The 54,247-nt window shown below is 56.6% G+C and carries 47 protein-coding genes and 1 pseudogene (1 of these 48 only partly in view); 36 read left to right on the forward strand and 12 right to left on the reverse strand.

Annotated features, from left to right (window positions below):
* The 3 genes in view from folD to KOE80_RS13740 are tightly spaced (each overlapping or abutting the next) and all read right to left on the reverse strand, a layout consistent with a single transcriptional unit that may run on beyond the window.
* Positions 1 to 358: the beginning of a bifunctional methylenetetrahydrofolate dehydrogenase/methenyltetrahydrofolate cyclohydrolase FolD gene (gene folD, locus KOE80_RS13730; RefSeq protein WP_226349367.1), read on the reverse strand. 506 nt of this gene lie to the left of the window's left edge; 358 of the gene's 864 nt are visible here — the first part of the coding sequence; its start codon is at positions 356 to 358; the stop codon falls past the left edge of the window.
* Positions 359 to 982, reverse strand: a complete 624-nt coding sequence (locus KOE80_RS13735; RefSeq protein ID WP_042480818.1) for a response regulator transcription factor — start codon at positions 980 to 982, stop codon at positions 359 to 361.
* Positions 979 to 2,736 (reverse strand): PAS domain-containing sensor histidine kinase, encoded by a 1,758-nt coding sequence (locus tag KOE80_RS13740; RefSeq protein ID WP_045929911.1) that lies wholly within the window; start codon positions 2,734 to 2,736, stop codon positions 979 to 981. The genes KOE80_RS13735 and KOE80_RS13740 overlap by 4 nt, the downstream gene beginning before the upstream one ends.
* A 267-nt stretch (positions 2,737 to 3,003) precedes the next feature.
* Here KOE80_RS13740 and aceE point away from each other — a divergent pair, with 267 nt between their 5' ends.
* The 8 genes from aceE (at position 3,004) to KOE80_RS13780 (ending at position 15,054) form a co-directional block, all read left to right on the forward strand.
* A complete protein-coding gene (aceE, locus tag KOE80_RS13745; protein WP_042480814.1) occupies positions 3,004 to 5,712 on the forward strand; it encodes a pyruvate dehydrogenase (acetyl-transferring), homodimeric type in 2,709 nt (902 codons plus the stop codon).
* A gap of 11 nt (positions 5,713 to 5,723) precedes the next feature.
* Positions 5,724 to 7,421, forward strand: coding sequence for a dihydrolipoyllysine-residue acetyltransferase (gene aceF / locus KOE80_RS13750; RefSeq protein ID WP_086068849.1), 1,698 nt, complete (start codon positions 5,724 to 5,726; stop codon positions 7,419 to 7,421).
* 9 nt (positions 7,422 to 7,430) lie between these two features.
* On the forward strand, positions 7,431 to 9,209 hold the full coding sequence (gene lpdA, locus KOE80_RS13755) for a dihydrolipoyl dehydrogenase (protein ID WP_045929909.1): 1,779 nt from the start codon (positions 7,431 to 7,433) through the stop codon (positions 9,207 to 9,209).
* 86 nt (positions 9,210 to 9,295) lie between these two features.
* On the forward strand, positions 9,296 to 10,693 hold the full coding sequence (gene folC, locus KOE80_RS13760; RefSeq protein WP_413228938.1) for a bifunctional tetrahydrofolate synthase/dihydrofolate synthase: 1,398 nt from the start codon (positions 9,296 to 9,298) through the stop codon (positions 10,691 to 10,693).
* Positions 10,694 to 10,731: 38 nt separating this feature from the next.
* On the forward strand, positions 10,732 to 11,574 hold the full coding sequence (locus tag KOE80_RS13765; protein WP_226349369.1) for an SPOR domain-containing protein: 843 nt from the start codon (positions 10,732 to 10,734) through the stop codon (positions 11,572 to 11,574).
* Positions 11,571 to 12,059 (forward strand): CvpA family protein, encoded by a 489-nt coding sequence (locus KOE80_RS13770; RefSeq protein ID WP_009457028.1) that lies wholly within the window; start codon positions 11,571 to 11,573, stop codon positions 12,057 to 12,059. Before KOE80_RS13765 ends, KOE80_RS13770 begins: the two co-directional genes overlap by 4 nt.
* Before the next feature lie 23 nt (positions 12,060 to 12,082).
* Entirely contained in the window at positions 12,083 to 13,567 is a 1,485-nt protein-coding gene (gene purF / locus KOE80_RS13775) for an amidophosphoribosyltransferase (protein ID WP_026483292.1), read from the forward strand.
* Between the two features lie 269 nt (positions 13,568 to 13,836).
* Positions 13,837 to 15,054: a serine hydrolase domain-containing protein gene (locus KOE80_RS13780; protein WP_226349370.1), complete on the forward strand. Its 1,218-nt coding sequence runs from the start codon at positions 13,837 to 13,839 to the stop codon at positions 15,052 to 15,054.
* A gap of 106 nt (positions 15,055 to 15,160) precedes the next feature.
* Here KOE80_RS13780 and KOE80_RS13785 read toward each other — a convergent pair whose 3' ends face one another.
* The 4 genes from KOE80_RS13785 to map are packed head-to-tail and all read right to left on the reverse strand — an operon-like array spanning position 15,161 to position 19,765.
* The gene (locus KOE80_RS13785) at positions 15,161 to 15,661 is read right to left on the reverse strand and encodes a disulfide bond formation protein B (RefSeq protein WP_226349371.1); all 501 of its coding nucleotides are present in this window, start codon (positions 15,659 to 15,661) and stop codon (positions 15,161 to 15,163) included.
* Positions 15,662 to 15,665: 4 nt separating this feature from the next.
* Positions 15,666 to 16,379: a MarC family protein gene (locus KOE80_RS13790; RefSeq protein WP_035271732.1), complete on the reverse strand. Its 714-nt coding sequence runs from the start codon at positions 16,377 to 16,379 to the stop codon at positions 15,666 to 15,668.
* Positions 16,379 to 18,958 carry a [protein-PII] uridylyltransferase gene (locus tag KOE80_RS13795; RefSeq protein ID WP_226349372.1) on the reverse strand — a complete coding sequence of 860 codons (2,580 nt, stop codon included), beginning with the start codon at positions 18,956 to 18,958 and terminating at the stop codon, positions 16,379 to 16,381. Before KOE80_RS13795 ends, KOE80_RS13790 begins: the two co-directional genes overlap by 1 nt.
* Before the next feature lie 3 nt (positions 18,959 to 18,961).
* On the reverse strand, positions 18,962 to 19,765 hold the full coding sequence (map, locus tag KOE80_RS13800; RefSeq protein WP_009457018.1) for a type I methionyl aminopeptidase: 804 nt from the start codon (positions 19,763 to 19,765) through the stop codon (positions 18,962 to 18,964).
* Positions 19,766 to 20,410: 645 nt separating this feature from the next.
* Between map and rpsB the strand changes: the two genes are divergently transcribed.
* The 17 genes from rpsB (at position 20,411) to KOE80_RS13885 (ending at position 37,547) form a co-directional block, all read left to right on the forward strand.
* A complete protein-coding gene (gene rpsB, locus KOE80_RS13805; protein ID WP_021446553.1) occupies positions 20,411 to 21,160 on the forward strand; it encodes a 30S ribosomal protein S2 in 750 nt (249 codons plus the stop codon).
* Between the two features lie 111 nt (positions 21,161 to 21,271).
* Positions 21,272 to 22,150 carry a translation elongation factor Ts gene (gene tsf / locus KOE80_RS13810; protein WP_009457016.1) on the forward strand — a complete coding sequence of 293 codons (879 nt, stop codon included), beginning with the start codon at positions 21,272 to 21,274 and terminating at the stop codon, positions 22,148 to 22,150.
* Positions 22,151 to 22,243: 93 nt separating this feature from the next.
* Positions 22,244 to 22,960, forward strand: a complete 717-nt coding sequence (gene pyrH, locus KOE80_RS13815; protein WP_003799741.1) for a UMP kinase — start codon at positions 22,244 to 22,246, stop codon at positions 22,958 to 22,960.
* A gap of 19 nt (positions 22,961 to 22,979) precedes the next feature.
* Complete coding sequence (gene frr, locus KOE80_RS13820) at positions 22,980 to 23,540, forward strand: ribosome recycling factor (RefSeq protein WP_009457015.1); 561 nt, start codon at positions 22,980 to 22,982, stop codon at positions 23,538 to 23,540.
* Between the two features lie 25 nt (positions 23,541 to 23,565).
* Entirely contained in the window at positions 23,566 to 24,330 is a 765-nt protein-coding gene (gene uppS / locus KOE80_RS13825; protein WP_060185307.1) for a polyprenyl diphosphate synthase, read from the forward strand.
* 13 nt (positions 24,331 to 24,343) lie between these two features.
* Positions 24,344 to 25,198, forward strand: a complete 855-nt coding sequence (locus KOE80_RS13830) for a phosphatidate cytidylyltransferase (RefSeq protein WP_035271728.1) — start codon at positions 24,344 to 24,346, stop codon at positions 25,196 to 25,198.
* A gap of 40 nt (positions 25,199 to 25,238) precedes the next feature.
* Positions 25,239 to 26,441, forward strand: a complete 1,203-nt coding sequence (locus KOE80_RS13835; RefSeq protein WP_226349373.1) for a 1-deoxy-D-xylulose-5-phosphate reductoisomerase — start codon at positions 25,239 to 25,241, stop codon at positions 26,439 to 26,441.
* Positions 26,442 to 26,452: 11 nt separating this feature from the next.
* Positions 26,453 to 27,775 (forward strand): RIP metalloprotease RseP, encoded by a 1,323-nt coding sequence (gene rseP / locus KOE80_RS13840; RefSeq protein WP_203144560.1) that lies wholly within the window; start codon positions 26,453 to 26,455, stop codon positions 27,773 to 27,775.
* A 52-nt stretch (positions 27,776 to 27,827) separates the two neighbouring features.
* Positions 27,828 to 30,170: an outer membrane protein assembly factor BamA gene (gene bamA / locus KOE80_RS13845; protein ID WP_088450081.1), complete on the forward strand. Its 2,343-nt coding sequence runs from the start codon at positions 27,828 to 27,830 to the stop codon at positions 30,168 to 30,170.
* A gap of 61 nt (positions 30,171 to 30,231) precedes the next feature.
* Positions 30,232 to 30,786, forward strand: coding sequence for an OmpH family outer membrane protein (locus tag KOE80_RS13850; RefSeq protein WP_003799754.1), 555 nt, complete (start codon positions 30,232 to 30,234; stop codon positions 30,784 to 30,786).
* A gap of 6 nt (positions 30,787 to 30,792) precedes the next feature.
* Entirely contained in the window at positions 30,793 to 31,926 is a 1,134-nt protein-coding gene (lpxD, locus tag KOE80_RS13855; protein ID WP_035271721.1) for a UDP-3-O-(3-hydroxymyristoyl)glucosamine N-acyltransferase, read from the forward strand.
* Positions 31,927 to 31,938: 12 nt separating this feature from the next.
* Entirely contained in the window at positions 31,939 to 32,394 is a 456-nt protein-coding gene (fabZ, locus tag KOE80_RS13860; protein ID WP_003799758.1) for a 3-hydroxyacyl-ACP dehydratase FabZ, read from the forward strand.
* Between the two features lie 3 nt (positions 32,395 to 32,397).
* Entirely contained in the window at positions 32,398 to 33,186 is a 789-nt protein-coding gene (gene lpxA, locus KOE80_RS13865) for an acyl-ACP--UDP-N-acetylglucosamine O-acyltransferase (RefSeq protein WP_226349374.1), read from the forward strand.
* 77 nt (positions 33,187 to 33,263) lie between these two features.
* Entirely contained in the window at positions 33,264 to 34,445 is a 1,182-nt protein-coding gene (gene lpxB / locus KOE80_RS13870) for a lipid-A-disaccharide synthase (RefSeq protein ID WP_226349383.1), read from the forward strand.
* Positions 34,442 to 35,047 (forward strand): ribonuclease HII, encoded by a 606-nt coding sequence (gene rnhB, locus KOE80_RS13875; protein WP_060185107.1) that lies wholly within the window; start codon positions 34,442 to 34,444, stop codon positions 35,045 to 35,047. The genes lpxB and rnhB overlap by 4 nt, the downstream gene beginning before the upstream one ends.
* 10 nt (positions 35,048 to 35,057) lie before the next feature.
* Entirely contained in the window at positions 35,058 to 35,840 is a 783-nt protein-coding gene (locus tag KOE80_RS13880) for a TrmH family RNA methyltransferase (protein WP_060185106.1), read from the forward strand.
* Between the two features lie 258 nt (positions 35,841 to 36,098).
* Positions 36,099 to 37,547 (forward strand): amidase, encoded by a 1,449-nt coding sequence (locus tag KOE80_RS13885; RefSeq protein WP_226349375.1) that lies wholly within the window; start codon positions 36,099 to 36,101, stop codon positions 37,545 to 37,547.
* Positions 37,548 to 37,735: 188 nt separating this feature from the next.
* On the opposite strand, the gene KOE80_RS13890 is transcribed toward KOE80_RS13885, so the two are convergent.
* Positions 37,736 to 38,569, reverse strand: a complete 834-nt coding sequence (locus tag KOE80_RS13890; RefSeq protein ID WP_035271714.1) for a pyruvate, water dikinase regulatory protein — start codon at positions 38,567 to 38,569, stop codon at positions 37,736 to 37,738.
* 169 nt (positions 38,570 to 38,738) lie between these two features.
* Between KOE80_RS13890 and ppsA the strand changes: the two genes are divergently transcribed.
* Complete coding sequence (gene ppsA / locus KOE80_RS13895; RefSeq protein WP_021446560.1) at positions 38,739 to 41,105, forward strand: phosphoenolpyruvate synthase; 2,367 nt, start codon at positions 38,739 to 38,741, stop codon at positions 41,103 to 41,105.
* 490 nt (positions 41,106 to 41,595) lie between these two features.
* On the opposite strand, the gene KOE80_RS13900 is transcribed toward ppsA, so the two are convergent.
* Entirely contained in the window at positions 41,596 to 42,237 is a 642-nt protein-coding gene (locus KOE80_RS13900) for a TetR/AcrR family transcriptional regulator (protein ID WP_226349376.1), read from the reverse strand.
* 341 nt (positions 42,238 to 42,578) lie between these two features.
* On the opposite strand from KOE80_RS13900, the gene KOE80_RS13905 reads away from it, so the two are divergent.
* A complete protein-coding gene (locus KOE80_RS13905) occupies positions 42,579 to 43,889 on the forward strand; it encodes an NAD(P)/FAD-dependent oxidoreductase (RefSeq protein ID WP_009454122.1) in 1,311 nt (436 codons plus the stop codon).
* A 32-nt stretch (positions 43,890 to 43,921) separates the two neighbouring features.
* Here the strand turns inward: KOE80_RS13905 and smpB are convergent, their stop codons facing one another.
* The gene (gene smpB / locus KOE80_RS13910) at positions 43,922 to 44,386 is read right to left on the reverse strand and encodes an SsrA-binding protein SmpB (RefSeq protein ID WP_003799781.1); all 465 of its coding nucleotides are present in this window, start codon (positions 44,384 to 44,386) and stop codon (positions 43,922 to 43,924) included.
* A 59-nt stretch (positions 44,387 to 44,445) separates the two neighbouring features.
* On the opposite strand from smpB, the gene KOE80_RS13915 reads away from it, so the two are divergent.
* The 5 genes from KOE80_RS13915 (at position 44,446) to mmsB (ending at position 48,603) form a co-directional block, all read left to right on the forward strand.
* Positions 44,446 to 44,880, forward strand: a complete 435-nt coding sequence (locus KOE80_RS13915; RefSeq protein ID WP_009454121.1) for a type II toxin-antitoxin system RatA family toxin — start codon at positions 44,446 to 44,448, stop codon at positions 44,878 to 44,880.
* Complete coding sequence (locus KOE80_RS13920; RefSeq protein WP_137430331.1) at positions 44,873 to 45,226, forward strand: RnfH family protein; 354 nt, start codon at positions 44,873 to 44,875, stop codon at positions 45,224 to 45,226. The genes KOE80_RS13915 and KOE80_RS13920 overlap by 8 nt, the downstream gene beginning before the upstream one ends.
* Before the next feature lie 149 nt (positions 45,227 to 45,375).
* Positions 45,376 to 46,524 (forward strand): acyl-CoA dehydrogenase family protein, encoded by a 1,149-nt coding sequence (locus KOE80_RS13925; protein WP_021446562.1) that lies wholly within the window; start codon positions 45,376 to 45,378, stop codon positions 46,522 to 46,524.
* Positions 46,521 to 47,648, forward strand: a complete 1,128-nt coding sequence (locus KOE80_RS13930) for an enoyl-CoA hydratase/isomerase family protein (protein WP_115633726.1) — start codon at positions 46,521 to 46,523, stop codon at positions 47,646 to 47,648. Before KOE80_RS13925 ends, KOE80_RS13930 begins: the two co-directional genes overlap by 4 nt.
* A 58-nt stretch (positions 47,649 to 47,706) precedes the next feature.
* Positions 47,707 to 48,603, forward strand: coding sequence for a 3-hydroxyisobutyrate dehydrogenase (mmsB, locus tag KOE80_RS13935; RefSeq protein ID WP_026483274.1), 897 nt, complete (start codon positions 47,707 to 47,709; stop codon positions 48,601 to 48,603).
* Here the strand turns inward: mmsB and KOE80_RS13940 are convergent.
* Entirely contained in the window at positions 48,578 to 49,429 is an 852-nt protein-coding gene (locus KOE80_RS13940; protein ID WP_226349377.1) for a YgfZ/GcvT domain-containing protein, read from the reverse strand. The two genes, mmsB and KOE80_RS13940, sit on opposite strands and share 26 nt — an antisense overlap.
* 268 nt (positions 49,430 to 49,697) lie before the next feature.
* On the opposite strand from KOE80_RS13940, the gene mltG reads away from it, so the two are divergent.
* Positions 49,698 to 50,705 carry an endolytic transglycosylase MltG gene (mltG, locus tag KOE80_RS13945; protein ID WP_226349378.1) on the forward strand — a complete coding sequence of 336 codons (1,008 nt, stop codon included), beginning with the start codon at positions 49,698 to 49,700 and terminating at the stop codon, positions 50,703 to 50,705.
* 92 nt (positions 50,706 to 50,797) lie between these two features.
* On the opposite strand, the gene KOE80_RS13950 is transcribed toward mltG, so the two are convergent.
* Positions 50,798 to 51,607, reverse strand: coding sequence for a deoxynucleotide monophosphate kinase (locus tag KOE80_RS13950; RefSeq protein WP_226349379.1), 810 nt, complete (start codon positions 51,605 to 51,607; stop codon positions 50,798 to 50,800).
* A gap of 136 nt (positions 51,608 to 51,743) precedes the next feature.
* Between KOE80_RS13950 and holB the strand changes: the two genes are divergently transcribed.
* From holB to KOE80_RS13965, 3 genes and pseudogenes are all read left to right on the forward strand, one after another.
* A complete protein-coding gene (gene holB / locus KOE80_RS13955; protein WP_226349380.1) occupies positions 51,744 to 52,793 on the forward strand; it encodes a DNA polymerase III subunit delta' in 1,050 nt (349 codons plus the stop codon).
* 17 nt (positions 52,794 to 52,810) lie between these two features.
* On the forward strand, positions 52,811 to 53,581 hold the full coding sequence (locus KOE80_RS13960) for a TatD family hydrolase (protein ID WP_086059988.1): 771 nt from the start codon (positions 52,811 to 52,813) through the stop codon (positions 53,579 to 53,581).
* A 347-nt stretch (positions 53,582 to 53,928) separates the two neighbouring features.
* A pseudogene (locus KOE80_RS13965) lies at positions 53,929 to 54,247 on the forward strand (ankyrin repeat domain-containing protein); the annotation flags it as partial.

Below are 54,247 nucleotides of genomic sequence, written 5' to 3' on the forward strand. Positions count from 1 at the left end.
CGTCCTTGTGCGGTGCAATGGTTTCAATCACCTTGTGCTCGTCCAGATGGGCGGGCAGGGGCAACTGAACCAGAATGCCGTGCACCGAGCTGTCCTGATTCAAGCGAGTGATCAGGGCTAGCAGCTTGGTTTCGGTGGTGTCGGCAGGCAGACGGATGATTTCGGATTTCAGGCCGGCGGCTTCACATGCCAGGCCCTTGTTACGTACATAGACCTGGGAGGCCGGATCTTCACCGACCAGCACCACGGTCAAACCGGCTTGAATGCCGTGGGTTTGTTTCAGCTTGGCAACACGTTCTGCAACGTCCGCCTTGATGGCGGTGGACAGCTTTTTTCCATCAATAATGCGAGCACTCATTTACGCATCCTCGGACTTGGTGAGGGCGATTTTCATGAGGTCGGCAACCGTAGTGACTTCCAGTTTTTCCATGATATTGGCGCGATGCGCTTCGACAGTTTTAATGCTGATGTTCAAGTCCCCAGCAATCTGCTTGTTCAAGCGACCGGCAACAATGCGTTCCAGCACTTGCTGCTCGCGCGCTGTCAGGCGGCCCAGGACTTCTTGTTGATCTTTTTGCGCCTGCGCTTGCGAGGCACGCGCCGTAGCCTGTTCGATCATGCGGCTGACAATGGTGCGCAGATCGGCTTCGTTAAAGGGTTTTTCCAGAAAGTCGATAGCGCCTTTCTTCATGGTGCTCACGGCCATGGGCACGTCACCGTGGCCGGTAATGAACACAATCGGGATGTTCGACTTGCGAGCGATCAGGGCTTCCTGCAGCTCCAGGCCGCTCATGCCGGGCATGCGCACGTCCACAATCAGGACGGCTACCTGAGCCGGGTCGTAGGCGCCCAGAAACTCTTCGCCCGATGCAAAGCAGCGGACCCGGTAGCCATTGGCTTCCAGGAGCCAGCGCAAGGAGTCCCGTACGGCTTCGTCGTCATCGACTACGTAAATGGTGCATGGCATTTGCGGGCTGGTCATTCGGGTATCTCCAGTTTGTTATCAAGGGTGTCCGCTACATCCGGTGCCGCACAAGGTAGACTGAAACGGAAAATCGTTCCACCCTCTGGATTGCCGACTGCCCACAGGCGGCCGTGATGCGATTCAATAATTGTGCGACAGATATTCAGGCCCATCCCAAGGCCTTCGGACTTGGTACTGTAAAACGGTTCAAAGAGGCGCTCGGGGTCTTTCAAGCCATGACCGCGATCGATGACGGCCATTTCCAAAAGCGATTCTTGTTGGGTAATCACCAATTGAAGCACATGATGCTCGCTGTGTTCCATGGCTTCGATCCCATTTTTGAGCAGATTCAATAATACCTGTTCTATGAGAATGGGGTCGGCAATGACGTCAGGAACCGGATCAGGAATGCTCAATTCAATGTCAATTTGGCGCTTGCGGGCGTCGATTTCGGCAAAGCCGACGGCATTTTCCACAATGCGCATGACCTTGACGCGGACGCGGCGTGGTTCGCTACGCTTCACAAATTCACGAATGCGGCTGATGATCTTGCCCGCGCGCTCGGCTTGCTGGGCCGCTTTTTCCAGCGCGGCCAGCAGGGTTTCAGGCTGGTAACGACCGGATTTCAGCATGGCGACTGCGCCCATGCTGTAGTTATTGATGGCCGTCAGCGGCTGGTTCAATTCGTGCGCCAGCGAGGAAGCCATTTCGCCCATGGTGGTCAGGCGGCTGGTCAGCTGCACTTTTTCCTGCTGAATACGTGAGGCTTCTTCGTGCTTGCGACGGTCGGTAATGTCGCGCGCCACCTGCAGACGCACACGACGGCCATCCGTCCAGGCCAGCATGCGGTGATGGACTTCAAACCAGCGGGCCGCCGATTCGGAGTAAATCTCTACGGTTTCATCCGTAAAGCGACCCAGACGACCACCCAGTAATTCAGCGTGGCCATTGGATTGGGCACCAAAGAAGCGCCGATAGGTACGGTTGGCAAACAGCAACTCCAGGCCGTCGGAGGTATCAGCCACTACGGAAATGGCATCATCCAGACCTTCCAGCACCGTCATGAAGCGCTCATGCGCGGCGGTCAAGGCTTCGCGAATGCGCTTGGGTTCGGTAATGTCCGTCATGGAGGTCATCCAGCCAATCTGCTCTCCATTTGGGGCACGCAAGGGCGAGACATACATACGGGCGGTAAAGCGCGAGCCATCACGGCGTTGAGCCTCTACCTCCAGACCACTGCTGGGTGTGCGGCCAGATAGCAAAAGATCCAGGGTTTCCTGGTGCTGTTGATGACGACCGGGTAACCAGTAAGGGAAGGGGGCAGTACGACCGACCAGATCGGCCTCGTTCCAGCCAATCATTCTGCAAAAAGCCGGGTTCACATAAGCGATGCGGCCCTGCATGTCAAAAACGCGCATCCCCGTGGACATGGAGTTTTCCATGGCGCGCCGGAAACCCGTTTCGGCGGTCTGGGCTGCCTCGGCATGGGTACGGAAGCGGGTATAGCGCCACAGGGCCAGCAAGCTGACCACAATCACCAGGGACAGGGCCAGAATTACCATCATCAGGCGTTGCTGGCGCGTTTCCTGATCGATGGTCACAAACATGACGCTATCGTTTTGCAAACGCTGCAGCCACAGGAATACGCCCATGACACAGAGGTAGAGAAACAGCACGACAACCGGTGTCAGCCAATAGAATCCACGCCGATTCTGCTTGGCCTGATCATAGAAGGTTGAAGGGATCAGAGACTTTTTGGGATGAGTAGCCATAACAGCAAGAAAAGAAGTATGGCTGGATTGTAATGTAGGGCTATTTTTTTTAGTGATATTTCGTATTATGAAAACACATACCATAAAATGAAATTTTGCTTGAGCGTTTCTGTGTTCTTTCCTAGAATGGTTTGGTGCAGGCGTACCCCGCCTTGAACGCTCACAGTCCGCAATACCCGCTTCGGTCAGGATCGCTTTACTTCTTATTAGATGGGCGGCTCAGCGTCGAGCAAGACCGGACTACTACCACATATATGGAGACACTATATGTCCTCAACCCAAGACAATAGTTCGGCTCAGGTCAGTCAAGACCAAGCCCTAGAAACAAAAGAGTGGCTTGACGCCCTGGAAGCGGTGGTGGACCGTGAAGGCCCGGCCCGTGCTCACGATCTGATCGAAAAGCTGATCGATCTGGCCCGTCGCTCCGGCGCTCACATCCCGTTCTCGCCCAACACGGCTTACGAGAACACGATTCCTCCCGGTCTGGAACCTGCCCACCCCGGCAATCTGGTGCTCGAAGAGCGTATCCGTTCCTACATCCGCTGGAACGCCATGGCCATGGTGGTGCGCGCTAACCGCGAAACCCCTCCCGATGGCGGCGGTCTGGGCGGTCACATTGCCTCGTTTGCTTCGCTGGCCACCATGATTGGCTGCGGTCAGAACCACTTCTGGCACGCTGAAACCGAAGATCGCGGCGGCGACATGGTGTTCTTCCAGGGCCACTCCTCGCCCGGTATTTACGCCCGCGCCTTCATGGAAGGCCGTATCTCCGAAGAGCAGCTGAACAACTTCCGTCAGGAAGTCGATGGCAAAGGTTTGCCATCCTACCCGCATCCCAAGTTGATGCCCGAATTCTGGCAGTTCCCCACCGTATCCATGGGCCTGGGCCCATTGATGGCCATCTATCAGGCCCGTTTCCTGAAGTATCTGCATGCCCGTGGCATTGCTGATACCAGCGGCCGTAAAGTCTGGGTGTTCCTGGGCGACGGCGAGATGGACGAACCCGAATCCCTGGGCGCCATCGGTTTGGCTGCACGTGAAAAACTGGACAACCTGATTTTCATCGTGAACTGTAACTTGCAGCGTCTGGACGGTCCTGTACGCGGTAACGGCAAGATCATCCAGGAACTGGAAGGTACCTTCCGTGGTGCTGGCTGGAACGTGCTGAAGCTGATCTGGGGCGGTTACTGGGATCCATTGCTGGCCCGCGACAAGGAAGGCATCCTGCGCAAGGTCATGGAAGAAACCGTGGACGGCGAATACCAGGCCTACAAGGCCAACGACGGTGCCTACGTTCGCGAGCACTTCTTTGGCAAGCACCCCAAGCTGCTGGAAATGGTCAGCCGCATGAGCGACGAGGACATCTGGCGCCTGAACCGTGGTGGTCACGATCCTCACAAGGTGTACGCTGCGTTTGACGCTGCCACCAAGCACGAAGGTCAGCCTACGGTTATTCTGGCCAAGACCATCAAGGGCTACGGCATGGGCCACGTTGGCCAGGCCAAGAACCCCTCGCACCAACAAAAGAGCCTGGATCTGGACGCCGTGCGCGAATTCCGCGACCGTTTCAACATCCCGGTTCCTGATGACAAACTGGAAGAGCTGCCTTACTTCAAGCCAGCTGACGACTCTCCAGAAATGCAATACCTGCACGCCCGCCGTCAGGCATTGGGCGGCTACCTGCCCAAGCGTCGCAACAAGGCCGATGAACAGCTGACGGTGCCAACACTGGATGCGTTCAAGCCCATGCTGGAAGCCACTGCCGAAGGCCGTGAAATTTCCACGACCCAAGCCTTTGTGCGTTTCTTCAACACCTTGCTGCGCGACAAGCAGGTCGGTCCTCGTGCTGTACCTATTCTTGCTGACGAATCCCGTACCTTTGGTATGGAAGGTCTGTTCCGTCAGATCGGTATTTACGCACCGGAAGGCCAGAAGTACACCCCGGTCGATAAAGATCAGGTCATGTACTACCGCGAAACGGCCAATGGTCAGTTGTTGCAGGAAGGGATTAACGAGCAGGGTGCATTCAGCTCCTGGATTGCGGCGGCCACGTCGTACTCCAACAGCAACCGCATCATGATTCCGTTCTTCATTTACTACTCCATGTTCGGTTTCCAGCGCTTTGGCGATCTGGCCTGGGCAGCGGGTGACATGAAGGCACGCGGTTTCGTGCTGGGCGGCACTGCCGGTCGCACCACCTTGAACGGTGAAGGTTTGCAGCACGAAGATGGCCACAGCCATATTCAGTCCTCGCTGATTCCTAACTGCGTATCCTACGACCCCACCTTCGCTCACGAAGTGGCTGTCATCATGCAGCATGGTCTGAAGCGCATGGTTCAGGACCAGGAAGACGTGTACTACTACGTCACCCTGATGAACGAGAACTACGCTCAGCCCGGTCTGGTTGAAGGCGACGAAGAAGGCATCCTGCGCGGCATGTACAAGTTCAAGTCGGTGGCCAAGGACAGCAAGCTGCGCGTTCAGCTGATGGGTTCGGGCACGATTCTGCGCGAAGTGATCGCTGCACAGGAATTGCTGGAAAAAGACTGGGGCATTGGCTCTGATGTCTGGAGCGTGACCAGCTTTACCGAATTGCGTCGTGATGGTCTGGATTGCGAGCGCGCTGCGCTGCTGAATCCTGAAGGCAAGGATCTGCCCGTACCTTACGTGACGACTCAGTTGGCCAAAACCGACGGTCCTATCGTGGTCTCTACCGACTACATCAAGGCCTTTGGCGACCAGATTCGTCCGTTCGTGCCCAAGGATCGTACGTTCAAAGTGCTGGGCACCGATGGTTTCGGCCGCTCCGACTACCGCTTCAAGCTGCGTGAACACTTTGAGGTTGATCGTCACTTCGTGGTGCTGGCTGCTCTGCGCGCTCTGGCTGAAGACGGCAAGATTCCGTTCAGCAAAGCGTCCGAGGCGATTGCCAAATACGGCATCAATCCTTCCAAGGCCAACCCGCACCACGCATAAGGGACTGAACCATGAGCAATATCATTCAAGTCAAAATCCCGGATATCGGTGCTGACGACGCTGTCGAAGTGATCGAAATCCTGGTCAAGGAAGGCGAGACCATTGAGGTCGAGCAAAGCCTGATTACCGTGGAGTCCGACAAAGCCTCCATGGAAATCCCATCGTCCGACGCTGGCGTGGTCAAGTCGATCAAGGTCAAGCTGGGCGACAAGGTTAAGGAAGGCAGCCTGGTTCTGGAACTGGAAGCCGCCGAAGGCGCGCAGGCCGCGCCTGCCGCTGAGCCTGCCAAGGCTGAAGCTGCTCCTGCTCCTAAAGCTGACGCTGCGCCCGCAGCGGCTCCTGCCGCTGCCGCGGCAGCGCCGGCCGGTGGTGAACAGCAAGTTACCGTTCAAGTGCCTGATATTGGCGACGCCCGCGATGTGGACGTTATCGAAATCATGGTGCAAGTGGGTGACACCATTGAAGTGGATCAAAGCCTGATCACCGTGGAATCGGACAAGGCTTCCATGGAAGTGCCGTCTTCCCACGCCGGTGTGGTGACGGCCATCAAAGTGAAACTGGGTGACAAGGTCAGCCAGGGTAGCGACATTCTGGAACTGACAGTGCAAGGTGCTGCTGCAGCTCCTGCGCCAGCCAAGGCCGAAGCGGCTCCTGCTCCTAAAGCAGAAGCGGCTCCCGCTCCTGCTGCCCCTGCTGCCAGCTCCTCGGTGGTGGTCGGTGCCGGTGCGCCGGCTCCAGAGCGTGTGTCGCCTACGGCTTCCTTTGCCGAGGCGGAAGGCTCCCTGCGCAATCTGCCTCACGCTTCGCCTAGCGTGCGCAAGTTCGCTCGCGAACTGGGCGTGGATCTGAGCAAGGTTCATGGCTCGGGTAATAAAGGTCGTATTACGGCTGACGACGTGCGTGGCTTCGTGAAGCAAGTCATGGCGGGTGGTGCTGCTCCGGTGACGGCGGCGGGTACCGCTGCCCAGGTCGGCGGTCTGGATGTGCTGGCCTGGCCCAAGGTCGACTTTGCCAAATTTGGCCCGGTCGAAACCCAGGCTCTGTCGCGCATCAAGAAGATTTCGGGTGCCAACCTGCATCGCAACTGGGTCATGATTCCTCATGTCACCAATAACGATGTGGCCGATATCACCTCTCTGGAAGCTCTGCGCAAAGAGCTGAATGAGGAATACAAGAAGTCCGGCGCTCGCGTCACCATGCTGGCTTTCGTCATCAAGGCTGCCGTGGCTGCCCTGAAGAAATTCCCCGAGTTCAATGCCTCGCTGGACGGCGACAATCTGGTGCTCAAGCAGTACTACCACATCGGTTTTGCCGCTGATACGCCTAACGGTCTGGTTGTGCCGGTTATCCGTGATGCCGACAAGAAAGGCATTCTGGATATCGCTCGTGAAACGGGCGAACTGGCCGCCGCTGCCCGTGATGGCAAGCTGAGCGCAGCCCAGATGCAAGGCGGTTGCTTCACCATTTCCTCGTTGGGCGGTATTGGCGGTACGGACTTCACACCCATCATCAATGCGCCAGAAGTGGCCATTCTGGGTCTGTCGCGTTCCTCCATGCAGCCCGTCTGGAATGGCAAGGAATTTGAGCCACGCCTGATGCTGCCTCTGTCCCTGTCCTACGATCACCGCGTTATCGATGGTGCCGCCGCCGCCCGTTTCAATGCCTTCCTGGCAACGATGCTGGCCGACTTCCGTCGCATCGCACTGTAAGGAGTTGTCATGAGTCTGATTGATCTGACGGTCCCGGATATCGGTGACTCCGGCGAGGTGGATGTTATTGAAGTGCTGGTGCAGGTTGGCGATACGGTCGAAGTCGAGCAAAGCCTGATCACCGTGGAGTCCGACAAGGCCTCCATGGAAATCCCTGCCGCCCAGGCAGGGGTGATCAAGGAATTGCTGGTCAAAGTGGGTGACAAGGTCTCCCAGGGTTCGGCCATTGCCAAGATTGAAGCGTCGGAGAGCCAGGCTGCTCCTGCTGCTGCACCCGCTAAACAAGAAGAAGCGCCTAAAGCAGCGGCGGCTCCTGCCGCTGCCGCTCCGGCTGCAGCACCTGCTCCGCAGGCTGCCAGCCATCAGGGTGCTGCGGATGATTCCGTGGATGTGGTCGTTCTGGGTGCTGGCCCTGGCGGTTACAACGCAGCTTTCCGTGCCGCTGACCTGGGCCTGAAAGTGGCGCTGGTCGAGCGCTACAGCACCTTGGGTGGAGTATGTCTGAACGTGGGTTGTATTCCTTCCAAGGCCTTGCTACATACCGTAGCGGTCTACGAGGAAGCCAAGTCCCTGGCGACACACGGCATCAAGTTCGGTGAAGCGCAAATCGACATCGACGCGCTGCGCGATTACAAGAACAAGGTGATCGGCAAGTTGACCGGCGGTCTGGCCGGTATGGCCAAGGGCCGCAAGGTGCAGGTTGTGGTCGGTAACGGCCAGTTTCTGGACCCCAACCACATCGAAGTGACCGCCAACGACGGCACCAAGAAAGTGATCAAGTTCGGTTCGGCCATTATTGCGGCCGGTAGCCAGTCGGTAAAACTGCCATTCCTGCCTGACGATCCACGCGTGGTGGACTCCACCGGCGCGCTGGAACTGAAGTCTGTGCCCAAGCGCATGCTGATCGTGGGTGGTGGCATCATCGGTCTGGAAATGGGTACGGTGTACTCGGCTCTGGGCGCACGCCTGGACGTGGTGGAAATGCAAACTGGCTTGATGCCGGGCGCAGACCGCGATGTGGTCAAGGTGTGGGAGAAGATGAACAAGCATCGCTTCGACCACATGATGCTGGAAACCAGCACCGTGGCCGCCGAAGCCCGCGAAGACGGCATCTGGGTGACTTTCGAAGGCAAGAACGCGCCGGCCGAGCCGCAGCGTTACGACCTGGTTCTGCAAGCCGTGGGCCGCTCGCCCAATGGCAAGAAGATCGGTGCCGAGAAAGCCGGTGTGCAGGTTACAGACCGTGGTTTCATCCAGGTTGACAAGCAACAGCGTACCAACGTGCCGCACATCTACGCGATTGGCGACATTGTGGGTCAGCCCATGCTGGCACATAAGGCCGAGCACGAAGCGCATGTGGCTGCTGAAGTCATCGCCGGTGAAAAATCCTTCTTTGACGCCCGCGTGATTCCTTCGGTGGCTTACACCGATCCGGAAATCGCCTGGGTGGGTTTGACAGAAGATCAGGCCAAGAAAGACGGTATCAAGGTCGAGAAGGGCGTGTTCCCATGGGCTGCCTCGGGTCGTGCCATTGCCAACAATCGTGACGAAGGCTTTACCAAGGTTCTGTTCGATGCTGAAACCCACCGTATCGTGGGTGGCGGTATCGTCGGTACCAATGCGGGCGAGCTGATTGGCGAGCTGGTGCTGGCTATCGAAATGGGCGTGGACCCGGTCGATCTGGCCAAATCCATCCACCCGCACCCCACCTTGTGCGAGTCCGTCAGCAAGGCTGCTGCCGTCGCAGAAGGCACGTGCACGGACTTGCCGCCAACACGTCGCAAGTAATACCAGTATTCGCCTGATAGTTAAGGCATATTGGATCACGGCAGGTGCTATCATCAGCGCCTGCCGTTTTTATTTTGTAATTGGTGTTGTCCATGACTCATCCTGTTCTGAAAGCCGACTCCCCGCTGAGCGATTGGCTGTCCTATCTGGAAACTTTGCATCCCTCGGCCATTGATCTGGGCCTGGGCCGGGTTCGCGGGGTTGCCCAACGTCTGAACATCAAACTGGATTCTGTTGTCATTACGGTGGGTGGCACCAACGGCAAAGGTTCGACCTGCGCCATGCTGGAAGCGATTTTGCTGGCCGCGGCCTACAAGGTGGGCGTCTATGCCTCCCCGCATCTGGTGCGCTACAACGAGCGCATTCGCTTGAATGGCGAGATGGCCGAAGATGCCCAGATTACGGCGCAGTTTGCCCGCATCAATGAGGCCCGTGGTGATCTGACGCTAACTTACTTCGAGTTTTCCACGCTGGCCGCCTTGTTGCTGTTCCAGGAGCAGCGGGTTGATGTTGCGGTGCTGGAGGTAGGGCTGGGTGGTCGACTGGATGCCGTCAATATCATTGATGCGGACTGCTCCATCATTACCAGCATTGATATCGACCATGCTGAATACCTGGGCAACACCCGTGAGCAGGTCGCCTGGGAGAAAGCCCATATTTTCCGTGCTGATCGTCCTGCGATCTGTGCGGATCCCGTACCGCCACAGACCATGCTGGATTACGCCCAGGAGATTGGCGCCCAATTGTGGCTGTTTGGCAAAGATTTCAACTATTCGGGCGACCGCCAGCAATGGGCTTATGGTGGTCGTAACCAGCGCCGCGCTGCCTTGGCTTACCCGGCCTTGCGTGGAGCCAACCAGCTGCTGAATGCCTCCGCGGCATTGGCTGCGCTGGAGTCGCTGCACCCACGTCTGGCTGTGCCTGCGCAGGCTGTACGCGCTGGTTTGTTGCGTGCCCACATGCCTGGCCGCTTCCAGATTCAACCCGGCCAGCCTTGTGTGATCTTTGACGTGGCCCACAATCCCCATGCCGCAGCTGCCCTGGCACAGAACCTGGACAATATGCCGCCGTACCCCAAGACGATTGCCGTCGTGGGCATGTACAAGGACAAGGATGTGGATGGTGTGATTGCCCGTATGGCTACCCGTATCGATCACTGGATGTGCGCCAGTCTGGAAGGTCCGCGCAGCCTGTCGGGCGAGGAGTTGGCCAATCACGTCCGTTCTGTGCTGGCCAGTGGGGAGATGCCTGATGATGTGCTGGCACCCGAAGCCGAATCCAGTTCGCATCGCCCGGGCGTTCGACCCGTTGCGCGTGCTTCAGTCAGTAAAGCGTCAGCAGTCGTATCCAGTTACAACAGTCCTCAGCTCGCTTACGAGGCGGCATTAAAAGAGGCCAGTGACAATGATAGAATTGTCGTGTTTGGCTCGTTTGCGACAGTAGGGCCGATACTTGAAGCCGCAAACGACCGTTCTTCTTCCTGAATATCGGTAAGACTGCTTATTTCATAGGTCTAGGGCTCATGGGTTTATTTTCACGTAACGATACTTCCTCATCGTCGGGTCGCCGCGGCAGTGCTTCCAGCGATTCACAATTATCGGAACTGCGTGGACGGGCTCGTCGCCGTCTGATCGGCGCGCTGGCTCTGGTTTTGGCCGTGGTTGTGCTGGTGCCCATGCTGACTGCCGACAAAACCCCGCCCGAGCCCGAGCAGTCTTTGGCGCTGGGTCCTATCGGTCAGACAACGGGGCAGGGCACAGTGCAGACTCGTCCTGGCGAGCTGGTGGTGCAAGAAGGCACGCCTGCTCCTGTCATCGAACAACCTGACGAGCCGCTGGTCACTGATCCTTCCACCAGCACCGATGGTGGTCTGGCCGTGGTCAATCCCGGTCTGGAAACCGATCCTGCACCTGTCACGACACCTAGCACTCCTACTGCACCGCCGCCTGTGACCACCCGTCCAGAGCCTCCCAAGCCGGTTGAGAAGCCCAAGCCTGTCGAAAAACCCAAGCCAAGCCCAGCACCGGCGCAAAATGGCCGTACCGATGACGGCTCCTACGCGCTGGCCCTGCTAGAAGGCCGTGTACCGAACAAACCTGCCCCTGCTGCTGCCAAGCCGGCTGCGCAGCAAGGCAACTTCATTTTGCAGATTGTCGCCTATTCCAACCAGAACGATGCCCAGTCGCGTCGTGATCAGCTGGTATCGGCCGGTGTGACCAATGCCTATGTAGAGACGGCACAAAGCGGTGGCAAGCCAACCTATCGTTTGCGTGTGGGCCCATTCCCCACTCGTGAAGCGGCACAGGCAGCCCAGGCCCGCTTGCGCTCGCTCGGTTACGAGAACAGTTTTATCTCGGCTAAGTGAGCAGCTTCGACTATATCGTCCTTGGAATTGTGGGGGTGTCAGGCCTTCTGGGCCTGATACGCGGATTGATCAAGGAAGTTCTCTCGCTCAGCGCCTATTTGCTGGCTTTCATGGCCGCAATCTGGTGGGGGCCACGCACATCAGGCTGGATACAAGTCTGGGTAGAAAACGGCTTATTACGTACGGCTTTGGCCTACGGAGCCGTTTTTTTTATGGTCTTGCTGCTGGTGGGCCTGTTGAACATGCTGCTGGCCAGCCTGATCGAGCAAACAGGTTTGACGCCCGCCGATCACGGACTGGGCGGCCTGTTTGGTCTGGCTCGCGGGGTGTTGCTGGTGCTGATACTGGTCATTCTGGCCGGGCATACCGATTTACCTAAAGAACCGTGGTGGGAGCAGGCCAAGCTGGCCGAACCTGCGATCCGCGCGGTGCAGTCGATTAAGGCCATGCTGCCGCCGTCTCTGGCAGAATGGCTACCTTATTGAGAACACACTAACGGGAACCAATCATGTGTGGAGTTGTAGGGGTTGTTGCGCGCAGCCCTGTAAATCAGTTGATCTATGACAGTTTGCTCTTGCTGCAGCATCGCGGGCAGGATGCAGCGGGGCTGGCGACCTGGCACGACCAGTTCTTCAGCATGCACAAGGCATTTGGCCTGGTGCGGGACGTATTTCGTACCCGCAACATGCGCTCCTTGCCGGGCAATAGCGGTATTGGCCACGTGCGTTACCCCACTGCAGGCTCCAGCCAGAGCGTAGAGGAGGCGCAGCCGTTTTACGTCAATGCCCCCTTTGGTCTGAGCTTTGTGCATAACGGCAATCTGACCAACTGGCGTGAACTGCGTGAAGAGCTGTTCACCATTGACCGTCGCCACATCAACACCAACTCGGACTCCGAGGTTCTGCTCAATGTGTACGCGCACGAATTGCAACGTGCCGCCACGGGCCCCGAGCTGTCTCAGGACGAAGTGTTTGAGGCCGTGGCAGCCGTGCACCGTCGTGCCCGTGGTGCTTACGCCGTGGTGTCGCAAATTGCGAACTTTGGTCTGGTTGCCTTCCGCGATCCAAACGGGATTCGTCCTTTGTGCCTGGGTCGCAACGTGACCCCCAAAGGTGAAGAATGGATGGTTGCCTCCGAGTCCGTGGCCTTGACCGGTTGCGGCTTTGAGCTGGTTCGAGATGTGGAGCCCGGCGAGGCCATCATCATTGATCTGGACGGCAATCTCAGCAGCCGCCAGTGCGCCGAGAACCCGCGCCTGAACCCCTGTGTCTTTGAATACGTGTACTTTGCTCGCCCAGACTCCACGGTCGATGGTGTGTCGGTGTACGACGCCCGTCTGCTGATGGGGGAGTACCTGGCCGAGAACGTCGCCAAGAACCTGCGTCTGGCTGATATTGATGTGGTGATGCCCATCCCTGACTCGGCCCGCCCATCGGCCATGCAGTTGGCGGCGCATCTGAACCTGAACTACCGTGAAGGTTTCATCAAGAATCGCTACGTAGGCCGCACCTTCATCATGCCCGGCCAGGAAGTGCGCAAGAAGTCCGTGCGTCAGAAGCTGAGCGCCATTCCCATGGAGTTCCAGGGCAAGAATGTGTTGCTGGTGGACGACTCCATCGTACGTGGTACCACTAGCCGCCAGATCGTGGACATGGCTCGTGCAGCAGGTGCAAACAAGGTGTTCTTTGCCTCGGCAGCGCCGCCGGTACGCTTCCCGAACGTGTACGGCATTGACATGCCCACCGTGTCCGAGCTGATTGCTACGGGTCGTGATGTGGATCAGGTTGCCAAGGAAATTGGTGTGGACGGTCTGGTCTACCAGGACCTGCACGATCTGGAACAGTCCTTGCGTGACCTGAACCCACGCTTTGCAGGTTTCGAGTCTTCCTGCTTTAGCGGCGAGTACGTGACAGGCGATGTGGACGAGGCGTATCTGAATCTGTTGGCAGAAGGCCGCAAAGGCGGTCGTGAAGTGCCGGACGTGACAGATTGATCGTCTGGTTCTTCAGTTGAGTAAAAAACCCGCTTTTATGGCGGGTTTTTTATTTCTTCATTCTGTGGTTTTTGTTTTTCTATCCGAGTTATTTTTATTCAGGTTTTAATTATTAGCCTATTTTATAAAATAAATTTATTTCTCTTATCTTGTTGATAATAATAATTTCTTCCATTTTGTTTTTGGATTTTTATTAATTCACTTATATTCCTGCTTTGTTTCTTTTGATAAATCATGAGCATCAGTGCTTATTCTATCGGGATACAAAGATGAAAGACCTAAACTGCGATATAGAGTCAGACCACGTAATGGCGGTAACTGAGTCGACTGGGGTGAATCAGGGCAATAGTTCTTCGCGGACCCATTTTCCTGTCTTGCATCAATTCCTGGAGCAAGCCCTAAGCCGAAATCAGGTGATGGGAGCGGTGGTTCTGGTCGCTCACCAAGGTCAGGTGGTATTGAGTTATGTGGGTGGATGGGCCGACAAGGAAAAGGCCAGACCCATGCACGAGGATACGGTGTTCAGATTGGGTTCTTTGAGCAAATCGGTTAGCTCCTGGTTAGCCTTGTGCTTAAGCGAGCAAGGACTGATTTCCTTGAAAGACAGAATCACACGTTACCTCCCCAATTTTGGTCCTCACTTTGAGTCGGAATGTCCACCGATTTCGATTCATCAATTACTGACTCATACCTCGGGTCTCAGCTATCGCTTTATTGATGGGGAGGAGAGCCTGTATGCGCAGGCGCAAATCAGTGATGGCATTGATCGCGTAGACCTGAGCTGGCAAGAGAACTTCCGTCGTGTGTGTTCCGTGCCGCTGCGCTTTGCGCCAGGGACGGGCTGGCGCTACTCCTTGGGTATTGACGTGGTGGGCAAAGCCTTGGAGGTCGCGTCCGGGAAAGGCTTGGCGCAACTGCTGGAAGAGACAATCAGTGCTCCTTTGGGTTTGCAGCATTGTTCGTTTTATGAGCGCGATTACTACCAGATAGCAGCGCATTATCAAAATCATGCAGCAGGCCTGTCCCGGGCTGAAGGTGCGTTGGATTTGGGAATAGGTGTGCTGCGTTTTGATGAGAGCCTGATGTCCCGACCCTCTACGCCGGTCTATGCCGGTGCTTCCATGTTGGGTTCTGGCCCGGATTTGATGCGTATCTTGCTGGGTTTGCGGAATGGGCGCTTGCTATCCCGGTCATCCTATCAGGCGTTCTTGAGCGACCATGTACCGCATTCGTCCAAGTGCATGTGGCGCAACTGGGGCTATACCTACGGAGCGGCAATTTCCCGACTGGAGCCGGACGCAACCATGCCCATGTCGGCAGGTAGTGTGCAATGGGTAGGCGCCTTTGGGCAGAAGTGGATGTTTGATCCACATAAGGACGTGATTATTGTCAGCATGACCAATACGGCTCCGGAGGGCTTGTTTGGCGCTTTCCCGGACCAAGTGCGCGATGCAGTTTATGCTGACCTGGGGCTGATGCCAGGATAAGCTTGCCTACGGCTATTGGATGTAAAAACACCCCACAAATCGGATTTGCGTCCGGTTTGTGGGGTGTTACGCAATCAGGCGAGTTTTATCGTGCTGATTGAAGTGCTCAGGTACCACGACGCTTGAACAAGGTCAGCAGCAAGCCCAGACCAAGAATGACAAACAGCGCCAGGCTCCAGTACGCATATTCAATCCCCAGCAGTGGCTGACGTGCGTCCATGCAGGAAGCATAGATACCAAACAACCAGGGCAGGCCGCTTTCCAGGCCGGACTGGGTAATGAAGCGATCAGCAAAGGTCTGGTCGCAGCTGAACAAATGCTGTGCCACAGAAACCTGATACCAGGCAGCCAGAATGCCTCCTACAGAGGTAGCCAGACCCAGCAAGCTGGCAATGGTAGAACTGCGCTGATGCCCCAGTTGGCGCAACACACCAGCAACCAGGCTGAACACGCCCAACACAATGAAAATCAGGCGTTGCAGGACGCACCAGGCGCAAGGCGGGATGCTGAATACATGCTGGGAAAGCAGTGCAATGCCTACGCCGGAAAAGGCGAGCAGGGCGATCAGATAGTAGGGTGCAGCGGACTGGCGGGAGGATGCGGCCATGGTATCAAGAGGAACTTAAAGAATGAAAGGTAGATGCTTCGTGCAGCAAACCCAAGAAAAGTTCATGGAAACCGGCCCAGGTAATCTGCACGCCCAGGCATAAGAGAATAAAGGCGGACAGGCGCATCACGACAGCCGTGCCATTTTTACCCAGTTTGTACAGGAATTGCGATGCAAAACGTAAGGCCAGAAACACGATAAAACTGGCCGCAGCAATAGCAGGCAGCGCGCCAGCCAGCTTGCTCATGGTGCCGGTGACCGAGTTGTCATGCAAGGTTGCCCCTACCGTCAGTGCCGCAGACAAGGAGCCGGGGCCGCAGAGCATGGGAAAGGTCAGGGGGTAGAAGGCTTTGGAGCGGATCTGTTCCCAGGAGTAGGACTCGGCCATGTTCTGCGCATGGGCAGCGTCAAAGTCCGAGGCGTTGATCAGGCGCCAGGCTGTGGCAATCACCAGCAGGCCCCCGCCAATTCGGATGATGGGCAGGGAAATGCCAAAGAAATTCAGCACGATATTGCCCGCGACCATGGCAATGGCCAGCATGATGAAAATATTGATGGCAACTTTCTTGGCCAGCCGAGCGCGATCAGGCACGCTGGCGCCTTCGGTGAGGGTCAGAAAGATGGGAGCGGCCGCAGGCGGGTTCAGCATGGGCAATAGCGTCGCCAATGCAAACAGGAAGCTGCGGCTGACATCAGCAAATACGGAGGAAAGTTCCATTAAGACGGGGTGGCTTGTTGAGAGAGGGCTAAACGTACATCGCGCTCCAGGCGCAATTGATTACGGTTCTGTTCCAGTGCGGCACCGCTCAGGATGAAGACGTCTTCCACGCGATCGCCCAGGGTCATGACTTTGGCCGAGCGCAGTCGCACCTCGTGGTGCTCGAATACTTGGGCGAGACTGTACAACAAACCGCGCCGGTCTGTGGCACTTAGCGTCAAAATCCAGTCCTGCCCTTGCTCTTCCTGACGCAGATCCACGGTGGGCTGAATGGGAAAGACTCGAGCCCGGCGGGAGCGGATGTCGCGGTAGTGGTCGTGCGGGGGCTCGCTAGGGAGCAGGTCTTGCTGGAGTGCCTGGCATAACTCGGTTTCGATCAGCAAAGGGTCGCGCCGCAGGGCGTGGTCGTAGGCGGGCAGCATGACGATGAAACTGTCCAGCGCCCAGCCGTGGCGAGTCGTGTAAATGCGAGCGTCCTGAATGCTGACGGCCTGGCTGTCAAAGTAGCGGCAGATACGTAAGAACAGGCCGCTGGCGTCCTGGGTGTAGACCAGCACCTGCAGGGCGTCGGTTTGGCCGGCAGGGCGTATGCGTACGATGGGTGTCAGGCTGTGGGACTGGTGGTAGAGCTGGATGGTATGCCAGGCGATTTCACTGGCGTCGTGGCGCAGGAAATAGGGCTTGTCCAGCCATTGCCAGAAGTCCTCGCGGGCTTCATCCAGTAGACCAGCCAGACGAATTTCGCCAGCGGCGTCACGCTTGCGTTGATCCAGTACGGACACGCCATCCTTGGCCTGCCGTCCTAAAGCTGCCAGTGACAGCTTGTACAGGTCTTCCAGCAGCTTGCCTTTCCAGGAGTTCCATACCGTTGGGCTGGTGGCCCGAATGTCGGCGACAGTCAGCAGGTACAGGGCAGTCAGGCGGCGTTCCGTACCTACGGTTTGCAGGAACTGGAAAATGACATTCGGGTCGCTCAAATCGCGTTTCTGAGCCACTTGCGACATGGTCAGGTGCTCGCGCACCAAAAACACCACCAGCTCTGCGTCCACCGGCATCAAGCCGTGATCCTGACAGAATGCCAAGGCGTCCTGCGCACCCAGCTCGGAGTGATTGCCGCCACGTCCTTTGGCAATGTCGTGAAAGAGGGCGGCGATATACAGCAGCCAGTGGCGATCAAAACCGCTCATCAGCTGATTGGCCATGGACAGCTCTTCGCTGTGCTCGGCCATGGTGAAGCGGCGTAGGTTGCGTATGACCTTTAGCGTGTGCTCGTCCACGGTGTAAGCGTGGAACAGGTCGTGCTGCATTTGTCCGACGACGCGTCGAAAGACTGGCAAATAGCGCGGCAGCAGGTTCAGCAGATTCATCAGCCGCAAGGTATGCACGATGCCTTTGTTCTGCTGCAGAATTTCCAGAAACAGACGTCGATTCCGGGGCTCGGCCCGGAACTTGGCATCGATCAGGCGGCGGGCATGCCAGAGGGCTCGCAAGGTATCGGCTTTCAGACCACGCAGATTGGGCTGTTGCTGCAAATGCAGCATGGCCACAAAAATCAAAGAGGGGTCTTGCTCGAAGCCATCAGGCTGACGCAGTTCCAGCTGTCCATGATGAATCTGGAAGTGGCTGTCCAGGATCAGCGGTTCCTGATCGGTTTGCGGGAACAGGTGTTCCTCGATGCTGCGCATCAGGATCAGATTGAGCTGGCTGACAATCTTGGCGGCCCAGTAGTAACGCTGCATCAGCAGTTCGCTGGCGCGTCGGGTGGCCGTGGGTTGAAAACCGTAAATTTCAGCCAGACGTGGTTGCAGGTCAAACAGCAGTCTGTCTTCGGCGCGGCCGGTCAGTAGATGAAGCTCAATACGCAGACGCTTGAAGGCTTCTTCCACGCGTTGCAGAGCTTTCAGCTCGGATTCCGTCAGTAGTTCGGATTGCGCGACATCCACCCAGCTGCGTCCCAAACCGGCTGCCCGTGCCATCCAGAGCAGCACCTGCAGGTCGCGCAAGGCGCCAGGAGACTCTTTGCAATTGGGTTCCAGGGAGTAGGGGGTGTCTTGCAGATGCGCATGACGCTGCTGCTGTTCGGCCTGTTTGGCCAGGAAGAAAGCCTGCGGGTCCATCTGGCTTTGCAGTTGCTGTTGGGCGTGGCGTAGCAGCAATCGGGAACCCGCCAGCCAGCGGCTTTCCAGCAAGGCGGTTTCGGTGGTGATGTCCTGGCTGGCTTGTTCCAGGCATTGGGCGGGCGTGGCCACATTATGGCTGGGAGCCAGACCTATATCCCACAAGGCGGCAACCAGTGCCTGAATCCGGTCTATATCCTCTGCATTGGGCTCGCGCTGCAACAGGATCAGCAAGTCCACATCCGAATGCGGATACAGCTCCCCGCGACCATACCCCCCCAAGGCCGCCAGGCTGGCTTGGCGGGGCAGGGGGTAACGGACCAGAAGTTCACGCAGACCTTGGTCGCAAATCTGGCACAGGCTTTTAAGCAGGCGATCGCAATGCAGGTCTTGCCTGAAGCGCTCGTAGGCCCTAGCCCGGCGGCAAGCAATTCTGTCGCGAAGCTGGGCCAGGAAAGACATGGTTCAGGCCTTGTTGATGATGGCTGGAGGGGCAGGCATGCCGGGCGAGACGGTCAGCACTTCGTAGCCGGTATCGGTTACCAGCACCGCGTGCTCCCATTGGGCCGACAGGCTGTGGTCGCGGGTCACCACGGTCCATTGGTCAGCCAGCGTGCGCAGTTCGCGACGACCGGCGTTGATCATGGGCTCGATGGTGAAAATCATGCCAGGTTCCAGTTTTACGCCGGTGCCGGGTTTGCCGTAGTGCAGCACTTGCGGATCCTGGTGAAACTTCTGGCCCACACCATGGCCGCAGTATTCGCGCACAACGGAAAAACCTTGTTTTTCAGCGTGTTGCTGAATGGCGTGGCCGACATCACCCAGGGTGGCGCCGGGTTTGACTTGATCAATACCCAGCCACATGCATTCGTAGGTGGTTTCAGTCAGGCGGCGGGCCAGGATGCTGGGCTCGCCCACGTAGTACATACGGCTGGTGTCGCCAAACCAGCCGTCTTGAATAATGGTGACGTCCATATTCAGAATGTCGCCATTTTTCAACACTTTGTCGCCGGGGATGCCGTGACAGATAACGTGGTTGACGGAGGTACAAATAGAGCCTGGAAAGGGTGGGTAGCCAGGAGGCGCGTAGCCTACGGTGGCAGATTTGACCCCCAGTTCATTGATGCGCTCCATGCACAGGCGATCCAGTTCGCCGGTCGTGACACCTGCTTTGACAAAGGGAGTCAGGTAATCAAGGATGGATGCCGCGGTCTGGCAAGCAGCGCGCATTTTTTCGAGATCAGTGGGGTCTGTGACGAGAATACTCATAGCAACTTGAACAGGTCTATTGAAAAATAGTAGAATTATAGGCTTTTGTGAATTTTGCAGTTACGCACAGTCCCGTTTGGGGTGATCTGGCGGCTTCCAAGCAAGGCGGTGTCAGGCAGCGCAAGAAGCTGTTTACCGCATTAAATCTAGGTTCTCCTGGGTTGACCGGCTTTTCTCAGGCTTTCTGAATCTTCAGAACTGATGAGTCAAGCAAGGGGTCAGGACAGTCTGCTCCAAGATTGAAAAAAACGCCTCAGGGCGCTGCGAGCCAGCAAAAACACGCAAAATTCACAACGAATACAGGGTCAGCACGATCACAAGCGTTGCAAAAGCAACATGGGCAGCAGCCCGGTTCTTGTTCGACAGAGGCTGACCAGGCAATCCTCTAGGATACACCTGCGAACAGTACCCTGTATGCAGGCGGTAGCCAGAAAAGTTTCAGGCTCGGGCCCGGATGGCAGATATCTTGTCTGCCTGCAGGCGTGAGTCCGTTGCAGTGCAGGCGTTCGCTCATGTTGGGCAACGTTTTTATGTTTTAAGTTGTAAATCGCGTGACTGTCCGTCTCGGGGTGTCTGGAATGCAGCACAGGCTGCGGCCCTTACCGGATACCGGGCAGTTACAAGACCAAACCCTTGGAGAACTTTATGTCTTTAATGCGTGAAATGCTGGAAGCTGGTGTGCACTTTGGCCACCAAACCCGTTACTGGAACCCCAAGATGGCTCCGTTCATCTTCGGTCAGCGTAACAACATCCACATCATCAACCTGGAAAAAACGGTTGTTCAGTACGAAGAAGCAACCAAATTCGTGCGTCAACTGGCTGCCCGTGGTGGCAACGTGCTGTTTGTAGGCACCAAGCGCGCTGCTCGCGAACTGGTGGCTGCTGAGGCCGAACGTTGCGGCATGCCTTACGTCGACAGCCGCTGGTTGGGTGGCATGATGACCAACTTCAAAACGGTCAAGACTTCCATCAAGCGTCTGAAGGAAATGGAAGCTCAGATGGCTGAAGGCCGTCTGGAAACCATGAGCAAGAAAGAAGCCTTGATGTTCGAACGCGAACTGGAAAAGCTGAACAAGGCCATCGGCGGTATCAAGGACATGAACAATCTGCCTGACGCCCTGTTCGTGATCGACGTTGGCTACCACAAGATTGCCGTGGCTGAAGCCCGCACTCTGGGTATCCCCGTGGTGGCCGTGGTTGATACCAACCACTCGCCAGAAGGTCTGGATTACGTGATCCCTGGTAACGATGACTCGGCCAAGGCTATCGCTCTGTACGCCCGTGGCATGGCTGACGCCGTGCTGGCTGGCCGCGAACAGAACCTGAACGGTCTGGTTGAAGAAATCGCCGCTGACGAAGAGTTCGTCGAAGTTCAGGCTGACACCCAGGAGTAACAGGCTCACCGCTGTCTGCCAGACACCATCAGTTGTCATGGCAGACAGCTACAGTGACCCTTCGTATCGCCCCGGCTTGCCGGGGCATGTTCTACAGAATTGGAGAAAACCGTGGCTCAAATCACCGCATCGATGGTTAAAGAATTGCGCGAGAAAACCGACGCGCCCATGATGGAATGCAAAAAAGCACTGACCGAAGCCGACGGCGATATGGCACGTGCTGAAGAAATCTTGCGCGTGAAGCTGGGCAGCAAGGCTAGCAAAGCAGCTACCCGCGTTACCGCTGAAGGCCTGGTTTCTGTTTACATCGCTGACGATGCCAAGACCGGCTCCGTAGTTGAAGTTAACTGCGAAACCGACTTTGTTGCCAAGAACGATGACTTCATCGGCTTTATCAACGACGTCGCCCAACTGGTCGCCAAGAACAACCCGGCAGATCTGGCCGCTTTGGCTGAACTGCCACTGGCCGACAGCAATGTCGAGACCGTGCGCGCTGCTCTGGTTGGCAAAATTGGTGAAAACATCTCGATCCGTCGCTTCCAGCGCTACGAAACAGCCGGCCAACTGGCCAGCTACGTTCACGGTGGCAAGATCGGCGTATTGGTTGATTTCGCCGGTGGCGACGAAGAAGTGGGTAAAGACCTGGCCATGCACATCGCCGCGACTCGTCCTAAAGCAATGGACGCTTCGGGTGTTGACGCTGCCGAGATCGAAGCCGAGCGCTCCGTGGCTGCTCAGAAAGCCGCTGAATCCGGCAAACCTGCTGACATCGTCACCAAAATGGTTGACGGCGCTGTTGCCAAGTTCCTGAAAGAAGTGACTCTGCTGAGCCAGCCTTTCGTCAAGAACGACAAGCAAAGCGTGCAGCAAATGCTGGACGAGAAAAAAGCATCGATCGCTGGCTTTACCCTGTACGTTGTGGGTGAAGGCATTGAGAAGCGTGTTGAAGATTTCGCCGCTGAGGTAGCTGCTGCTGCCGGCCAAGCCTAATCTAGCTTGTTTTTTCAGGGCAGGCACCGTAGTGGCGGTGCCTGCCCTGCTGCTTTACACTCTCTTCTGTCTTCGTCACTTGGAATCCCACCCATGACTACCCCTCATTACAAACGTGTTCTGTTGAAGCTCTCCGGCGAAGCGCTGATGGGCGAGGACTCGTTCGGTATTAATCGCAGCACAATCATTCGCATGACGGAGGAGATCGCCCAGGTTGCCCAGTTGGGGGTACAGCTGGCTATCGTGATTGGCGGGGGCAATATCTTTCGCGGCATCGCTCCAGGTGCCCAGGGCATGGATCGTGCGACAGCCGACTACATGGGCATGATGGCTACCGTCATGAATGCGCTGGCCTTGCAAGATGCCTTGAAGCACCGTGGCCTGGATGCCCGTGTGCAATCTGCCCTGAATATTGAGCAGGTCGTAGAGCCTTACATTCGTCCCAAGGCACTGCGTTACCTGGAAGAAAACAAAGTTGTTATTTTTGCAGCCGGTACGGGCAACCCGTTCTTTACTACCGATACGGCAGCAGCCTTGCGCGGCGCCGAAGTGGGTGCGGAAATCGTACTGAAAGCGACCAAAGTCGACGGCATCTACAGTGCCGATCCCAATAAAGATCCAGGTGCGACGCGTTACTCGCGTATCAGCTTTGATGAGGCTATCGTACGCCGTCTGGAAGTGATGGACGCGACCGCCTTTGCCTTGTGTCGCGATCAGAAACTGCCGATCAAAGTGTTCTCCATCAACAAGCCCGGCGCCTTGACGCGCGCGGTCTCTGGTGAAGATGAAGGCACCCTGGTTCACGTTTAAAGTTATAGGAATTTAGTCCATGAGTCTTTCCGAGATTAAAGCATCGACCGACAGCCGGATGGGTAAGTCCCTCGAGTCTCTCAAGACAGGCCTGGCCAAAATTCGCACTGGCCGTGCTACTGCAGGCTTGCTCGATCACATTCAGGTTGAGTACTACGGCTCCATGGTGCCGGTCAGCCAGGTGGGCAACATCACGGTGGTGGATGCTCGCACGCTGAACGTGCAAGTGTGGGAAAAGCATATGGCTGGCCCGATTGAAAAAGCCATTCGTGATAACGAGCTGGGTCTGAACCCCATCTCGATGGGCGAGAGCATTCGTGTGCCCATGCCTGCGCTGACCGAAGAGCGCCGTCGCGATCTGGCCAAAGTGGTGCGTGGCGAAGGCGAAGATGCCAAGGTCGCCATTCGCAACCTGCGTCGTGACGCCAATGACACGCTCAAAAAGCAAGTCAAGGACAAGGAAATCTCCGAGGACGACGAGCGTCGCGCCCAGGACGAAATCCAGAAGCTGACCGACAAGTATGTGGCTGAAGTCGACAAGCTGATCGCCCAGAAAGAAGCCGAGATCATGACGGTCTAACGGCTTTTGCACAGGTGGCTAGGTGATTTCTTTCAGTTCTACCCAAACTATTCCGGAACACGGTCAGGTTCCTGGCCACCTGGCGATTGTCATGGACGGCAATGGACGATGGGCAACCCGTCGTCTTTTGCCACGCACGGCAGGGCACTTGCGTGGTGTGCAAACCGTCCGGCGTGTTGTCGAGGCCTGTGGCGAGCTCGGCGTGCGTTATTTGACCCTGTTTGCGTTCAGCTCCGAGAACTGGCGACGCCCTCCTGAAGAGGTGTCTCTGTTGATGGGGCTGTTCGTCAAGATGCTGCAAAAAGAAGTGGCAACACTGAAAAAAAACGGCGTCCGACTTCATATTATTGGTGAGCTATCCGCATTTAGCGAAGAATTGCGCGGGCTGATTGCCGACGCAGAAGAACAAACGCGTGATAACGACACCTTGCATTTGACGATTGCCGCCAATTACGGTGGTCGTTGGGATATTTTGCAGGCGACCCGAAAGGCCTTGGCTGCCAATCCCCATTTGGTCGATCATCCCGAACAACTGGATGAGGCCATGTTCAGTCCCTATTTGGCGATGTCTTACGCCCCCGAACCGGATTTGTTCATCCGCACGGGCGGAGAGCGCCGCATTTCCAATTTTTTGATCTGGCAGATGGCCTATACCGAACTGTACTTTACAGACGCGTACTGGCCGGATTTTGACCGGGCGCAGCTGGAGCAGGCCTTCGAGTGGTATCGTGGGCGCGAGCGGCGCTTTGGGCGCACCAGTGCCCAGGTGCAGGGTAGCCCCGCGCCTTGACGGAGCCTTATCTATGTTGAAACAACGTGTCATCACCGCCCTGATCCTGCTGGTCATTCTGGGCGCGGCCATGCTTGCCCCCGTGCGCTGGCCATTGCTGGCTATTTTTGTCCTGATGAGTACGCTGGCTTGCTGGGAATGGGAGCGCCTGAGCCTGTCCCAGGAGCAGCAGCGTTGGGCCTGGCCCCTGGCCTTGCTTAACGGTGCCTTGATGCTGTGGCTAAGCGTGCACTGGTATCACACCGGCCCGCAAGGGCAGGCGGCTGATTTGGTCTACCGTGGTCTGGTGCCCCTGATGGCGGCCTTGTGGGTCGTAGGCGCTACCGGGCTGGTACTGCAAGGTCAGGCCACACAGCGTGCACAAGGCGTCTTGCTTAGCGTGATGGGTGTGCTCGCTCCTTTGGTCGCCTGGGCCAGCCTGTATCTGTTTCTGCATACACAGGGCATTGTTTACGTGCTCTCCTTGCTGGTCCTGATCTGGGTGGCAGACATCGCTGCTTACTTCGCTGGACGTGCCTTCGGTAAAGCCAAGCTGGCCCCGCGTGTCAGCCCTGGCAAGACCTGGGCCGGAGCGCTCGGTGGTATGGTTGCCGCTGCTGCATGGATGTTGATCAGCGCAAATTGGGCCGGCAGTTTCGGCGCCGATGTGCTGCAGCGCTGGGGCTGGGTCGCCACGGCTGCTTTGGGTGTTGCTCTGGCGGCCCTCTCTATCGTGGGTGATTTGTTTGAGTCCCTGCTCAAGCGCCGTGCCGCTGTTAAAGATTCCAGTCAATTATTGCCCGGCCATGGTGGGGTGTACGACCGTATCGACGCCTTGCTGCCGGTTGCTCCCGTGGCCTTGCTGTTAAGTGGGGCGTGGCTCTTTTAGTCCTGCGTGGATTCAAAGTGTTTGCGTCAAGGAAGAACTCATGAGTTTCCAGCATGTTTGTGTGTTAGGAGCCACTGGCTCTATTGGTATCAGCACACTGGATGTGATTGCTCGTCATCCTGATCGGATGGCGGTTTATGCCGTGAGCGGCCACACTCGTATGGAGCTGTTGGCCGAGCAAGCTCGTGACAGCGCAGCCCGTGTTGTCCTCGTGCCGGATGAAGCCGCGCGTAGCCGCTTTCTGGCCGCGTGGCAGGGCGGTGCCTTGCCGGAGATTCGGGTAGGTGCTCAGGCGCTGGCCGACACGGCTGCCGATCCGCAAGTCACTACCGTCATGGCCGCGATTATCGGCGCCGCAGGTTTGCCCTCGGCCCTGGCCGCTGCACGTGCCGGCAAGCGTGTGCTGCTGGCTAATAAAGAAGCGCTGGTTGCTGCGGGTCGTATCTTCATGCAAGCCGTGCAAGAGGGCGGGGCGCAGTTGATGCCCATTGACTCTGAGCACAGCGCCATCTACCAATGCCTGGCGGGTGAGCTGCCGCCGGAACCTGGTCAGCCAGTTGCGGCTCTGCGCCGTCTTTTGGTAACCGCTTCCGGGGGACCTTTCCGCTCGCGCAATCTGTCCGAGCTGGAGGGAGTGACACCCGAGCAGGCCTGCGCGCATCCTAACTGGAGCATGGGCCGCAAAATTTCGGTGGACTCGGCCACCATGCTGAATAAAGGTCTGGAAGTCATCGAGGCGCATTGGCTGTTTTCAGTGCCTGTTGACCAGATTGATGTGGTGGTGCATCCGCAAAGCGTGATTCACTCCATGGTCGAGTACATAGACGGTTCCGTCATGGCGCAATTGGGTCAGCCTGACATGCGTACGGCGATTGCCTACGGTCTGGGCTTTCCGGAGCGTTTGTATAGCGGCGTAGGCTTGCTGGATCTGGCCACAATGGGACGTCTGGATTTTGAGCAGCCTGATTTTCTGCGTTTCCCCTGTCTGCGACTGGCCTATGATGCCTTGCGCAGCAGTCAGGCCGCCTGCGTGACCTTGAACGCCGCCAATGAAATCGCCGTAGACCGCTTCCTGGAACGGCAGATTGGCTATACTCAGATTCCGGCTGTGATCGAGCATTGCCTGGACAAGCTCAATGGCCATGCCAGCCAGGCCTTGGATGCTCTGGACGGGGTCTTGGAGCTCGATAGCGAAACCCGTTCGCTGGCGCTGGATTACTGCCGAAGCTCTGCGCGTATTTAACAGGACTTAACATGCTCTTTACCGTGCTGGCTTTCTTGGTAGCGTTGGGCGTGCTGGTGACCTTTCACGAGCTGGGTCACTACTGGGTGGCCCGTCGTTGCGGGGTGCGGGTAGAGCGGTTTTCGATTGGTTTTGGCAAGGTGCTGTACCGCCGTTTTGACAAGAATGGTACCGAATGGGCCGTCTCGGCCTTGCCCTTGGGCGGCTACGTCGCCATGCAAAATGATCCGCCTGCTCATGCCACGCAGGCCCAGATCGACGAATCTTTCAACCACAAACCCCTGCGACAACGCGCCGCGATTGTGCTGGCCGGCCCGATGGCCAACCTGATTCTGGCCGTGGTGATCTATGCCTTTGTGGGTTTGTTGGGTACTCAAGAACCTATTGCGCAAATTGGCCCCGTTCCAGAAGGGACACCCGCCGCACAAGCTGGTTTCGAGGCAGGAGATCGCCTGATCTCTGTCGATGGCAAGCCGGTGGACTCCTGGTTGCAGGCGCGTTGGGCCTTTATGGACGCCTTGTCCTCGGGCGGCGAGCTGGAAGTGGGCGTCAAGGACACGCTTGGACAGGAACAAAATCGTTACTTGAGATTACCGGCGGGCGAGATTTTGCCAGACGGGCAGGACTTGATGGCCCAGGCAGGATTGGTACTGCGTCCGGCGCGATCCATCGTCCAAGAGGTGTTTAAAGATACGGCAGCCGAACAGGCAGGCCTGCGGGAGGATGACCTTATTGTCCGGCTGGATGATTTGATCGAGCCCGGGATCACGGCTTTCGTTCAAAAGGTGCAACAATCCGCAGGCAAGACACTGGAGCTTGACGTGCTGCGGGACGGCGAAATTCAACGCCTGCTCCTCACTCCTGAAGGTGATGCCAATGCGCAGGGGCGTATCGGTGCAAAAGTGGCTATGGATATGCCCATGACACTGGTGCGTTATGGGCCGATCGAGAGCGTGGAACGCGGATTTACCCGTACCGGGCAGACTTTCTGGTTCTCTTTGAAGATGATCGGGCGCATGATTACGGGGGAAGTCTCTGTACGTAATGTCAGCGGGCCGGTTACTATTGCGGATTATGCGGGCCAGACAGCACGTATTGGCTTGATCGCCTACCTGAATTTCCTGGCCCTGATCAGTATTAGCATCGGTTTACTGAATTTGTTACCCGTACCTATGTTGGACGGGGGGCATCTACTGTACTATGCCATCGAAGCTGTGCGCGGCAAGCCCGCTTCGGAGCGTATGATGCTTGTCGGTCAGCGCCTGGGCCTGGCCTTGTTGGCCCTGCTGATGAGTATTGCTTTTTTTAATGACATCACCCGCCTTTTCAGTTGAGGGCGGGTGGCATACAATTTCCAACCATTTGACCGACCAAGGATTGTCCAGGATGTCGTTTAGCCGGAAACCTACTTTTGCGTTGCGTGTTCTGCCCGTATTGGTGGCAAGTCTGCTTGCTCCCGCCTTGGCGAATGCATTTGCACCGTTTGTCGTGCGCGATATTCAAGTCAACGGCATCCAGCGGGTCGACCCCGGCGCCGTGTTCTCGTCCCTGCCTGTCAAGGTCGGTGAGTCCTTCTCGGAAGAGCAGGCCGCAGACGCGATTCAGCGTTTGTACGCCACGGGCTTTTTCAGCGACGTGCAAATTGACACCAGCACCAACGTGCTGATCGTCAACGTCAAAGAGCGTCCAACCATCGCGTCGGTGTCCTTTAATGGCATGCGCGAGTTCGATGCGAAGAATATTACCAACTCCCTGGCTCAGGTAGGCTTTGGAGAAGGCCGGGTTTTTGACCGTTCCATGCTGGAACGGGCCGAATTCGAGCTGAAACAACAATACTTGTCCAAGGGCAAGTACGGTGTGGAAATCACACCTATCATCACGCCTTTGCCACGTAACCGCGTCGGTGTCAGCTTTGACATTTTTGAAGGCGGTCTGGCCAAGATCAAGGAAATCCGCATCGTCGGTACGGAAGCCGTCTCGCAAGGTGACTTGCTCGATCAGATGGAGTTGACGACTTCGGGCATGATGACCTGGTACACCGGTACCGATAAATACTCCCGCGAGAAGCTGGAAGGCGATATGGAGCGCATCCGCTCCTACTACCTGAACCGCGGCTTTCTGGAGTACTCCGCCGAGGCACCTCAGGTTTCGATTTCCCCGGACCGCAAAGATATTTTCATCACCTTGACCATCCACGAAGGCCAGCCTTACAAGCTGAGCAGTGTCAAGCTGGCGGGTGATCTGCTGGGTCTGGAGGACAAGATCCAGCCTCTGGTCCAGCAGAAAGAAGGCGAGGTCTTCTCCTCGGACAAAACCAGCGCCACTGTGAAATCGATTACCGAGTACTTGGGCGGCCTGGGTTATGCGTTTGCCAATGCCAATCCGAATCCGGTTCTGGATCGCGAAAATCACACCGCTGACTTGACCTTCTACGTCGATCCCGGTCGTCGCGTGTATGTGCGTCGTATCGAGGTAGGCGGAAACGTCCGTACTCGTGATGAAGTGGTACGCCGTGAAATGCGTCAGCAAGAAGCGGCCTGGTATGACTCGGACGCCATCAAGTTCTCGCGTGACCGTATTGACCGTCTGGGCTACTTCAATGAAGTGGACGTGAACACCAAACCTGTGCCCGGTTCGCCTGACCAGGTCGACGTAAACGTGGACGTGAAAGAAAAGCCCACCGGCTTGGTTAACCTGGGTATTGGTTACGGCTCCACTGACAAGTTGATGTTGTCGGCAGGTATCAGCCAGGACAACATCTTCGGTAGTGGTAATAGTCTGTCCTTGCAGGTCAATACCAGTAAGGTGAACCGTGCGGCGGTGATCAGCCACACCAATCCTTTCTGGACTGGCGACGGCATCAGCAAAACCACCTCGATTTACTACCGTCGTACCACGCCTTACCAGTCCAATGATGGTTGGGGTGATTACCAGAACACCGCCATCGGTGCCGGCTTGAACTTCGGTGTGCCAATCTCCGAGTTCGACCGTGTGTTCATGGGCGTGAACTTCGAGCACAACAAGCTCTCTCGCCTCAGCCCCCAGTACACGCCACGTGCCTACCAGGATTACGTGAATGAGTACGGTGAAGGCACAAATACCTTTATTTTCAACCTGGGTTGGTCTAAGGACACCCGTGACAGCGCAATTGCTCCCAACAAGGGCAGCTTGACCAGCCTGTCGGCGGATATGGGGACGATGGACCTGCGCTACTACATGCTGCGCGCCAGCCACCAGCATTACATTCCCTTGGGCCGTGCCTACACGCTGGCTCTGAATGGTGCCATTGATTATGGTCGCAGCATCGGTGGCAAGAGCTTCCCGGTTATCAAGAACGTCTATGCCGGTGGTATCGGTTCGGTACGTGGCTATGAAGGCGCATCCTTGGGTGGTCGCGATACCTTGACGGGTGACTACCTGGGTGGTTCGCGTCGAATGATCGCCAACGCCCAGCTGTACCTGCCATTCCCCGGTGCCTCACGTGACCGCACGTTGCGTTGGTTCGTCTTTGCCGATGCCGGCAAAGTGGACAACACCAGCGGTGGTTGCCCAATGGGTCGCCCTGATCGTCTGTCGGAAGACCCATGCGGTTGGAAGTACGCTGCTGGTCTGGGCTTGTCGTGGGAATCCCCACTCGGTCCTCTGCAGTTGTCCTACGGTCGCGCCTTGCGCGCCAAGGAAGGTGACGACAAACAAGCCTTCCAGTTCCAGATTGGTACCGCTTTCTGATGTTCGTGTTTAGTGGCACAATTGCACTATTCTGCAGCCTAATTAGCAAGGTAGATTTTTCATGAAGTCAAACATCGCATTAAAACTTACAAACATCGCCCGCAGCTTGTCGCGTGGCAATAAAGCGCTCGTTCTGGCTGCCGCGCTGGGTGTCGGCGCCATGACCGCTGCACCTGTTGTTCAGGCACAGACCAAAATCGGTTTTGTCAGCACAGAGCGTATCTTGCGTGATTCCAAGCCCGCCAAAGCTGCCCAGACCAAAATCGAAGCAGAATTCAAGCGTCGCGACGAAGAGCTGGAGCGCATGGCCAACAACCTGCGTTCGCAAGCTCAAAAGTTCGACAAGGACGCTCCTGTGCTGTCCGAGTCCGACCGTGTGAAGCGTCAGCGTCAGCTGGCTGATCTGGATTCCGACTTGCAGCGCAAGCGTCGCGAATTCCAGGAAGACTTCAACCGTCGCCGCAACGAAGAGTTCTCGGCCATTGTTGAGCAGGCTGATGCCGCCATCAAGCGTATTGCTGACTCCCAAGGCTACGACCTGATCATTCAGGACGCCGTTACGGTTAGCCCACGTGTGGACATCACCGAGGAAGTTCTGAAAGCACTGGGCGGTTGATGCACTATGCCGGTATTGCTGAACGTTGATCAGGCTGTACAGCTGTCTGAACTCATAGACGCCATCAACAAGACCGGACTGGATTGCAAGCTGCCAGAAGGCATTAAAGAGCCTATGCCCCGGATTCGGGGCCTAGGCTCTTTGCTTTCTGCGGGCCCGGAGGAAATCAGCTTTCTGTCCAATCCCAAGATGCAGGATCTGCTGGAGCAGACCTCTGCTGCGGTGGTGATTCTGACACCACAAGTCTATGAAAGTCTGGGCTTTGCACCGTCTTTTATCCCGGTTTTGTGCTCGCAACCTTATCTGATGTACGCGCTGCTGGCACAACGTTTTGATCAGGTACGCATGGCGGATTTGCCCCAGGGCATTCATCCCAGTGCGGTGATTGATGCCAGCGCTGAGTTGGGCGAAGGTGTGTCGGTCGGGCCATTCTGTGTGATCGAGGCCGGTGTCAAGATCGGACGGGGCACCCGTTTGGGCGCGCATTGCGTAATTGGCGCAGGCTCCACCTTGGGTCAGGACTGCTTGCTGCACGCACGCGTCACTCTTTACCATCAGGTGCATATTGGCGCACGCGCCATTCTGCATTCGGGTGTGGTGCTGGGCGCGGACGGTTTTGGCTTCGCACCGGATCCCGTGAAAGGGAAGGGGGCGTGGGCCAAGATCGCGCAGATCGGTCATGTACGTATTGGTGACGATGTTGAAATCGGTGCCAATACGACGGTGGACCGTGGCGCACTGGACGACACGGTGCTGGCCAACGGCGTCAAGCTGGATAACCAGATCATGATCGGTCATAACGTGCAGGTCGGTGAACATACCGCCATGGCGGCGTGTGTGGGGGTGGCCGGCTCTACCCAGATCGGGGCACGTTGTACGATTGCCGGGGCAGCCATGCTCTCGGGACACCTGGTTCTGGGGGACGACGTACACGTCTCTGGCGGTACGGCTGTTACCTCCAACATCAGCCAGCCCGGACGTTATACCGGGGTTTATCCCTTTGCAGGACACCAGGACTGGCAGAAAAATGCTGCCGTGTTGGGACAATTGAGCGGTTTGCGCCGTCGCCTGCGTTCTTTGGAACGTCAGCAGGCGGATGGAGCGAATGAATCATCTGAACATATCAATAAACAAAAATAAGCAGGACAGGACATGGAACTCGACATTCGACAAATTATGGATCGCCTCCCTCATCGTTACCCGATGCTGCTGGTCGATCGCGTCTTGGAACTGGTGCCCGGCAAGAGCATCGTCGCCATTAAAAACGTGTCGATGAATGAACCCTTTTTTACAGGTCACTTTCCGCACATGCCGGTGATGCCTGGGGTCTTGATCATTGAAGCCATGGCTCAGGCAGCCGCACTGTTCTCTTTTACCGATCCCGAGGATCCGTACGCCAAAGTGGACAACAAACTGGCCTATTACCTGGTCGGTGTGGATGGCGCGCGTTTCCGCAAGCCCGTGATGCCAGGCGATCAGTTGCGTCTGGAAGTGACGGCTGACCGCATCAGCCGCGCTTTGTGCAAGTACACAGGCCGCGCCCTGGTCGATGGCCAAGTGGTTGCCGAAGCCAAAATTATGTGTGCTATCCGTCAATTGGAAGAATAGTTTATGCGTATTCATGAAACGGCCATCATCGAAGCAGGCGCTCAGCTTGCAGATGATGTCGAGGTCGGGCCTTACAGCATTATCGGGCCCAATGTCACGATAGGGGCGGGCACCAAAGTGGGCCCTCACTGCGTGATAGATGGCGTGACCACGATTGGTCGCAACAACCATTTCTACCGTTTCTGCTCCATCGGGGGCATGCCGCAGGACAAGAAGTACGCTGGAGAACCGACTCGCCTGGAAATCGGCGATGGCAATATGGTTCGTGAATACGTCACCATCAACACCGGCACGGTGCAGGATGTGGGCGTGACCCGTGTTGGCAATGACAACTGGATCATGGCTTACACCCACATTGCTCACGATTGCCAGATTGGCAATCACACGATTATTGCCAATAGCGTCCAGCTGGGCGGCCACGTACATATTGGCGATTGGGCCATTCTGGGCGGTTTGACTGCCGTGCACCAGTTCGGTCGTATCGGTGCGCACAGCATGATTGGTGGTACCAGTTCGGTGCGTCAGGATATTCCTCCTTACGTCATCGGTGCGGGCGATCCTTTCCGTCCTGTCGGTGTCAATAGTGAAGGCTTGGGCCGTCGCAACTTTTCGGCTGAAGCGATTTCGGCGGTGAAGGAAAGCTACAAGCTGCTGTATCGTCGCAAGTTGACGGTGGAGCAGGCGGTAGAGCAAATGCAAGTTTTGCAGGAAACGCAGCCTGACTGCCGTGCCGCGGTTCAGGTCATGATCGACTTCTTGAATGACTCCAGCCGGGGTATTTGCCGACCATGAGCAGCGCCTCCAGCCCATTAGCGGCACGTTCAGACGGGTCGGGGCAAACAGGGGCCAAGCGGGATCTGCGTATAGGAATGGTGGCCGGGGAGCCGTCTGGCGACTTGCTGGCGGCTCGCATCATTCAAGGGCTGCGCCAGGGCAATCCTGGCGTGCAGGTAGAAGGCATAGGTGGCCCCGAGATGGCCGCCCAGCAATTCCACCAATACTATCCCATGGACGCCTTGACGGTATTTGGTTACGTCGAGGCGCTCAAACGTATTCCGGGTCTGGTCTCCACCTATTTGGGCATGCGCAATCAATGGTTGCGGCAACGTCCCGATGTGTTTGTGGGCATTGACGCCCCGGACTTCAATCTGCGCCTGGAGCATCGTTTGCGTCAGGCTGGTGTGCCTACGGTGCACTTTGTGGGGCCCTCGATCTGGGCCTGGCGCTACGAGCGTATCCACAAAATCCGCGAAGCGGTTTCCCATATGCTGGTGCTGTTTCCTTTCGAGACGGAGATCTATGAAAAGGAAGGCATTCCGGTGACCTATGTGGGTCATCCCTTGGCAGCGAATATCCCTTTGCAGCCGGACAAGGCCGACGCTCGTCGTCGCCTGGGTTTGCCCGAGACGGGTCGTATTCTGGGCGTGTTGCCTGGCAGCCGCTCCTCCGAGGTCAAGATGCTGTCGCCGCGCTTTTTGCAGGCCGTACAGATCTTGCAGGACCAGGATCCGGATCTGATGATTCTGGTGCCCATGGTCAATCCCAAGCGCCGTCAGGAATTTGAAGAGGCTCTGGTTCAGCATCCTATCCGTAACTTGCACATTATTGATGCCAACACATCGGGTATTCGTCAGCCGGATTCGGAAGGAGTGGTCCGTCCACCCGCCTGGACGGTGATGGAGGCCAGTGACGCGGTGCTGGTGGCCAGCGGTACCGCCAGCCTGGAAACGGCCTTGTACAAGCGTCCTATGGTTATTTCGTATGTGCTCAGCCCCATGATGGAGCGCATCATACGTTGGAAGTCCGGCCAGGACAGGCCGTATGTGCCTTGGGTGGGCTTGCCTAATGTGCTGGCTCGCGATTTTGTCGTGCCCGAGCTGCTGCAAGAAGATGCCGAACCTCAGAAGCTGGCGCAGGAGTGCTGGAAAGCCTTGAGCGATCAGGAGTATGTGGCTCATATCGAGCAGGTCTTTACCGAGATGCATTTAACCTTGCGTCGGGATACCCCCGCCTTGGCGGCCGAGGTCATTTTGAATATGGCGCGTGCATGAAGCAGCTGGATTTATTAGTCAGTGATGTCTCGGCAGGTTTGGTGGCGGGGCTGGACGAAGCAGGGCGTGGTCCCTTGGCCGGTCCCGTTTTTGCCGCTGCTGTGATTCTGGACCCGAACAATCCCATTGAAGGCCTGAATGACTCCAAGAAGCTGACCGCCAAGCGCCGTGAAGCCCTGGCTGTGTTGATCAAGGAAAGAGCCTTAGCCTGGGAAATTGCCAGCGCTAGTGTGGCAGAAATTGATGACATCAATATCTTGCACGCGGCCATGTTGGCGATGCAACGAGCCTGTAATGGCCTGAGCATCAAACCCGAACAAGCCTTGGTGGATGGCAATCGCATTCCAGGCGGCCTGTGTTGCCCCGCAGAAGCCATCATCAAGGGTGACGCCAGCCATGCCGCCATTGCGGCCGCATCGATTTTGGCCAAAACAGCGCGGGATGCGGTCTGCCTGGAATTGCACCGAGACTATCCCGAATACGGTTTCGACCAGCATAAAGGCTACGGGACGGCCTTGCATTTGGATCGTTTGTCCCAGCACGGGCCTTGTCCCGAGCATCGTCGAAGTTTCGCGCCGGTACGCGCATCTTTAGTTAGGTAAGTTCAAGACAATGAGGCTGATTGAATCCAAAGATAATGCGCTGTTCAAACGAGTACAGCGCTTGGCTCACGATAAACGTGAGCTGGACGGGGGCGATCAACTGATTTGGTTGGAAGGCATTCATCTGTGCCAAATGTGGCTGGAACGCCGTGGTTTGCCGGAACTGGCTGTTTTCGAGATGGACCGCCACTCCGACGAGTTGCTGGAACTGGCGCGTTTCTTGCCAGGCCATAGTAGTGTGACGTTCAATGCCACCTTGATGAATGCGGTGTCCCAAGTAGGCCAGGGGCAGGGCATAGGCTTTATTGTCCGCGTACCTCGTGGACAGACTTGGACGGCTCCCACGAAACGCGCCATCTTGCTGGATCAGGTTCAAGATCCGGGCAATGTAGGCACGGTGCTGCGCACCGCCGTGGCGGTGGGCCTGGAAGCGGTGTATCTGACACCGGGCTGCGCCAGCGTGTGGTCACAGAAAGTGCTGCGTAGTGCGCAGGGCGCTCATTTCTCCATTCAAATCCATGAGCAGGTCGATGGAGTAGCATTGCTTGAACAAGCGGCCTTGCCGGTGCTGGTGACCTCTCTGGGCCCGAATACCCAGGACCTGTACGAGTCCAGCCTGCCAGACCAAGGGATTTGGGTTTTTGGTAATGAGGGCCAAGGTGTCAGCCCGGCCTTGCTGGCCAAGGCGAATCAACGCTTGTTCATTCCCCAGGCGCCCGGTGTTGAGTCCTTGAACGTGGCCATTGCCACCGCACTGTGCCTGTACGAGCAACGTCGTCAGCATAGCCGCTAGTTCCAGCGGCTTTATTGCACAGCATCACGCAGAGTTAGCCTGTATGCGCTAATTTTGTCTTGATCTAGCACTTGTCTCCACTTGTAAAATCAAGTAAATCATCTAGTAAGGCGCCTGCTTATCGGTACGCTAACACGGAGTGCCTGGGGCAGTAGACGCTTGTCTGCTAGCGGCTCGTGCAGAGTCGTCTTTCCCTCCCTTTATCGCTGCATCGTTGTATCCGGCTGGATTCCTAATCTTTTTCAGATGAGGTCAACAATGAAACTTAGCGAATACGCGACCTATGATGCCCTGGCTCTGGCTGAGCTGGTCGCCAAGAAACAAATCAGTGTTCAAGAATTAAGCCAAGTTGGCAAAAAAGCCGTCGACACCTTGAACAGTAAAATTAATGCGGTTGTAGAGAGCTGGGACGGGGAAGTTGATCCCCATGCCGACCGGGATTCCGTACTCTACGGCGTCCCGTTTTTGATTAAAGATTTGGCGATCACCATGAAGGGCAAGCGCTACGAGCTGGGCAGCAAGCTGGCGCAAGATATGGTGATGGATGCAGACAGCACCTTGATGAGCCTCTACAAGGAGGCGGGACTGGTTACGCTGGGGCGAACGACCACCTCGGAGTTCGCTATCAGTACCACGACGGAGGCGCGCTGCGTAGGCCCTACGCTGAACCCTTGGAACCCGGCTTTTAATGCTGGCGGCTCTACAGGCGGTTCGGCCGCTGCAGTGGCGGCAGGGATGGTGCCAGTGGCGCATGCAACTGACGGCGGTGGCTCTATTCGTGTCCCTGCAGCAGTGAACGGTCTGTTTGGTTTGAAGCCCACTCGGGGGCGTGTCTCCAGCGGTCCTCAGCAAGATGAAGTGTGGAGTGGTCTGCTCGCCCACCTGGGTGTCAGCCGCAGTGTGCGAGACAGTGCGGCCTTGCTGGATGCGATTAGTCGTCCCGGTATCGGCGAGCCCTATTACACCGCAGCGCCCCCGCAGAGCTTTTTATCGGCCGTCAAGAAGAATCCGGGCTCCTTGCGTATCGGCTTGATGATGGACCCGCCCAGCGGCGATAAAACCCAATCTGCCATAGCAGCCAAGGCGATTGATATGGCCTCGGTGTTGGAGTCCTTGGGCCATCAGGTGGAGCCCCTGGTGTTTGACTCCGGCGTCAGTTGGGAGGCTTTTGTGCACGCCAATGCTCAGTTCTGGAACGTGAATACGGCTGCATGGATAGACAGCATTGCCGCGGCGACAGGACGCTCGGTGAACGAGGAGTATCTAGAACAGGCCACGCTGGCGGCCTACGCCTACGGCAAGAAGATTAGCGGGACTGATATTCTGGGGGCAATTGCCGTGCGCAATACAGTCTCACGGAATTTAGGGGTGTATTTCCAGAAGTACGATGTGCTGATGACACCCACCGTGCCTACGCTGCCCATGAAGGTGGGCGAGTACAACAAGGTACAGGATCAGGTGGATGGCCTGGGCTGGATTGCCCACGTCTTCCGGCAAGCGCCTTTTGCTGCTTTGGCCAATATCAGCGGTTCGCCCTCCATGTCCGTGCCTGCTGGGCAGGATGTGGCCACCTCTTTACCCATAGGGATGATGTTTACAGCCGGCTATGGCCAGGAATGCCTATTGTTCGGGCTGGCTGGGCAATTGGAGCAAGCCTTGCCTTGGGCCGATCAGCACCCGCAGGTTTGGGTGGGCAAGCTGGACTAAGAGGGGGCAACAATAGTGGATGCAAGCCGGTATAGGCAAACCGACACCCGTAGAGGCGCAAGCGGATGCGTAGCAGACCTGATACCATACCCGCAGCAAACAAAAAGGCCTGCGCCAGGTATCACACCGGGTTCAGGCCTTGATGTTGAGGCTGTCCGAATACGCCCGAAGGGGTAGGGGTTCAATCCTTAGTAGGAGCGGCGGTCCAAACCGACATCATCCAGAATCTTGGTGGAGATTTCCTCGATGGATTTGGTGGTGGTGGACAGCCAAGGAATCCCTTCCATACGCATCAGACGCTCGGCTTCGGCCACTTCCATGCGGCACTGTTCGATGGTGGCGTATTTGCTACCCGGACGGCGTTCATTACGCACTTCGGACAGACGGTCTGGATGAATGGACAGGCCAAAAATCTTTTTCCGGTAAGGAGCCAGCGTGGCGGGCAGGGTACCGCGCTGGAAGTCTTCGGGAATGATGGGGTAGTTGGCGGCCTTGACGGCATACTGCATTGCCAAGTACAAGCTGGTAGGCGTTTTTCCGCAGCGGGACACACCCACCAGAATCACGTCGGCTTGTTCCAGACCATTCACGTACTGACCATCGTCGTGCGCCAGGCTGAAGTTGATGGCCTCGATGCGGCTGTTGTAGCGCTTGGACATGCCACCGGAGTGCGAACGGCCCACGGAACGGCTGGATTTCACCCCCAGGGCGCGTTCGATGTGTCGTACAAAGGCACCAAACAAGTCCAGGAAGGTGCAATTGGCCGCGCCAATGATATGTGCCATCTTGGGGTCAACCAGGGTGCTGAAGACCAGAGGCTGCTGGCCCTGTTCCTGCGCGCATTGGTTGATGCGATCAGCGACAGACTGGGCTTTCTCGATGGTATCGATGAAGGGGATCCGGATGGCCTGAAATTCGAATTGAGCGAATTGCGACAGGACGGAGTTGCTGAAAGTTTCGGCGGTAATGCCCGTGCTGTCGGAAACGACAAAGACGGTACGCTCAATAGGAGAAGAAGACATGGAATAAGTCGTGCACAATGCTCGGGAAACGGTACAATTTGCAAGATTACCATTTACCGCTCGAATCGGGGGATGGAAAGGCAGGTTTGCTTAGGACAGATCACACAGACAGCGCTGCTGGGATCACTGCCTTAAGCAAACACGCTTTTTTTTCTATTCAAGGTGACTTATGTCTTACGTAATTGGTTTCGACAAGCTCCGCATGACGGACGTCGACACAGTGGGCGGTAAAAACGCTTCGCTGGGTGAAATGATCAGCCAGCTGGCTGATGCCGGTGTGCGCGTGCCAGGTGGTTTTGCCACAACAGCCGAAGCATTCCGCGTTTTCCTGAAAAACAAGGATCTGGACAAGCGCATTCAGCAGCGTCTGGACGCGCTGGATGCCGACGACGTGCGTGAACTGGCTGCTGCCGGTGCCGAAATCCGTCAGTGGATCATCGACACTCCGTTCCCAGCCGAGTTTGAACAAGCCGTACGTGACGCGTTTGCTGAGCTGGACGCCGATGGCAAAGGTTCCTTTGCCGTGCGTTCTTCCGCAACCGCCGAAGACTTGCCTGACGCTTCCTTTGCCGGTCAGCAAGAAACCTACCTGAACGTGGTGGGCATTGACGAGGTGCTGAGCAAGATTCACCACGTGTTTGCTTCCCTGTACAACGACCGCGCTATTTCCTACCGCGTGCACAAGGGCTACGCTCACGCTGAAGTGGCTCTGTCCGCTGGTATCCAGCGTATGGTGCGCTCCGACAAGGGCAGCGCCGGCGTGATGTTCACCCTGGACACCGAATCGGGCTTCAAGGACGTGGTTTTCCTGACCTCCTCCTACGGCCTGGGCGAAACCGTGGTGCAAGGTTCGGTCAATCCGGACGAGTTCTACGTTTACAAGCCAACGCTGGCTTCCGGTCACTACCCCATCATCAGCCGCCGTATCGGCTCCAAGCTGATCAAGATGGAATTTGACGAAGGTCGTACCACCGATCACGCTGTACGTACCGTGGACGTGCCTGTGTCCGAGCGCAATCGTTACTCCCTGAGCGACGAAGAAGTGATCGAACTGGCTCGCTACGCCACCATTATTGAAAAACACTACCAGCGTCCCATGGACATTGAGTGGGGTCGTGATGGTATCGACGGCAAGATCTACATCCTGCAAGCCCGTCCTGAGACGGTTAAGTCCCAGCAAGGCAGCAACGATGTGCAAGAGCGTTACCGCCTGAAAGCCACCGGCGACGTGCTGGTTACAGGCCGCGCCATTGGCCAGAAGATCGGTTCGGGCAAAGTCCGTATTGTGGCGGATGCCTCCGAGATGGATCTGGTCAAACCCGGCGACGTGCTGGTGACCGACATGACGGACCCTAACTGGGAGCCCATCATGAAGCTGGCTTCGGCTATTGTCACCAACCGTGGCGGCCGCACCTGCCACGCGGCGATTATTGCTCGCGAACTGGGCATCCCTGCCGTGGTCGGTTGCAACAACGCCACAGACGTGCTGAAAGAAGGCCAGGAAGTGACGGTATCGTGTGCTGAGGGCGACGAAGGCCGTATTTACGACGGTCTGCTGGAAACCGAGATCGAAGAAGTCAGCTGGGGCCAAATGCCCGAGATCGGCCTGAAAGTCATGATGAACGTGGGTAACCCACAACTGGCTTTCGACTTCTCGCAGATTCCTAACGATGGTGTGGGTCTGGCTCGTCTGGAATTCATCATCAACAACAACATCGCGATTCACCCCAAAGCCGTTCTGGACTACCCCAATGTGGATAGCGACCTGAAAAAGGCGGTGGAATCGGCGGCTCGTGGCTACGCCAGCCCACGTGCTTTCTTCGTGGAAAAACTGGCTGAAGGTATTGCGACTCTGGCCGCTTCCTTCTACCCCAAGCCCGTCATTGTGCGTTTGTCGGACTTCAAGTCCAACGAATACCGCAAACTGGTGGGTGGTTCGCGCTACGAGCCCGAGGAAGAGAACCCAATGCTGGGCTTCCGCGGTGTGGCTCGCTACCTGTCCGAAGACTTCGCAGAATGCTTCAAGATGGAATGCGAAGCCCTGAAGAAAGTGCGCGACGAAATGGGTCTGACCAACGTCGAAATCATGGTGCCATTCGTGCGTACCCTGGGTCAGGCAGAGCGTGTGGTTGAGCTGCTGGCTTCCCACGGTCTGGCTCGTGGCGAAAACGGCCTGCGCCTGATCATGATGTGCGAAGTGCCTTCCAACGCTATTTTGGCCGAGAAGTTCCTGCAGTACTTTGACGGCTTCTCCATCGGTTCCAACGACATGACTCAGTTGACCCTGGGTCTGGATCGTGACTCCGGTATGGAACTGTTGGCTGCTGACTTCGACGAGCGCGACGAAGCCGTGAAGTTCATGTTGAGCCGTGCCATCAAGGCATGTCTGGCACAAAACAAATACGTCGGTATTTGTGGCCAAGGCCCTAGCGACCACCCCGATCTGGCCAAGTGGCTGAGCGAAGAAGGCATTATTTCGCTGTCGCTGAACCCTGACACGGTTGTGGACACCTGGCAGCGTCTGGCCAAGGCCTAAGACCAAGACCTAAGCCACTGCCAGGGAAACGTCTCTGGCAGTACGCTGGTCAAGCCAGTCAAGACTCAACACCCCGACATGGAGCTTCCATGTCGGGGTGTTGTCGTTTTCGGGCGCATCTTTTGCCTGCGCTTCTGTTCTTGCTCTTGTCCGTGCTCAGGCGATTTCGTTTTGTGGTTCTTTTAGCCTGATAGTGCGTCTATGTTGCCGTATTGGCAGGCTGGAGTCGGTGTGCGAGCTTGTACAAGTATCGCCGAGTGCTCGTGGTGTAGGGCAGGGAGAAGCACAGGTTCAATCCTGACGATCGGTACCGATCAGGGGCAGGGCGCTGGTGAAAGGTAGTGATGGGGAAAAGGGAATCGTCGTCACCGCCCTGGATCGGGCGGCATGGATTTAGATTGTCTTGAAGGGTTCGCTGTCAGCTGTAGAGCATAAAAGCCGGGAACCGTAGGGAGATGGCAATCAGCGCTTGCCGCCGATTGATACAGCCTTAGTTTGCTGTGTCGTTTTGGTAAACGTGCAAGAACATATCCAGAATATGTTCGGTTTCGCTTTGAATGTGTTCTTCGCTCCAGGGTTCCATAGCACCCATCAGCAGGAGAATAATTTCGCCTTCGCTCAGGCAGCGGAAGTGTTCCACCATCAATGCCGGGTCCAGCTTGCGCAAGGTCCCGCGTTCGATGTGGCGGGCAAAAAAGCACTTTACGCCGTCCCAGATCTGGTCATCCAGCATCTCCATGAAACGCTTGCCGATATCGCTGTGGCCACCTACAGAGACGACGATACGCAACAATTGGGCGGTTTGCTTGGAGTAAAGATTGCGCAGCATGGGCAGCAAAAAGCGCTTCAGTTCTTCGCGAATATCGCCTTCGCAGTCCAGCTTGGTCAAGACCTGTTCGGTAAATTCCTGGGCGCCTGTCAGCAGGACAGCCAGCAAGAGGTCTTCTTTGGAGGGGAAGTAGTTGTAGAGTGTGCCCTTGGAGCCGCCTGCCAATGCAGCGATTTGGGACATGGATGTGGCCTCAAAACCATTCTCGCGAAAAACCTCGGAAGCCACTTCCAGGATTTTGTCGCGGCGTTCGCGCCCTTTTCGAGTCGCGCGTTGGGATTTTCGGGGAACATCGTCGTGCATAATGGCAGGCAAAAAATAAGTGAATAGGACAAAGTCAGCATCATACCGTATCAATAGCTGCTGTGCTGCTGCTCTATTTCGATCGTTAAGGGGAAGCAAGACCAAACCCCTTGATTTTACGACATGCACTGCTGCTGGACCTATTTGTTTGCGCCGGTCTTTGATCTAAGGCCTATTAAAGCGCAAAAGAGCCACATATTCGGGTGGTAGCACAGGCCGGCTCTTCTGGGCGCGCCTGGCGGCGTCTACAGATCGCTATAGTCCTTATCTGTTTTGATTTAAAGTATAAGGCGGCGGTTCTGATACTCTCTTTGCTCAAGACAAGTCCCAAGGAGTTCTGGATGTCTACTACGCAGTCGTATCAAGTGGTGATCGTGGGGGGCGGGGCAGGTGGCCTGGAGCTGGCTGCCAAGTTAGGACGTCAGTTCGGGCGTCAGCATATCTTTCTGGTCGACAAAGACAGTGACCATATCTGGAAACCGTCCTTGCACGAGGTTGCCGCCGGCACCTTGGATATTCACCGCGAAGGGCTGTCATATTTCATGCTGGCACGAGACTGTGGTTTCACTTTTATTCAAGGTGAAATGACCGGTATAGATCGCGAGCAGCGCAGCATTACGCTGGCTCCTGTCCTGGGGCCCGATCATGAAGAAGTCTTTCCGGAACGCAGCCTGTCCTATGGCACCCTGGTGATGGCCGTGGGTAGCAAATCCAATTTTTTCAATACGCCTGGCACCCATGAACACGCGCTGGCCTTGGACTCGACCCATCAGGCAGAGCGTTTCCGTTTGAAATTGCTCAATGAACTGATCAGTGTGACACGCCGCGCGCAGCGTGAACCGGGGGCACCGCTGTACATCAATATTGTCGGGGGCGGGGCAACGGGGGTGGAACTGGCTGCCGAGTTGCTGGAAGCCCGTGCTGATTTAAGCATTTACAGCATTCCGGGCAGCAGTTCGGACCGCGAAGTGCGCATTACCTTGCTGGAAGGCGCCGATCGCATTCTGTCTGCTCTGCCGCCCAAGCTGTCCGCTACCGCTCAAAGTCTGCTGGAGCAGCGTGGCGTAGCGGTACGGACCTCGGTGCGGGTCAGCCGTCTGGCGGCGGACCACATCGAGGATGCGAACGGTGGTCAATATCCCAACGATTTGTGCGTTTGGGCGGCGGGGATTGAAGCCCCTGCCTTTTTGGGCCAGTTGGGTTTGCCCGTCAACCGCATCAATCAGCTGGTGCTGGATTCCTGTCTGTCCACACCCGATCCCTATATCTGGGCCTTGGGCGACTGCGCACAAGTGCCCTGGGACAAGGAAGGTCAGTTCCTGCCTGCACGTGCCCAGGTCGCGCACCAGCAAGCCAGTTACTTGCGCAAACGTCTGGCCGCTCGCATCCAGGGCAAGCCTGTGGATGAAGCACCCTTTGTCTATAAGGATTACGGCTCGCTGGTTTCCGTGGGCCACAGCCGTGGGGTAGGGAGCCTGATGGGGGTCTTGTCCGGCAAGAGCTGGTTTGTGGAAGGTTTGCTGGCTCGCATCATGTACATGAGTCTGCACCTGATGCACCACATGGCGATTTTAGGGGTTGCGCGAACGGCAACCTTGGCTTTGGGCCGCTTGCTCAGCAAACGGGCCGCCCCTCGTGTTAAATTACATTGAGATTTGGAACAAAACGGGCTTTTTAGCCCGTTTTATTCATTCGTCTTACGGCGGGTGTCGTGTTTCATCAAGCGTTCTTGTTCGCGCTTCCAGTCTTTGTCGCGGGAAACATCACGTTTATCGTGCAGTTTTTTACCGCGTCCCAGACCGAAGTCCAGCTTGATACGACCTTTCTTGTAGTGGAGGTTCAGGGGAACCAGGGCGTAACCACGTTGTTCAACCTTGCCGATCAGCTTGCTGATTTCTTCGGCTTTGAGCAGCAGTTTACGTGTACGAGTGGCATCGGGCCGGATATGAGTGGACGCTGTCGGCAAAGCGCTGACGTGCATTCCTAAAATAAACAGCTCGCCCTCGCGTACGATGACATAGCTTTCTTTGAGCTGAACATGCCCAGCTCGGATCGCCTTGACCTCCCAACCCTCCAAGACCAGACCGGCCTCAAAGCGCTCTTCGATAAAATATTCGTGGGTAGCCTTGCGATTATCAACAATACTCATGAATTAATTGCCAACCATAGATTGTAAAATCAGAACATTCTATCTATTAACCAGACCTGATGCATACAGTAAAACGCTCCGTCCTCCTTCCTTATAGCTGCGAACAGATGTTTGACCTGGTTGCAGAGGTGGAAAAATACCCTGAATTCATGCCGTGGTGTGGTGGCGCCAGTGTCAACCAGCGTGACGAAAAGGGGATGGAAGCCTCGGTTACCATCAGCATTGCGGGTATTCGTCAAACCTTCACCACACGTAACGAACACGATTATCCCAATCGGATTGTCTTGCGCCTGGTCAAAGGGCCCTTCTCGGCCTTGACGGGGGATTGGCAGTTTACTCCTTTGGGCGAAGACGGTTGCAAGATCGTCTTCACCATGGAGTACGAGTTCTCCAGCCGCGCGCTGGAAATGGTGGTCGGTCCCATCTTTAACCGTGTTGCCAACAGCTTTATCGATTCCTTCACCCGCCGCGCCCAAGAGGTCTACGGTGACTGAATTATCCGTCAGCGTGATTGTGGCTACTCAGGCGCAGGTCTGGAAAGCCGCCCTGCGTTTGCCTGCGGGCAGTTGTGTACGTGATGCCCTGTTAAAAGCTGGCATTGCCGAAGGCCTGCGTGAATGCGGCTTGCCGCCGCTGGACGACGAACAGGGACTGGACGGGCTGCACGTCGGTGTCTACGGCCAACGCTGCCAGCTGGACCAACTCTTGCAGGATCAGGACCGGGTAGAAGTCTATCGCGAGCTGGTCTTTGACCCCATGGATTCCCGCCGTCGCCGTTATGCACACAAGCTGGCTGCCCGCGCTGCCGCCAGACCCCGGCGCAAACCCGCCCGCGCCTAGTTCGTCTGTGCCTGATCATCAGGCCGCTACTTTCAGCTAGACTGTCGCCTCCCGCCTTGCACTGCCCTCTATGAAACGGCTGATTGTCATCAGCACGACAACTAAAGGGGGCGGCACGCATTATGGTGGGTAAAAATAAGGAGACAGACATGATACTGACAGACGATCAGAACGCTTTTGCGCAAGCGGCTCGCGAGTTTGCACAAGGGGAACTGGCACCGCATGCGGCACGTTGGGATGAGGAACAGATTTTCCCGATCGAGGCGTTCCGTAAAGCCGGCGAGTTGGGTTTTTGCGGCTTGTATGCCCCGGAATCCATCGGCGGCCTGGGCCTGGGGCGTCTGGAGTCCAGCCTGGTGTTCGAAGAAATGGCGGCAGTTGATCCCTCGACCACCGCATTTCTGACTATCCACAATATGGTTACCTGGATGGTCGGCACCTGGGGTACGGACGAAGTCAAATCCCAATGGGGCGAGCTGCTGAGCAGCGGCCAGAAACTAGGCTCTTACTGTTTGACCGAACCGGGCGCAGGCTCGGATGCCGCCTCGCTGCGGACACGTGCCGAGCGTGATGGCGACGACTACCTGATCAGCGGCAGCAAAGCCTTTATTTCCGGTGCCGGGGACACGGACTTGTTGGTGGTTATGGCTCGTACCGGAGGGGATGGCGCAAAGGGGATTTCCGCTTTTGCCGTACCTGCCGATGCCGCTGGTATCACTTACGGTCGTAAAGAATTGAAGATGGGCTGGAATAGTCAGTCCACACGGGGCATTACCTTTGAGCGCGTACGCGTTCCTGCCTCGGCCATGCTGGGCCAGGAGGGCGAGGGCTTCAAACTGGCCATGAAGGGCCTGGACGGTGGGCGCATCAATATTGCCTGCTGCTCGGTAGGAGCCGCCCAGGGTGCTTATGATGCTGCCCGTCAATATATGCAGGAGCGCCGCCAGTTCGGCAAGCATCTGGACCAGTTCCAGGCTCTGCAATTCAAGTTGTCCGACATTCTGACCAGCGTGGTTGCCGCCCGCCAAATGGTGCGCCTGGCCGCTTCGCACCTGGACGCCGGTAGCAGTCAGGCCAGCACCTACTGCGCCATGGCAAAGCGTATGGCCACGGATCTGGGTTTTCAGGCCTGCGTGGATGCACAACAGCTCTTTGGCGGTTATGGTTACCTGAAGGATTATCCTGTTGAGCGACTGGTGCGCGATACTCGGGTGCACCAGATTCTGGAAGGCACAAACGAGATCATGCGTGTCATCATTGCACGACAAATCATAGATCTTGGAGCTGATATTCGATGACGGATTCTGTTTTGTTTGATCGCCTGCCCGGCCAGAACGGCAAGGCGATTGGTGTTGCTACGCTGAACCGCCCGCAAGCCCTGAATGGGCTGAATTTGGAGATGTGCCAGCTGCTGTTCAAGCAGTTTCAGGAATGGGCGCAGGATTCCAGTATTGCCATGATCGTGTTGCATGGCGCCGGAGAAAAGGCCCTGTGTGCCGGGGGCGATCTGCATTCGCTGTATGCCTCCATGCAAAAGAACCAGGGTGGTTCGGCCTGGGATAACGAGTACGCCCGCGAATTCTTCGATGTGGAATACCGCCTGGATTATCTGATCCACACCTTCCCAAAACCTATCCTGTGCTGGGGTGACGGGATTGTAATGGGTGGGGGCGTGGGCTTGTTCAACGGCGCCAGCCATCGTGTGGTGACCGATACCACGCGTTTTGCCATGCCCGAAATCTCCATTGGCCTGTTCCCCGATGTGGGTGGCACCTGGATGCTGTCACATCTGCCTGCGGGTATCGGCCATTTCCTGGCGCTGAGCGGCGCGCAAATCAACGCCTCGGATTGCTTGTTCCTGGGCTTGGCCGATGCCTACTTGCCACGGGTGCATTTCGATGCCTTGCTCAAGGCCTTGCAAGCCACGAACTGGTCTGATGAACGTGACGCTCGTGATAGCAGCGTGCATCAGGTCCTGCGTAGTCTGGCAGAGGGCGCTCGCCCCGATACCGGCCCGCTGGAGCAAAACTACGCCATGCTGCGTGATGTCTGCGCCAGTCGTGAGTTTGAACGCATTACACAGGCTCTGCAGCAGTGGCAGGACAGTGCCGACCCCTGGCTGTCCCGTGCCGCACAGACCTTCGCCAAAGGTGCTCCAGGTTCGGCTCGTTTGTCCTTTGAACTGCTGGAGCGTGTACACCACCTGTCTTTGGCTGATGTCTTCCGCCTGGAATACATTGTGTCGCTGCAATGTGGCGTACAGGGTGACTTCCAGGAAGGCATACGCGCACTGCTGATTGATAAAGACAAACAGCCACGCTGGAATCCGGCCTCGCTGGAACAGGCTGATGCCCGCTGGGTGGAACGTTTTTTTGTTCCCGCCTGGCCTGCAGAAACGACTCATCCCTTGGCTGACCTGTGATCCAGGCAGACCGCTGCGGCGCCTGACGGCGCCGTTTTCATAATGACGAGGAGACAAAATGAGTAACACGATTGCATTTATCGGGCTGGGCCATATGGGCAAACCCATGGCGCTGAATCTGCTCAAAGCCGGCCATAGCCTGAAGGTCTTTGACCTGAATGCAGAGGCCATGAAGGAGCTGCAGGCAGCGGGGGCGCAAGTGGGCGAGTCGGCGGTGCAGATCGCCAAAGACGCGCAGATGGTCTTTACCATGCTGCCTGCTGGTCGCCACGTTCGTCAGGTTTACGAGGGCGAGAACGGCTTGTTGCAGGCCGTGGCCCCCGGCACAGTGCTGGTTGATTGCAGCACGATTGATGCTCAAACCAGCCAGGATCTGGCGGCCAAGGCGGCCAAGCTGGGTCTGTTGATGCTGGATGCGCCTGTTTCCGGTGGTACTGGCGGCGCAATGGCCGGCACCTTGACCTTTATGGTCGGGGGCGAGGATCCGGCGCTGGAAAAAGCGCGTCCTTACCTGGAAGCCATGGGCAAGAACATTTTCCACGCCGGTAAAGCCGGTGCGGGCCAGGTTGCCAAGATTTGCAACAATATGCTCTTGGGGATTTTGATGGCGGGTACCGCCGAGGCCCTGGCTCTGGGCGTTGCTCACGGTCTGGACCCGGCAGTGCTATCGTCCATCATGGCGCGCAGCTCTGGCCGTAACTGGGCGACCGAACTGTACAACCCCTGGCCTGGCGTGATGCCGGATGTACCGGCTTCGCGTGATTATCAGGGTGGGTTTGCAACAGGTTTGATGCTGAAAGATCTGGGTTTGGCGGCCGATGCGGCCGTGAGCCAAAACAGTGCGACACCCTTAGGCGAACTGGCACGTAACCTGTTCGCCTTGCATGCCGCACAGGGTCAGAATGCCGGGCTGGATTTCTCCAGCATTCTTAATTTGTACCGTCAGAAGAGCTAAGTTCTGGCAGAGCGTAGGGCAGGGGCTGCAATTCCAGCGCCTGTCCTTGCTCCAGTTGAAACTGGCCTTGTTCCAGGTCCGCCAGTACCACTTCCATCAAGACATACAGACGCTGCTGCTCGGCTTGCCAGGCGCGGTTGATAATGCGCGCAGCCGCAACCGGCTTTGCACCTTGAGAGACCAGGAACACATCGGCGGCTTCTTGCACCTGTGGTGCCGTGTCCAGAATGGCGCTGCGGGCGGCCATCATGCGGCGCTTGATCGTGCCTCGATAGTGGCTGCGTGCCACCACTTCCTGGCCGGGATAGCAGCCTTTCTTGAAGTTGATGCCGTCGATCAGGTCCAGGTTCAGAGTCTGGGGAATGAACAGATCTTGCGTGTCGGCGCTGATCCAGGGCAAGCCCGCCAAAATATCCGCCGTTTCCCAACGACCCTCAGAAGCCTGAGCGTTCGTATCCTGCTGGGGAGAAATCCGCCAGTAGCGATTCAAGCCGTCCAGCTCGCCGGGGGCTTGGATGAAGGTGTCGTCACCATCGCGCTGCAAATTCCAGACCGCTTGGGCAGCGGATTGATCCGCCACACCGTAAACCTGCAACTCGGCCAGACTGATCGTCACTTTGCTGCGTAGCACGAACATGCGCAGGCGCTTGATCAGGGCCTCGCTCAGGTCACGGCGCACCAGGGCATAGACGGTCTCGTCCTGTTCGCGCCACAAGACCATGGTCGCCAAACTGCGACCTTTGGCGGTGCAATAGGCCGCGATGCAGGCGCGGTCGGCTGCCAGATGCTCCAAATCATTGCTGACTTGAGCATGGAGAAAGGACACGGCATCGGCTCCCTGAAACTGGAGGACGCACAAATCAGGCAGGGCGAAAGAGGAGGGGGCTGGCATTCCGGTCATGGCTGAGCGAAAAAATAAATTTAAACATCAATGATACCGTGTGTGAGGCCGGTTTCAGGGGCATATCCCCGCTGGGATCAGGGCATGAGCTGGATAGCGCAATCCGGTAGCGCGGGCCTGTCCCGGTTTCTGTGTTTGACTGTGACACATATTCAGGAATATGCCGCCTTATTCTGATTACAATAGCGCTCGCATGAAAAAAACTGTCAAGATCTTCTCTGCCCTGTTGGGCCTTCTGGTTGTCGTCGCCTGTGTGATAGCGGGTGGCGCCTGGTATTGGGCCAAGAAGCAGCCCGTGACGATGAGTGCCGAACGCATCGACTATGTGGTGCCTGCAGGCTCCGGCCCCCGCGCGATTGCGCGCAGCATGCAGCAGGCCGGGATTGATATTCAGGAAGATGCGTTTGTCTGGATGGCGCGACTCTCCGGTCTGGATACCTCCTTGCAAGCGGGTGCCTACGAGGCCGTGCGCGGTGATACGCCCTGGATGGTGATGGAGCGCATGTCCAGCGGCAATATGCTGCAAACCCGCCTGACGATTCCCGAAGGGTGGACCTATCAACGAATACGTGAAACGCTTGCGAGCAATCCGCAGGTCCGGCAGACCTTGGCGGATGTCAGTGATGCCGATTTGCTGAAGCGTTTTGGCGTGGAAGCGGTCCATCCTGAAGGCCTGTTCTATCCCGATACCTATGTGTTTGTGCCAGGTACGGCGGAGGTGGACATCCTGCGTCGCGGTTTTCAGGCCCAGCAGGAGCTGCTGGAGCAGCTTTGGGCGGACCGGGACGCAGATTTGCCCTTGAAGACCCCATATGAAGCCTTGATCATGGCATCTATCGTGGAGCGCGAGACGGGCCACAGCCAGGACCGGGCACGCGTGGCCGGGGTGTTCATGAATCGTTTGCGGGTAGGCATGCCATTGCAGACAGACCCGACTGTTATTTATGGCATGGGTTCGGCCTATGACGGCCGTATTCGCAAGCGTGATCTAACGACGGATACGCCCTGGAACACCTATACGCGCAATGGCCTGCCTCCCACGCCGATAGCCAGTCCCGGCAAGGCCTCCTTGATGGCGACCCTGCATCCGGAAAAGCACAATTTCTATTATTTTGTGTCGCGTGGAGATGGGACCAGCGAGTTCTCGACGAATCTGGCCGCACATAACCGGGCCGTCGCCAAATATATTCTGAAGCGTTAAACACAACACAGGCCCCTTTCGGGGCCTGAATGCTTCTTGGGGAATGTCGGGTAGTGTCCGGAGGGTTAAAACCCTAGCCAAGTGACTAGGGTTCAGAGCGTCAGACCGTGCCGTTGCGTAAACCCCGTCCACACATCACGAACCTTGCTGGCCAGTTCTTCCAGGCCCGCGTCATTGCGAATCAGATAGTCCTGGGGGGCACGTTCCACACCCCACTCGGAAGAGTGCTGGCTGATCACTGGATTGCCGGGACGTTCGATATGCCAGATTTCCCCGCCGTGCTCACGGATAAAATTGGCCTCGTTTTCGTAGCGAATGTCTTTAATCAGCAGGCAGCGGGCCTGGCTCATATCAGGAAGCTGGTGGCTGGGCGGGAACAGGGGCAGGCTTTGACGACGTTGTTCATAATCCGGGTATTCAGCCAGAACCTGACTGCGCAGGTGCTCGGCCGCCTGACGCGGGCTCAAGCCCCAAAAGGCATCCACTTGATCAGCCTGTTTGTCATCCAGGTGTTCAGGCGACATGCCGTAAATCGCCGCCAGGGCCAGTGCCCAGACCGAGTAGTCCTGACTGTTTTTGGCCAGGGGGGCGCCTGGCCCGAATTCCAGTACATGCTGGGCGCGGCGTAGCCAGTGATCGGGATCGCGCTGGCGCATCCAGTCCGTTCCCAGTAGCTGGAAACACTGACGGGGGGAGCGCTGCCACAGGGCAATTGGCACCTCTTTCAGGCTGTCGTCTGTCCAGGCCTGGGCCGGGCTCAAGCCAAACAGCACTTCGCAACCCATTTTCACGGGGTCGGCCAGGGCATAGGCGGCCAATAAGGGGTTGTGTGCCAGTAGCAAACTGGCGACGGTGTCTTTGCCTGAACGCGCTTTGGCGGCCAGCCCGATCAATAAGCTCACTTCATCATCCTTGGTAGTGGAGCAGGCATTTTACCGGTTCATATTACAATGTGCGCTGAGCTGTTCAAGCGGGGACGATGGCCTTGTCTTTCCTGCGTGAATCAGGCCTTTTGATATGCAACCTTGAGGCAATACGGTGTCTGATAGTTTGACTTTTCTACCCTGGCAGATCGAGACCGCCCAAAGCTGGTTGGGCAATCGGGAGCGTTTTGCCCATGCCTGGCTGATCCACGGTCTGCCGGGCATCGGCAAGACGCAATTCGCCCGAGCGGCCGCGGCCAGTTTATTGTGCGATCAGCCGGTGCAGGGTCTGGCTTGTGGCCAATGTCAGGCCTGTCAGTGGGTGCGGGGGGGGAATCACCCCGATTTGCGTCTGCTGCGCCCGGATGCGCTTGCTCTTGAAGAGCAGGGGCCAGATACCCAGGAAGGCGATCTGGCCAAGGATTCAGCCGCCCGTAAAAATCCTTCCCGTGACATCCGGGTGGAGCAATTGCGTCAGTTGCAGCATTGGTTCAATACTGCCACTCATAGAGGGGGCTGGCGCGTCGCGGTGCTGTATCCGGCTCAAGCCCTGAATCTGGTATCCGCCAATGCCTTGCTGAAGGTGCTGGAAGAGCCCGCAGATCGTACTGTCTTTTTGCTGGTTGCCGATGCACCAGATCGGCTGCTGCCCACACTGGTGTCGCGTTGCCGCCGTTTGCCTTTACCCGCACCCGATGCCCAGCAATCGGTGCAATGGCTGGAGCAACAAGGGGTGGATCAGGCCTCGGACTGGTTGGCTGCCTGGGGCGGGGCGCCGCTAAAAGCGTTGAGTGCCAGCCAGGACATGAATGCTCCGTGTCCCGATTGGCTCAGTGCCTGGATGGATGGGGTGCTGAAAGCGGGTCGAGAGGCGGACCTGTCCTTGGCCGATACGCTGGAAAAACTGCCTGCCCAAGAGTGGATCGACCATTGGCAGCGCTTGTTTGTCGATATTCAGCTGGGTGGCTTTGCCCAACCGGCGCGTTACTATCCTTCCCTGCAAAAACGCATTGATGCCTTGGCCGCCCAATCCAACACCACAGCGGTGACGGAAGCCCTGAAGTGGCTGGTCCAGCAAAAGAGGCTGGGCAATCATCCGCTCAATGCTAAATTGTTTATTCATCATGCCCTGGACCGTTTGCACCAGGCATGTCGTCGTGTTTAAAAAAGTACCCTCTAATCATGTTTGTTGATTCGCATTGCCATCTTAATTTCCCCGAGCTTGCTGAAAATCTGGACGACATCCTGGACAGGATGCGCCAGAACCAGGTGGGCTGTGCGCTGGTGGTCAGCGTGGATATGGACGACTGGCCCGGTTTGATGGACCTGGTGCGTCCTCACGGCCATCTGTTTGCCTCGGTGGGTGTGCATCCGGATTACGAGAAAGTCACCGAGCCGACGGTCGAGGAACTGCTCAAGCATGCTCAAGACCCTAAAGTCGTGGCGATTGGGGAGACCGGTCTGGACTATTACCGCTTGCAAGAGCCTCTGGATTGGCAGCGTGCGCGTTTCCGTACCCATATCCGTGCCAGCCGTGAATCGGGCCTGCCCTTGATTATCCACACCCGCTCGGCCAGTGAAGACACGATTGCCATCATGCGCGAAGAACAGGCGCAGATTGCCGGGGGCGTGATGCACTGTTTCACGGAAACCTGGGAAGTGGCACAAGCGGCGTTGGATCTGAATTTTTATATTTCCTTTTCCGGGATTGTGACCTTCAAGAACGCGACTCAGCTGCAAGAGGTGGCACAGCGAGTGCCGCTGGATCGCTTGCTGATCGAAACAGACTCGCCATTTTTGGCTCCTGTACCGTATCGTGGCAAAACCAATAATCCTTCCTTGGTCGTTCATGTGGCCGAGAAGATTGCGGAGCTTCGTGGGATATCAGTTAAGGAAGTGGAAGAGGCCAGCACGGAAAATTTCTTCAGATTATTCAGTAAGGTACAGCTTTAAGTTAATCTCATTTAGAGGTTTTTGTGAAGCTGTAGAGTCCGTTTTAGTTCGGATTCAGTACCTTGTGAAAAGCAATGTAAAGTTAATTTATTGCTTTAAGATTTATATCTAATTATTTGTTTTTAAACATAAAAATAGAAATTTACGTAATTTTTTCGTCTTTTGGTCCAGGTAAAAACTGGCGTTAAAATGCTAATTTGTATTAATAATCAAGAGCTTACTGCTTGTTCTTGAAGTTGTTTATAGATAAATGCTGCCGTCTTGATTACGGAAGATCAACGCGTGAAGCAGCAGTCATTTGTACTTTCATAACCTGATAAAGTACTTTATGAAAAGGATTTAATAACATGATTTTTAAAAGAAAAATACCTAATAAAACCATCCTTTCCATGATGCTTCCCCTGGCCTTGCTATTGTCAGCCCCCGTGTCGGCGCAGGAACAGCAGCTGGAAAGCCGGAACTGGTATTTGGCGCTGGAAAATGATCGTCCCAATATCATCGAGCAGGAATTCATCAAAGGGGCGAACCCCAATGCGGTGGACTCCAAGGGCAATCCCTCTTTGATGCTGGCGATCCGCAACAAGTCCTGGAAAGTGGTGGACACCTTGCTGGCCAATCGCCAAACCAATGTGAATATCGAGAACGAGGCCCGCGAGACCCCCATGA

Origin of the sequence: Alcaligenes sp. 13f (genome assembly GCF_020496585.1) — a bacterium.
GTDB lineage: Bacteria > Pseudomonadota > Gammaproteobacteria > Burkholderiales > Burkholderiaceae_B > Alcaligenes > Alcaligenes phenolicus.

Bases quoted from the DNA above. Each gene is read 5' to 3' on its own strand.
- KOE80_RS13735 (WP_042480818.1), bottom strand. From the start codon at position 982: ATGACCAGCCCGCAAATGCCATGCACCATTTACGTAGTCGATGACGAC.
- KOE80_RS13740 (WP_045929911.1), bottom strand. From the start codon at position 2,736: ATGGCTACTCATCCCAAAAAGTCTCTGATCCCTTCAACCTTCTATGAT.
- aceE (WP_042480814.1), top strand. From the start codon at position 3,004: ATGTCCTCAACCCAAGACAATAGTTCGGCTCAGGTCAGTCAAGACCAA.
- aceF (WP_086068849.1), top strand. From the start codon at position 5,724: ATGAGCAATATCATTCAAGTCAAAATCCCGGATATCGGTGCTGACGAC.
- lpdA (WP_045929909.1), top strand. From the start codon at position 7,431: ATGAGTCTGATTGATCTGACGGTCCCGGATATCGGTGACTCCGGCGAG.
- KOE80_RS13765 (WP_226349369.1), top strand. From the start codon at position 10,732: ATGGGTTTATTTTCACGTAACGATACTTCCTCATCGTCGGGTCGCCGC.
- purF (WP_026483292.1), top strand. From the start codon at position 12,083: ATGTGTGGAGTTGTAGGGGTTGTTGCGCGCAGCCCTGTAAATCAGTTG.
- KOE80_RS13780 (WP_226349370.1), top strand. From the start codon at position 13,837: ATGAAAGACCTAAACTGCGATATAGAGTCAGACCACGTAATGGCGGTA.
- KOE80_RS13785 (WP_226349371.1), bottom strand. From the start codon at position 15,661: ATGGCCGCATCCTCCCGCCAGTCCGCTGCACCCTACTATCTGATCGCC.
- KOE80_RS13790 (WP_035271732.1), bottom strand. From the start codon at position 16,379: ATGGAACTTTCCTCCGTATTTGCTGATGTCAGCCGCAGCTTCCTGTTT.
- KOE80_RS13795 (WP_226349372.1), bottom strand. From the start codon at position 18,958: ATGTCTTTCCTGGCCCAGCTTCGCGACAGAATTGCTTGCCGCCGGGCT.
- map (WP_009457018.1), bottom strand. From the start codon at position 19,765: ATGAGTATTCTCGTCACAGACCCCACTGATCTCGAAAAAATGCGCGCT.
- rpsB (WP_021446553.1), top strand. From the start codon at position 20,411: ATGTCTTTAATGCGTGAAATGCTGGAAGCTGGTGTGCACTTTGGCCAC.
- pyrH (WP_003799741.1), top strand. From the start codon at position 22,244: ATGACTACCCCTCATTACAAACGTGTTCTGTTGAAGCTCTCCGGCGAA.
- frr (WP_009457015.1), top strand. From the start codon at position 22,980: ATGAGTCTTTCCGAGATTAAAGCATCGACCGACAGCCGGATGGGTAAG.
- KOE80_RS13830 (WP_035271728.1), top strand. From the start codon at position 24,344: ATGTTGAAACAACGTGTCATCACCGCCCTGATCCTGCTGGTCATTCTG.
- KOE80_RS13835 (WP_226349373.1), top strand. From the start codon at position 25,239: ATGAGTTTCCAGCATGTTTGTGTGTTAGGAGCCACTGGCTCTATTGGT.
- rseP (WP_203144560.1), top strand. From the start codon at position 26,453: ATGCTCTTTACCGTGCTGGCTTTCTTGGTAGCGTTGGGCGTGCTGGTG.
- bamA (WP_088450081.1), top strand. From the start codon at position 27,828: ATGTCGTTTAGCCGGAAACCTACTTTTGCGTTGCGTGTTCTGCCCGTA.
- KOE80_RS13850 (WP_003799754.1), top strand. From the start codon at position 30,232: ATGAAGTCAAACATCGCATTAAAACTTACAAACATCGCCCGCAGCTTG.
- lpxD (WP_035271721.1), top strand. From the start codon at position 30,793: ATGCCGGTATTGCTGAACGTTGATCAGGCTGTACAGCTGTCTGAACTC.
- fabZ (WP_003799758.1), top strand. From the start codon at position 31,939: ATGGAACTCGACATTCGACAAATTATGGATCGCCTCCCTCATCGTTAC.
- lpxA (WP_226349374.1), top strand. From the start codon at position 32,398: ATGCGTATTCATGAAACGGCCATCATCGAAGCAGGCGCTCAGCTTGCA.
- lpxB (WP_226349383.1), top strand. From the start codon at position 33,264: ATGGTGGCCGGGGAGCCGTCTGGCGACTTGCTGGCGGCTCGCATCATT.
- rnhB (WP_060185107.1), top strand. From the start codon at position 34,442: ATGAAGCAGCTGGATTTATTAGTCAGTGATGTCTCGGCAGGTTTGGTG.
- KOE80_RS13880 (WP_060185106.1), top strand. From the start codon at position 35,058: ATGAGGCTGATTGAATCCAAAGATAATGCGCTGTTCAAACGAGTACAG.
- KOE80_RS13885 (WP_226349375.1), top strand. From the start codon at position 36,099: ATGAAACTTAGCGAATACGCGACCTATGATGCCCTGGCTCTGGCTGAG.
- KOE80_RS13890 (WP_035271714.1), bottom strand. From the start codon at position 38,569: ATGTCTTCTTCTCCTATTGAGCGTACCGTCTTTGTCGTTTCCGACAGC.
- ppsA (WP_021446560.1), top strand. From the start codon at position 38,739: ATGTCTTACGTAATTGGTTTCGACAAGCTCCGCATGACGGACGTCGAC.
- KOE80_RS13900 (WP_226349376.1), bottom strand. From the start codon at position 42,237: ATGCACGACGATGTTCCCCGAAAATCCCAACGCGCGACTCGAAAAGGG.
- KOE80_RS13905 (WP_009454122.1), top strand. From the start codon at position 42,579: ATGTCTACTACGCAGTCGTATCAAGTGGTGATCGTGGGGGGCGGGGCA.
- smpB (WP_003799781.1), bottom strand. From the start codon at position 44,386: ATGAGTATTGTTGATAATCGCAAGGCTACCCACGAATATTTTATCGAA.
- KOE80_RS13915 (WP_009454121.1), top strand. From the start codon at position 44,446: ATGCATACAGTAAAACGCTCCGTCCTCCTTCCTTATAGCTGCGAACAG.
- KOE80_RS13925 (WP_021446562.1), top strand. From the start codon at position 45,376: ATGATACTGACAGACGATCAGAACGCTTTTGCGCAAGCGGCTCGCGAG.
- KOE80_RS13930 (WP_115633726.1), top strand. From the start codon at position 46,521: ATGACGGATTCTGTTTTGTTTGATCGCCTGCCCGGCCAGAACGGCAAG.
- mmsB (WP_026483274.1), top strand. From the start codon at position 47,707: ATGAGTAACACGATTGCATTTATCGGGCTGGGCCATATGGGCAAACCC.
- mltG (WP_226349378.1), top strand. From the start codon at position 49,698: ATGAAAAAAACTGTCAAGATCTTCTCTGCCCTGTTGGGCCTTCTGGTT.
- KOE80_RS13960 (WP_086059988.1), top strand. From the start codon at position 52,811: ATGTTTGTTGATTCGCATTGCCATCTTAATTTCCCCGAGCTTGCTGAA.